Raw genomic sequence first — 43,021 nt, 5'->3', positions numbered from 1 at the left:
TGTATGGTGGCGGATCGGTTCGATCGTCTTCAGCCCCTTGGAAATCCCGCATGAGCAAACCGCTCCTACATCTGGTCTTCGGCGGCCGTGTCGCCGATCCGCGCCAGGCCGATTTCGTCGACGTCGGGAATCTGCACGTGGTCGGTATTTTTCCCAATTACGCGACCGCGCTCAAGGCGTGGCGCGGCGCCAGCCAGGCACGCGTCGACGAAGCCGATTGGAAATACGTGGTCGTTCATATTCACCGCCTGCTTGAACCGACTCCACTACAACGGATGCTCGAACCCGATCGCCGAGACCAGGCGACGCCGCCAACGAAACCGAAAGCGAAACCGAAGACGAAAAAGAAGGCGAAAAAAAGAAGCTCCCGGCGCTAGTCGTCCACCAGGCGCCGCACTTCGGCCATGACGCTCGCGAACATCGCCTCTGTCAGCTTGCCGGTGTTGGTGTTGTAGCGGGAGCAATGATAGCTGTCCAAGAGCCAGCGTCCCAACGGCAGTTCGTGGCGGGCGCCGTGGGCAAAACGGAACGCCGACTTGCGGACTCCCTCGGCGGCGAGAACCGACTGGTGGGCGATGGCGCCGAGCGCGAGCATGGCCTTCAGGCGCGGCATGGCGGCGATCTCGGCGACCAGGAATGGCCGGCATGCCGCGATCTCGGGACCGGTCGGCTTGTTTTCCGGCGGCACGCAGCGGACCGCGTTGGTGATTCGCACCCCCTCGAGTCGGAACCCATCGGCGGCGTCCGCGCCATAAACCCCGCGCGCGAAGCCGAACTTCAAAAGCGTGCCGTAGAGCAGGTCGCCGGCGAAATCCCCGGTGAAGGGACGCCCGGTGCGATTGGCCCCGCGCAGGCCCGGCGCCAAACCGACAATCAGCAATTCCGCATCGAGGCCGCCGAACGAAGGGACCGGGGCGTTATGCCAGGATGGGTTGGCGCGACGGTTCGCTCGGCGAAATTCGACGAGGCGCGGGCAGCGCGCGCAATCGACGTCGGGAACCGTCGCGGGCGCGGGCACGCGGCGGCGTCAAAGATCGACGGCGTTGGCCGGGGTCAGGCCCGAGGGCGCCGAGCGCTCACGCGGTTCGCGGTGTTCGCGCGGGCTTTCGACACCGGCGACGCCGGGGCGGGAGGCGCGGGCAATGTGCGACTGCAATTCCTGCAGCTCGAGGAACGTGTCGGCCTGACGGCGCAATTCATCGGCAACCATCGGCGGCTGCGAGCGAATGGTGCTGACCACCGTCACGCGCACGCCCTTGCGTTGCACCGCCTCGACCAGCCGGCGGAAGTCGCCGTCGCCGGAAAACAGGACCACGTGGTCGAGGTGCTGGGCCATTTCGAGCACATCGATGGCCAGTTCGACGTCCATGTTGCCCTTGATCTTGCGCCGCCCCTGGGAATCGGTGAATTCCTTAGTCGGCTTGGTAACCATGGTGTAGCCGTTGTAGTCGAGCCAATCGACCAGGGGCCGAATCGGGGAATACTCCTGGTCCTCGACCAACGCGGTATAGTAGAACGCGCGGACCAAATGGCCTTTGGCGGCGAAGTAGTCGAGCAACTTGCGGTAATCGATGTCGAAGCCGAGACCGCGCGCCGCCGCGTACAGGTTCGAGCCGTCGATGAAAAGGGCAATTTTTTCCTGCGGATAGAAGATCATGACGTTTATTCCCTTGGGTTCAATGGTTACGAGCTATCAGCCATCCCGCCGTGCGACCGACGGGCGCGCCCTTAATCGCGCGGACGCTCCGCTAGATTGAAGGGTCCGAACCTCGATGGCAAGGGAAGGAATTACGTCGGAATCGCCGTCATTGCCGGAGATTATGGCGTGATCTTACTGGGCATCGGCGCCAACCTGCCGTCCGCGTTCGGGCCGCCGCGCGCGACATGCGGCGCCGCTTTGGTCGCGCTCGAGCGGGCGGGAGTGAAAATTGCCGCTTGTTCCTCCTGGTGGAACTCGGCGCCGGTGCCGGCATCCGACCAGCCGTGGTTTGTCAATGCCGTGGTCGCGATTGAAACCGAGCTCGATCCGGCGCGGCTTCTCGCGCTTCTGCTCAAAATCGAACGCGCTTTCGGTCGCACCCGCACGGGTAACGCCAATGCCGACCGTACCCTCGATCTTGACGTGCTCGATTACCACGGCCGGGTTTCCAACGATGCCGAAGACCCGCGCTTGCCCCATCCCCGGATGGAGGGCCGCGCGTTTGTCGTCCTGCCGCTGCTCGAAATCGCCCCCGAATGGCGCCACCCGGCGAACGGCCTTTCGATCGAACGGCTGGCGGGGGCGCTGCCGCCCGGCCAAGCCATATTCCGTATGCCGCCGGGCGCGGGCCGTTTCGGGACGGAGTGGGAAGAAGGCATCCTGCCCGACCTCGGCCGGGGACCCTAAGCTCCGCGCATTTGGCTTGCCACCTCCGGGCGCGCCCCATATATAACCGTCGCGGACTTCAGGCCTTGGTTGCGGACCCCCGCCCAAGGCTCTTATATTCATATTCGAATTCAAGGAGTTGTGGCCAATGGCTCGTGTGACGGTCGAGGATTGCATCCTCAAGATTCCGAACCGGTTCGATCTGGTGATGCTGGCCGCCCAGCGCGCCCGCGAAATTTCCTCGGGCTCGGCGTTGACCGTGGAGCAGGATAACGACAAGAACCCGGTCGTGGCGTTGCGCGAGATCGCGGACGCGACCGTGGACACGGCCCAGATCGAGGAAAGCCTGATCCGCAGCCTGCAAAAGAACGTCGAAAGCGACGAGCCGGTCGAGGAAACCGTCGACATGGCTGCCATGCAGCAGGAAATGACCCTGCAGATGTCCCAAGCCTCGCAGGCTTCCGCCGAAATCGAAATGGGCGAAGATGCCGATCTCGACGAAGGCGAACTCGACGCCGCCGAGATCGAAGGCGAAGAGGCGGTCGGCCCCGAAGCCGGAACCGCCGAAGACCTGGGGGCCGATCAACCGGGCGCCGACGACAGTGCGAAGGAGGCCGAGGAGTAATCCCGCGCCCCCATCGGCGGCCACGAGCGGGCCGACCGGACCGGAAGCGCTCTCCCGGCAAGGCCGTCGATGATCCGTCAGTTCGAGCTGGTCGACAAGGTCAAAGCCTACGACCCGAACGCGGACGAAGACATTCTCAACCGCGCCTACGTCTACGCCATGAAGGCCCACGGCACCCAGGTGCGCGCCTCGGGCCAATCCTATTTCTCGCACCCGCTGGAAGTCGCGGGCATTCTCACCGACTACAAGCTCGATACCGCCTCGATCGTCACGGCGCTGCTGCACGACGTGGTCGAGGATACCACCATCAACATCGATGACGTGCGCGATCATTTCGGCGTCGAGGTCGCCCGGCTGGTCGACGGCGTCACCAAGCTGGCCCGCATCGAATTCCAATCCGACCAGGCCAAGCAGGCCGAAAATTTCCGCAAGCTTGTGCTGGCGATGTCGGAGGACATCCGGGTCCTGCTGGTCAAGCTCGCCGACCGGTTGCACAACATGCGCACGCTCCGCTACATCCGCGATCCTGAAAAGCGCCGGCGCATCGCGCGCGAGACGATGGATATCTACGCCCCGCTCGCGGAACGGATCGGCATGGAGCGGATCAAGAGCGAGCTGGAGGACTTGGCCTTCGCCGAGCTTAACCCCGAGGGGCACGACAGCATCGTTGCCCGGCTCAAGTTCCTGCGCGAGAAGGGCGGCGACATCCCCAACCGAATCATGTCGGACCTCGGCCGGATCTTGCGCGAGGCCGGCATCGCGGCCGAACTGTCGGGACGCGAAAAAACTCCCCATTCCATCTGGCGCAAGATGCAGCAGAAGAACATCGCCTTCGAGCAGCTGTCCGACATCATGGCCTTTCGCGTGGTGGTGGAGTCGATCGAGGAGTGCTATCGCGCGCTCGGCGCGGTGCATGGCGCTTATCGCGTCGTGCCGGGCCGGTTCAAGGATTATATCTCGACGCCCAAGCCCAACGGCTATCGTTCCTTGCATACCGGCGTCTTCGGTCCGGAACGCCAGCGGATCGAAATTCAAATCCGCACCCGCGAGATGCACATGATCGCCGAGCACGGCGTCGCCGCCCACTGGATCTACAAGCAAGGCGCCGACCGCCGCGACGGCCGCCAGTACCGCTGGTTGCGCGAACTGCTCGATATCCTGGAAAACGCCGCCGGGCCCGAGGAATTTCTCGAGCACACCAAACTCGAAATGTTCCGCGATCAGGTCTTCTGCTTCACCCCGCGCGGCGATTTGATTACGTTGCCCACGGGCGCGACGCCGGTCGATTTCGCCTACGCGGTGCATTCGGACATCGGCAACACCTGCGTCGGTGCCAAAATCAACGGGCGGATGATGCCGCTCCGGACCGAACTGGCCAACGGCGACCAGGTGGAAATCATCACCTCCAAGGCGCAAACGCCGTCGCCGACCTGGGAACGCTTCGTGGTGACCGGTAAAGCGCGCGCGGGAATCCGCCGCTTCATCCGGGGCCAAGAGCGCAATCAATACCTTCAGCTCGGCCGCTCGATCCTCACCAGCGCGTTCAAGGAAGAGGATTACGAATACACCGACAAGGCGCTTTCCGGCGTGCTCAAGACCTTCGGCGCCGAAACGGTCGAAGACCTGATCGCCGACGTCGGCGCCGGCCGTCGCACCCACCGCGAAATTATCGAGGCCGTCTTTCCCGCCGCGAAGCGCAAGCGCGGCGGCTGGGCCAAGGTTGTCTCGCTCGCCCGCGCGCGCACGCGCAAGGCCAAACCGGAAACACCGCCTGTTCCCATCCGCGGCCTGATTCCCGGCATGGCCATGCATTTCGCCGGTTGCTGCCATCCGCTGCCCGGCGACCGCATCGTCGGCATCGTCACCACCGGTAAAGGCGTGACTATTCACACCATCGATTGCGACAAGCTCGAGGAATTCGCCGACGAGCCCGGCAGGTGGATCGACGTGTCGTGGGACACCGGGCAAGCGGACACCAGCGTTCACGTCGGACGTGTCACGTTGACCGTGATGAATGTTCCCGGCAGTCTCGGCGATCTGTCCACCATGATCGCCAAGAACGACGGCAACATCTCGAATCTCAAGATCACCAACCGTTCGGCGGACTTTTTCGACATGACCATCGACATCGAAGTCAAGGATTTGAAGCACCTAACCGACATCATCGCCGCGCTCCGGGCCATGCCGGCGATCAATTCGGTCGAACGGGCGCGCGGGTAGGCGGACATGCGACGGCTTCGCCTCGGCGTGAACATCGACCACGTCGCCACCTTGCGCAACGCGCGCGGCCATGCGCATCCCGATCCGGTACGCGCGGCCGAACTGGCGCTTGCCGCGGGCGCCGACGGCATCACCGCCCACTTGCGCGAAGACCGCCGCCACATCGTCGACGGCGATATCACCCGCCTGGCGCGGATGCTGGCGAAGCGGAAGAAGCCGCTCAATTTCGAAATGGCGGCGACGCCGGAAATGCGCAGGATCGCGCTCAAGATCCGCCCGCACGCCGCCTGTATCGTGCCCGAACGTCGCCAGGAGCGCACCACCGAAGGCGGCCTCGACGTGGTCGGAAACCGCGAACGCTTGATGCCGTTCGTCCACGCGCTGACGCGGGCCGGCATCCGCGTGTCACTGTTCATCGAACCCGATCGGCGCCAGTTGGACGCGGCCAAGGCGGTCGGCGCACCGGTGGTCGAGTTGCACACCGGCGCCTATTGCGAAGCGCAAGGCCGCGCCCGCGCGCGCGAACTCGAACGCATCGTGCGCGCCGCCCGCCACGCCGAGGCCATCGGGCTCGAATGCCATGCCGGCCACGGCCTCGACTTCGCCACCGTCGGCCCGATCGCCGCGATTCCGACCGTCGTCGAATTGAACATTGGCCATTTTCTGGTGGGGGAGGCGGTGTTCACCGGGCTCGGTCGCGCAATCCGACGCATGCGCGCGCTGATGAACAGGGCCCGAATCGACCGGCCCCGTGGGCCGAAAACGCGCAAGGGCGGGCGTCGATGATTCTCGGCGTCGGCACGGATCTCTGCGATATCCGGCGAATCGAACAGGCGTTGACGCGGTTCGGCGACCGTTTCACGGCGCGCTGCTTCACCGCCGAGGAACGCGCCAGCGCCGACAAGCGCGCCAACCCGGCCGCGCGCTACGCCATGTTCTACGCGGCCAAGGAAGCGTGCGCCAAGGCGCTCGGCACCGGTTTCCGTCAGGGCGTTTTTTGGCGGGATATTCAGGTGTACAGTCTTCCCTCCGGCCAACCGATGATCCGGCTCCAAGGCGGTGCCCGCAATCGGCTCGGCGCCCTCGCGCCGGCGAACGGCAATCCGCGCATCGACGTGTCGTTGACCGACGAATACCCGATGGCGCACGCCATGGTCGTCATTTCCGCCGCCTCCGACGGGTGAAGCGTTCTTGACAGAGCAGATGGACGCTGGCTTGATCGGGCGCGCCCGTTCCGACCGTCGTCCTTAATCGTATGTTTGGCCCTCTGTTCAAAGCTCCCGCGATGACCCGGCCCAAGACTTCCGGCGGTTTCGCCGAAACCGTCAAGACCGTCGCCTATGCGGTCGCCATCGCGTTGTTCATCCGGACGTTCTTCTTCGAGCCGTTCAACATACCCTCGGGCTCGATGATCCCGACGCTGCTGGTCGGGGACTACCTGTTCGTCTCCAAGTATTCCTACGGCTACAGCCGTCATTCGTTGCCGTTCAGCCTGGCGCTGATTCCGGGCACAGACCGCGCGTGGTTCAAGGCCCCCGAACGCGGCGACGTAGCCGTGTTCAAACTGCCCACCGACAACCGCACCGACTACATCAAGCGCATCGTCGGTCTTCCCGGCGATACGATCCAGCTGCGTGGCAGCGTTCTCTACGTCAACGGCGAAGCGGTGCCACGCCAGCGAGTCGACGACGCCGTTTATACCGAGAGCGGGGTCGTCCGCCGCGCCGTCCGCTACCGCGAAACCCTGCCGAGCGGACGTTCCTACTACGTGATCGAGCAGTCGGAGACCGCGTTCCAAGACACCACGCCCGTCTTCAACGTGCCGCCCGGCCATTACTTCGCCATGGGCGACAACCGCGATCGCTCCCGCGACAGCCGCTTTCTCGACGAGGTCGGCATGATTCCGGTGGAAAATCTGGTCGGTCGCGCCGAAGCCATCTTCTTTTCCGTAGACGGTTCGGCATGGAAGGTATGGGAGTGGTTTTCGTCGCTGCGCGGCGCGCGCATGTTCACCGCCATCCGCTAACGGCTATCGAGTAGGCATGGCGCGCGGAAAAACCCGGCGGACCTCCAAACGCAAGGCTCCGTCGCGATCGGCGCCCGATACCCTCGAAGGCCGGATCGGATACCGCTTTCACGATCCCGGCTTGTTGCGGCTCGCGCTCACCCACGCTGCGGTCGCGGGCGGAATCGACTCCAATGAACGCCTGGAGTTCCTCGGCGACCGGGTGCTCGGCCTGATCGTCGCCGACATGTTGTACCGACGTTTTCCCAACGAGACCGAGGCCGCGCTCGCGCGCCGCTTCGTCGCCGCGGTACGACGCGAAACCCTGACCGAGGTCGCCGAATCCCTCGATCTGGAGCGCGACCTAAAACTCGCCCGCGAGGCGCCCGAGGCGTTGCGGCGCGGCCGCGCCGGAATGCTCGCCGATGCCTGCGAGGCCCTGATCGCGGCGATTTTTCTCGACGGCGGCTTGAAGGCAGCCGAATGCTTCGTTGCGCCGCACTGGCAAGGCCGGCTCGACGACGCTCTGCCGCCGCCCAAGGACGCCAAGTCCGCGCTTCAGGAGTGGGCACAAGGCCGCGGCTTGCCGCTGCCCGGCTATCGCGAGGTCGGCCGCAGCGGCCCCGCGCACGCGCCGCAATTCGAGATCCAGGCCGCCATCAAGGGCCACGCGCCCGCGCGCGGCGAAGGACCGTCGAAACGAGCCGCGGAACAGGATGCCGCCGCGAAATTGCTGGCGCGCCTGGAGTCCGGCGCGCGCGGCCGTTCATGAGCGCGCCGAACCGACGGGCCGGCTTCGTCGCCATCCTCGGCGCGCCCAACGTCGGCAAGTCGACCCTGGTCAATCGGCTGACCGGCACCAAGGTCAGCATCGTCTCGCCCAAAGTGCAGACGACGCGATCCCGCGTTCTCGGCATCCGCACCATCGGCGACGCGCAGATCGCCTTCGTCGACACGCCCGGTCTGTTCCGGCCGCGCCGGAGGCTCGATCGCGCCATGATCGCGGCTGCTTGGGGCGGAGCGGAAGAGGCGGATGTTTTGGCATTGGTCGTTGACTCCGCGCACGACCCGGACAAGGACGATGACACCCGCGCCATCGTCGAGAAACTCGCGGAGACGGGCCGGAAGAACGTCATCCTGGTGCTCAATAAGATCGACATCGCGGACAAACCGAAGCTGCTCGCGCTCGCCGACCGCTTGCACCGGAGCGGCGTTTTTTCCGATGTGTTTATGGTTTCAGCCCAAACCGGCGACGGAATCGACGATTTGCTTGCGGCGTTCGCCAAGCGCGTGCCGGAAGGACCCTGGTTGTTTCCCGAAGACCAAGTGTCGGACATGCCCGAGCGCATGCTCGCGGCCGAAGTCGTGCGCGAACAGCTTTATCTGCAACTGCACCAGGAAGTGCCCTACCGCGCGACGGTCGAAACCGATCAGTGGCGGGATATGAACGACGGCGGCGTGCGCATCGAACAGACCATCTACGTCGAGCGCGACGGCCAGCGCGCCATCGTGCTCGGCAAGGGCGGCGCCCGCATCAAGTCGATCGGCCAGGCGGCGCGCGCCGAACTGGAACGCATCCTCGAACGCCGCGTGCACCTGTTCCTGTTCGTCAAGGTGCGCGAGAAGTGGGAGGAAGACCCGGAGCGCTACCGCGCCATCGGCCTCGATTTCGACGTTTGAGCCGACCCGCGCGCGGCAAGCGCCCAGGCAAGCGTGGCGTGGGCGAGCGCTTCGTTGGCATCGATCGCGCGCGCCTTCAACCACGGATCGCCGGCCGGAAAAGCGGCTGGGATCTCGGTGCAGCCAAGGATCACGGTCGCGGCGCCGGCGCGTTCAAGACGTTCGACGGCTTGGCGGAAGAGGGCAGCGGCTTCGGCCAGCCGATTTGCTTTCACATGGGCGATGCCGGGCAGCACCAGCATGCGGTTGATCCCGTCGTCCGGCAGAACGCTTTTGAATCCCCGCGCCGCCAGGCGTTGCTGGTAGAATCCCGACTTGAGCGTTCCTTCGGTCGCCAAGAGACCGACCGCGCCACCGATCCCACACTGGACGATATCGTCGATCGCCGCATCGGCGATATGCAGGAAAGGGATGGGTTTTGCCGCCGCCGCCAACTCTTCATACCAGTGATGCGCGGTGTTGCACGGCATGACAATCAGGCGGGCGCCGGCACCAAGGAGAAACTCGAGCCGTTCCTTCAATTCCGGCAGTGGCGAACGGGCGCCCGGATTCAGGATCGGCGCGACCCGCGACGGCAGTTGCGGGCAGGAACAGACGACGGTCGGTACGTGGTCCTCGTCGCGTTCGCCCGGGGTCGCGGCGATCAGCTTGACGAAGAAATCGGCGGTGGCGAGCGGGCCCATGCCGCCCAGCACGCCGACCAGATCGGGGCGATCCTTGAACGAGTCGCTCAATGGGACAAAATTTTCGAGAGGAACAGCTGCGCGCGCTCGCTGCGCGGCGTGCCGAAGAAGTCTTCGGTGGTGGTGTCCTCGACGATGCTGCCTTCGTCCATGAAGATGACGCGATCGGCGACCTTCTTGGCGAAACCCATTTCGTGAGTCACCACCATCATGGTCATGCCTTCCTCGGCGAGCGAGACCATGACGTCGAGAACTTCGTTGATCATTTCGGGATCGAGCGCCGAGGTCGGCTCGTCGAACAGCATGGCGATCGGATCCATCGCCAAGGCGCGGGCGATGGCGACGCGCTGCTGTTGGCCGCCCGACAACTGCGCCGGATACTTGGCCGCCTGGTCGGCGAGCCCGACGCGGGTGAGCAGCTTCATGCCGCGTTCCTCGGCTTCGGCCTCGGCCCGCCCCAGCACCTTGACCTGGCCGAGCATGATGTTGCGGATCACGGTCATGTGGGGAAACAGCTCGAAGTTCTGGAACACCATGCCGATGTGCGCGCGCAGCTTGCTCAAGTTGGTCGCGGGGTCGCCGACCGACACGCCGTTGACCGTGATGGTGCCTTTCTGGAAAGGCTCGAGGCCGTTGACGCACTTGATCAACGTGCTTTTGCCCGAACCCGAGGGACCGCACACCACCACCACGTCGCCCTTGGCGACCGACGTGGTGCAATTTTTCAGCACGTGAAACTCGCCGAACCACTTGTCGACATTCTTCATTTCGATCATATGGCGTACTTCCGTTGCAGACGGCGGGCAATGATCGATCCGGTCAGGCAGATCACCAGGTAAACCGCGGCAGCGAAGAGGAACAATTCGACCGGGCGGTTATCGCGGTTGGCGATCAAGTCGGCGGTAGTGAGAAAGTCCTTGAGCCCGACCACATAGACCAGCGAGGTGTCCTGAAACATGATGATCGATTGGGTCAGCAGCACCGGCAACATGTTGCGGAACGCCTGCGGCAGGATGATGAGACGCATGGTCTGGCCGTAGGTGAGGCCGAGCGCGTAACCGGCGTAAACCTGGTTGCGTGTCACGCTTTGGATGCCGGCGCGGATGATTTCGCAGTAATACGCCGCCTCGAACATGATGAAGGCGATCAGCACCGAATGAAAACCGCCGATCGGCCGCCCCAGCAGCTTCGGCACCAGGAAGTAGAACCAGAAAATCACCAGAATCAGCGGCAGCGAGCGGAAAAAGTTGACATAGGACGCGGCGAACCACGACAGCGGCGCGATCGGCGACAGCCGCATCAGCGCGAGCAAGGTTCCGAACAGGACGCCGCCGCAGATCGCGAGCCCGGTCAACTGCAGGGTGAACAGCATTCCTTGCCACAGCAGCGGCAGAGCGCGTTCGACCACGGCAAAATCGAACCCGCCGAACATGCTATTTCGCCTCCAGCGCGATCATGCCCGGAATCCGGGTACGCTTTTCGGTGACGTGCATCAGGGTCAGCACGATGACGGTGACGGCGCTATAGAGCACGGTCGCGGCGGTGAACGCCTCGAAACCCTGGAAGGTGTATTCCTCGATCTGGCGGCTGCGGGCGGTCAACTCAATCACGCCGATGGTGAGCGCCAGCGAGGAATTCTTGAACACGCCGAGAAAATCGTTGGTCAGCGGCGGTATGATGATGCGGTAGGCGACCGGGATCAGGATGTGGCGGTAGACCTGCACCTGAGTCAGGCCGATGGCGAGCGCCGCCTGGCGCTGGCCGGCGCGGATCGCGCCGATCCCCGAACGCACCTGCTCGGCCACCCGCGCCCCGGTGTAGAAGCCGAGGCATACGACCGCCGTCCAGAACTCCGGCATCGGCATGCCGCGCTTCAGAAACATGCCGGCGTCGCGCGGCAGCAACTCCGGCACCACGAAATACCAGAGGAACAGCTGCACCAGCAGGGGGATGTTGCGGAACAGCTCGACGTAGGCGGCGCCGATCGCGCGAGGAAGGGGGTGTGGCATCGTCCGCATCACCCCGATCACCGAACCGAGGACGAGGGCGATGACCCAGGCCAAGATCGCGACCGCGCAGGTCCAGCCGAACCCTTGCCAAATCCAATCGAAATAGGGCTCCCGCAGCAGGACGCCCCAATCCCACCTGTAGTTCATCGCCTGATCCCTCTCTCAGGCTTCCCGCTGGAAAGCCATCCGCCCGCCTCCGGGGGGAAGCGGGCGGACATCGGCAGGACGGATTAGTACGGCAGGGCCTGGATCTCGAATGCCTTCTTGAGATCCGCGCTCAAGGGCATCTTGATGTTGGTCGGGCCGGGATTAAACCACTTGTTGTAGATTTTTTCCATCTCGCCCGAGCGCATCAGATCGGCGACCACGCGGGTCGCGAGCAGGCGGTACTCGGAATCGTTGCGCGGGATCATCAGGCTGTAGGGATCGTAGGAGAAGAACTCGCCGACCACTTCCCACTGGCTCGGATCCTTGGAAGTGCTAACCATGCCGTAAAGCAGCACGTCGTCGGAAACGTAGGCGTCGACGCGACCGCTTTCGAGGTTCAGCATCGCCTGGGGATGGTCCTTCACCGGCACGGACTCGACCTTCAGCTTGCGCTTTTCGGCTTCGGCCAGGAAGGCCTTCTCGTTGGTGGTGCCGCTGGAGTACGAGATGCGCTTGCCGTTCATATCGTTGAGGCTCTTGATGCCCGAGCCTTTCTTCACCAGAAGCTTGGAGCCGGTGATGAAGGTAACCGGCAGGAAGTCGACCTGCTTGGCGCGTGTCAGGTTGCTGGTGGTCGAGCCGCATTCGATGTCGATGGTACCGTTGGCAATGAGCGGAATGCGGGTCTGGGCGTTGATCGGCACGAACTTGACCTTCAGGCCCGGCATGTTGAGCTCTTTCTTCACTTCGTCGACGATCTTCATGCAGATATCGATCGAATAGCCTTCGGGCTTGCCTTCCTTGTTCATGAAGGCGAACGGTACCGAGGCCTCGCGATGCCCGACCGCGATTTCGCCGGCGGCCTTGATTTTCTTCAACGTCGGCGACTCCTGCGCCAAGGCGGGCAGGGCGCCGGCGAGAACGACCGCCGCGGCGGCAAGGGCGGTACGGAAAATACGGGTCATTTGGATTTCTCCCTGGTTTGTTAACGCTTTACTCAATAATTCCAAGTGACAGGGTAGCTCTTTTTCGCGCGGAGGCAACCGAAAAAACCCCGCGCCGACAGGGCCCCCACGGGCCCAAAGGCGCTTATTCCGCCGCCCGGCGCCCTCGGGTCTCGGCCAAGGAACTGGAAGACGAAAAGTCCACGTCCTTGGGATGGCCTTCGAGCGAACGCCGGACCGCCACGTCGAGACGTCCCACGATGTCGTCGATCTCGGCTTCGGTGATGATCAGGGGCGGCGAAACGCGCATGAAGTTCTTGACGCAGATCGCGGCCACGCCTTCGAGCAGGAGGTTATAGCGGATCCGCTCGCCCATCGCCGGGTCGGGCGCGCGGCTCTTCTTGTCGATGACGATGTCGAGCATCTGGTAAAGGCCTTCGCCGCGCACGTCGCCGATGCATTCGTAGCGATCGCGCAGGCCTTCGAGTTTTGTGCGCAGAATCGCGCCCAGTTTCGCCGACCGTTCGGCCAGCTTGTCGCGGAGCACGATCTCGATGGTTTTCTTCGCCGCCGCGCACGCGAGCGGATCGCCCGGGTAAGTTCCCGACCACGGCAAACCCAGCTTGCCGCTGACCTCGTCGGCGATTTCCTTGGTGGTGACCGCGCCGCACACCGCGAATCCGGCCGACATGCCCTTGCCGAAGGTCACCACGTCGGGAACGGTTCCGGTATGCTCGAACGCCCAGAACTTGCCGGTGCGCGCGGGCGCGAGCTGCATCTCGTCGAGGATCAGGAGCGCGCCCCAGCGCCGGGTCAACTCCTTCAGGCGCGGCAGCCATTCCTTGGGCGGCACGATCATGCCGCCGGGTACCAGGATCGGCTCGGCGATCACGCCGGCGACTTCCTTGGTGGTGAGATGCTCCATCAACTCTTCGCTGGTCTTGAGGCACTTCACGTCGCAGGATGGATAGGTGAGGTTGACCGAACAGCGGTAGCAGAACGGCGGCAGGATCGCGTTGGCGCGCGCTGGCATGATCAGCGGCCCCAAGCCCTTGCGCCGGCCGCCGCCGACGGTGGTCATCGCCTCGACCGCGAGCGAACCGCCGTGCAAGCCGCGAATGACGGAAACAATGTCGAACTTTCCGGTCTTGGCGATCGCCATGCGCATGCCGATCTCGTTCGCCTCCGAGCCGGTGACCGCGAAATTGACCAGCTTGAGGCCGGGTGGAAGGGTGCTGCCGATCAATTCGGCGAGTTCGATCGCCCACGGATTCGTGTACCACGACGACTGGTGGACCATTTTCCCGGCCACGTCGCGGATGACCTCGGTCACCTCGGGGTGCGAATGGCCGAGCGGCAGCGACATCATCCCGGAGTTGAGGTCGTAATAGTCCTTGCCATCCACGTCGGTGATGACGGTGCCGCGCCCCGAGCGGAAGATGACCTTGGGGTGGTAGCGCCAGCCGAGCACGACAGCCGAATCGCGCTCCATCCATTTCTTGTGGGTCGCGGAAAAATCGAAACTCTTATCGGTCATGAACGGCATTCTCCTGATTCCGACGCAAACCGTGGCAGCCGCGCACTTTAACACCCCCGACCGGGCCCGTCATGGCCTCCTCGGTTGCGCGACGGTCCGGCGAGCACCATAAGATGGCTTCCATGGAATGGAATGACGACGGGATCGTGCTCTCGGCCCGCCGCCACGGCGAGGCCGCTGCGGTCGCGACCCTTTTGACCCGCGTCCACGGCCGTCACGCGGGCCTGGTACGGGGTGGGTGGGGGAAGCGCGGGCGTGCCATGTTGCAACCCGGCAACGCCGTCCACGCGCGCTGGCGGGCCAGGTTGCCCGAACATCTCGGCACGTTCACCTTGGAACCCGACCGGACCTTCGCCGCCGGGGTGTTTAACGACCCGCTGCGGCTCGCGGCGCTGGCCTCCGCGTGCGCGCTCGCGGATGCGGCCTTACCCGAGCGCGAGCCGCACCCGGCGGTGCACGACGCGCTCGCGCTTCTGTTCGGCGCGCTGGTCGCCGAACAACCCGCGTGGCCTGAGGCTTATATCCGCTGGGAAGTGCGCCTGCTCGCCGATCTCGGCTTCGGCCTCGATCTCACCCGATGCGCCGCGACCGGGACCGAATCGAATCTCGCGTTCGTGTCGCCGCGCACGGGCCGCGCGGTGTCGGCGGATGCCGCCGGACCGTGGCGCGAGCGATTGCTGCCGCTGCCCGAATTCCTCGCCAGGGGCGCCGAAGCGGCCGGGGCCGAATCGGTCGCACGCGGCTTGGCGCTGACCGCGCACTTTCTCGAACGCCACGTCTTCGCCCCCCACGGCAAACCCTTGCCCGCCGCGCGCCGGCGCTTGGCGATGCTCCGCTTGGTCGGCGATTGACCGCGCTGCGCCAAGTTCTCTATACCCGCCCCATGAGCAAACGCCCCGCCAAGACCGAATCCCCCGCGAACGATGACATCCGTCCGACGCCGCTGGCGGATGCGTTGTCGGAACGCTATCTCGCCTATGCGCTCTCGACCATCATGGCGCGTTCGCTGCCCGACGTGCGCGACGGCCTGAAACCGGTGCACCGGCGGCTGCTCTACGCCATGCGCCAGTTGCGGCTCGATCCCGACCAGGGATTCAAGAAATGCGCGCGCGTGGTCGGCGACGTGATCGGCAAATTCCACCCGCACGGCGACACCGCCGTTTACGACGCCATGGTGCGCCTCGCCCAGGATTTCGCCGTGCGTTATCCGCTGGTGGACGGGCAGGGCAACTTCGGCAACATCGACGGCGACAACGCGGCCGCCATGCGCTACACCGAGGCGCGGCTGACGGCGGTGGCGACCGCGCTGCTCGAAGGCATCGACGAGGACGCGGTCGATTTCCGCCCGACCTACGACGGCGAGGACTCCGAGCCGGTGGTGCTGCCGGCGCGTTTTCCCAACCTGCTCGCCAACGGCGCCGCCGGCATCGCGGTCGGCATGGCGACCAGCATCCCGCCCCACAACGTGGGCGAGCTGGCCGACGCGCTGCTGCATCTCATCAAGTCGCCCAAGGCGCACGCCGGCACGCTGGCCGAACTGGTGCCGGGTCCCGATTTTCCGACCGGAGGCGTGCTGGTCGAGCCGCGCCAATCCGTGGTCGAAGCCTACAAGACCGGGCGGGGAAGTTTTCGACTCCGCGCGCGCTGGGAGGTCGAAAAGCTCGGCCACGGCACGTGGCGGATTGCGGTAACGGAAATCCCGTGGCAGGTTCCGAAATCGCGCCTGATCGAGAAGATCGCCGAACTGCTGCAGGCGAAGAAGTTGCCGCTGCTCGACGACATTCGCGACGAATCGACCGAAACCGTGCGTATCGTGCTGGAGCCCAAGAACCGCGCGGTCGATCCGGCGGTGCTGATGGAGCACCTCTTCCGCCAGACCGAACTGGAAACCCGCGTCGCCCTCAACCTCAACGTGCTGGATGCCGACAACACCCCGCGCGTCATGGGCCTGCGCGAGGCGTTGCAGGCGTTCCTCGATCACCGCCACGAGGTGCTGGTGCGCCGCTCTAAGTTCCGGTTCGGCAAGATCGAGGCCCGGATCGAAATTCTCGACGGCCTGCTGATCGCCTATCTCAATCTCGACCGGGTCATCAAAATCATCCGCACCGAGGACGAGCCCAAACCCAAATTGATGAGCGCCTTCAAGCTCTCCGAGACCCAGGCCGAAGCGATCCTCAACATGCGGCTTCGCCAATTGCGCAAGCTCGAGGAAATGGAGATCAAAGCCGAGCACAAGGCGCTGGTCGCGGAGCGGGCCGAGATCAAGGCGCTGCTCAAGGACGAAGGCAAGCGCTGGCGCCGGATCGCCGACGAGATCGCGGACATCCGCCGCGAGTTCGGCGCCAAGACGGAACTGGGGCGGCGGCGCACCCAGATCGGCAAGCCGCCGATCGCCGAAACGCCGCCGATCGAATCCTTCGTCGAGCGCGAACCGATCACCGTGGTTTGTTCGGAAAAAGGCTGGCTGCGCACGGTCAAGGGTCACCTCGCCGATTTTTCCGAGCTGAAATTCAAGGAAGGCGACGGGCCGGCCTTCGCGGTGCACGCCCAGACCACCGACAAGATCCTGGTCTTCGCCAGCAACGGGCGGTTTTACACGCTCGCCGGCGATAAGCTGCCTCCGGGGCGCGGCCACGGCGAGCCGATCCGCCTGATGATCGAGCTCGGCAACGAGCACGAGGTCGTTGCCCTGTTTCCATATGCGGGCAGGCGCAAGCTGATCGTCGCCTCGCGCGAGGGGCGCGGCTTCACCGTCCCCGAGGACGAGGTGCTGGCGCAGACCCGCAACGGCAAGCAAATCCTCAACCTCGGCGACAAGGAACGGGCCGCGGCGTGCACGGTGGTGCGTGAGGGTTCGGACGCGATCGCCTGCGTCGGCACCAAGGGCAAGCTTTTGATCTTCCCGCTCGCCGAGTTGCCGGAAATGGCGCGCGGGCGCGGGGTTATCCTGCAGCGCTATAAGGAAGGCGGGCTTTCCGACATCACCACCCTCAACCTCAAGGAAGGGCTGGTGTGGAAAACCAGGGAGCAGACCCGCACCGAGGCCGCGATCAAGGACTGGATCGGCAAGCGCGGGCAGGCCGGCATGATGCCGTTCAAGGGATTCCCGACCTCGCGCAAATTCGGCGGACCGTGACGGCGGAACTCATCCCCCGAACTTGAAGGGCAGGGCGCGAGCGGCGAGTGTCGACTGAAGGGCGATGCCCGACCAGGCGATCGCCCGCTTGCGGAAGGCGAGATAAGAGTCGTAAACCTTGCGGGTGGCCACGTCCGAGCGCCCGAGCTTGGCGACCACGTCACCCGCGGCCGTTCCCAATTGACGCACGATGTCGTCCGACAGGCGCCGGATCTGGACGCCGTGTTCGTTCTTGAGGGTGTCGAGGGCGTCGATGTTGCGGGCGTAGAATTCCGACTGGGTCAGCTTGTTGTCGGCGGCGACCGCGTCGGCGATGGCCCTCTTATAAGTGGCGGACAGGCCATCCCAGACGCGCTTGTTGAACCCGCAGGTCAACGCCGCGCTCGGTTCCATCACGCCGGGGAAATAGTAGAAGCGGGCGAGCTTATGAAGGCCAAGGGCCAGGTCGTTCCACGGGCCGACCCATTCGACCGCGTCGAGTTCGTTCTTCTTGAATGCCCTGAAAATCCCGTTGGGCGGCAGCGATACGGGGTCGACGCCGAAATTCCGCAACACTTCCCCGGCCAAGCCCGACACGCGAAAGCGAAGACCTTTGAAATCTTCAATCGCCTTGATCTCCCGCCGGAACCAGCCGAACGCCTGCACGCCCGAATTGCCGGCAAGCAACGGCTTGATGCCGAACGAGGCGTGGATTTCATCCCACAGTTGCTGGCCGCCGCCGTGATAGATCCAGGCGTCCATTTCGGCCGCGGTCATGCCGAACGGAATGGTGGTGAAGAAATTGAACGCCGGCGACTTGTCGCGGAAATAATAATCGGGCGCATGGTAGATATCGGCGGTACCGTCGATGACCGCGTCGAACGCGCCATCAGCCGACACCAGTTCGCCGGCGGCGAAAACCTTGATGATGAGCGCCCCGTCGGTCGCCTCGCCGATCGCGCGCGCGAGCCGCTCGGCTCCGGTGCCGAGGCCGGGCAGATTCTTCGGCCACGCCGTGACCATGCGCAGCTCGCGCCGGCCTTGGCCCAGCGCGGAGGCGCCGAACGCGGCGGCCGGCGCGGCGGCGGAAGCGGCGAGAGCGCGACGCAAAAAATTACGGCGTTTCATGGCCCCAATGTCAGCCTTTCGCGTCGGACAGCAGCCGCCAACCGCGCGCGTCGCGCATTTCGACCGGCCGGAACTTCGACTTGTAGGACATCTTCTGGCAATCGGCGATCCAATAGCCGAGATAGACGTAAGGCTTCTTCATCGACCGGGCGCGTTCGACCAGCCACAGGATCATGAAGGTGCCGAGGCTCGCCTTGGCCCGTTCAGAGTCGAAGAAGCTGTAGACCGCCGACAGACCGTCGCCGACCCGATCGGCGAGGCAGGCGCCGACCAATTGATCGCCATCGCGCACCTCGACGATCACCGTGTCCACCGGCGTGTCCTCGATCAGGGCCCGATAATCCTCGAAATCCATGCGCGCCATGTCGCCTTCGGCATGGCGGGATTGCTGGTAATCGACGAAGAGGGAGAACTGCTCGCGGGTGGCGATCGGCGGCCGCTCCTCGACGGTGAACGCCGCGCGACCCTGGGCCAGCAGGCGCGCCTGGGTCCGGTTGGGGCGAAAGTCGCGGGCGACGATCCGAACCGGAATGCAGGCGTCGCAGCCGGTGCAGGCGGGTGCGTAGACGATGGCGTGGCTGCGCCGAAATCCGGCGTGGGTGAGGGCGTCGTGCAGGGCGGCAGCGTCGCGCCCGACCAATTCGGCGACCACGCGGCGCTCCATCCGACCCTCGAGATACGGACAAGCCAGCGGCGAGGTGGCGAAGAAGAACCGCGCGTCTTGGATGGGCTTGAGCTTCATGGCCGAGACTAAACCACGCGGGCGTGCCTGTTCATTGCTTCTGTTTCTTCGCCGCGTCCTCGCGCCGCTGACGTTCGCGGATTTCGTCGAGGCCGGGAAGGATATCGCGCGCGGCCGGCTGCGTTCCCGGCGGCGCGGCGGGCGAATCCCCGCCGCCTTTAAATTGTTGCCGCGAGGATTCGCTCGCGGCGGCGGGAGGCGGCAGGGGTGCGCTCGCGGACGGTATCGCGGGCGATGTTGCGGGCGGGCGCGCGGGCGGCACGGCCTGGGACGCCGGGGCCGGATTCGAAGGCGGCGCGGATTGGGGCGCGGTTCGGTTTTCGTCCTGAATTTGGCGTTCGCGAATGGCATCGAGGCCGGGCAGGGCCTCGCGGATGCGGCGCGGCTCGCCTTGGGCCGGCTTTTTCACCACCGAGGCCGGATCGCCGGTGCCGCGCAGCAACACGATCGTCAGCCGTCGGTTGCTCGGATGGGCCGGATCCTCGGGTTTGAGCGGATCGACATAAGCCTTGCCGGTGACCAGTCCGACCCGTTCCTTCGGAACATGGAACCCGAGCAGGGTCCTCCGCGCGGCGTTGGCCCGATCCGCCGACAGCTCCCAGTTGCTGAACTTGGTTTCGTCGGTATAGCCGGTCGAGTCGGTGTGGCCGGCGATCGAAATTTTCTGCGGAAGGTCGAGAATAACCTTGGCGACAACCTCGAGCAGCCGGCGGGTGTGCAGATACATCTCGGAACTGCCCGCAGGAAAAAGGGCGAGACCCTGCTGGTCGACGATCTGGATACGCAGGCCCTCGGGCGTGTTGTCGATCAGCAGGCTGTTGGCAAGTTGGCGCAGCGCCGGCACGCTTTCGACCGCCTTGCGCAATTCCTGTTCGGCTTCCTTGAATTGCTCCTCTTCCTGGGCTTTGCGGCCGTCGTCCTCGGCAGCGCCTTCGCCGGCTTCGGCACCTGTGCCGACCTTGGGCGGAGGCAGATCCTGGGTCACGGTCGCGCGCGAGGTGGGGCTTTCCGCGGCGCCGGGGTCGCCGACGGTCTTGCCGCCGAGCACCTGGCCCGAGCCGGTTTGCGAGCGCGACGTGGTTACCGGCGCGAAATAGTTGGAGATGCCCTGCAACTGTTCCTGGGTGACGGAATTCAAGAGCCACAGCAACAGGAAGAACGCCATCATCGCCGTCACGAAGTCGGCGTAGGCAAGTTTCCACACGCCGCCGTGCGATCCGTGAGCGGCTTTCTTGATCCGCTTGAGGATGATTGGCTGGACGGAGGGTGCCGCGGAATTTTCAGCCATGGCGAACTTGTTCTATTATGCCTCGGCCGCCCCGTTCAGGCGGTCGTCGGCACGTTCTGGATCATCGCCTCGACCTCGGCGAAGGTCGGGCGCAAGTCGGACGAAATCTGCTTACGGGCGAATTCGATCGAAATCTGCGGGGCATACCCGTTCATATGGCCGACGATCGCCGCCTTAATGCAGGCGAGATAAGCGGCGTCCGAATTATTAGCGGCCTCGACCGCGGTGGCGATCGGCGACATGGTGCCGTAACAGACGAGAATGCCGCTGAAGGTGCCGACCAGCGCCGCGCCGATCAGCTTGCCGAGGATTTCCGGCGGTTCGGTGATCGACCCCATGGTCACGATCACCCCGAGCACGGCGGCAACGATACCCATCGCCGGCGCGCCGTCGGCGAACGTCCGGATCGTGCTGACGATGGCGTGCTGTTCCTGATGATGGACCTCAAGGTCGCGGTCCATGATCCCCTCAATGTCGTGCGGACTCTTCGCCCCCAGGGTGACAAGGCGGAGATAATCGCATAGAAACTCGACCGCGTGATGATCGGCGAGAAAAGTCGGAAAATTGGCGAATAGGGGACTTTCCGCCGGCTTCTCGACGTGGCTTTCGAGGGCAAGATCCCCCTTGGTCTTGGCCAGCCGGAACACCGCGTAGAGAACGCCGAGCAGCTCGAGATAATGAACCTGCTTGTATTTGGCGCCCTTGATCGCGGTGCCGAATGACTTGAGCGTGCCGATCAGGACCGGTTTTGGGCTGGAGATGATGAAGGCGCCGGTCAGCGCGCCCAGAATGATGATGAATTCCAGCGGCTGCCAGAGAACCGAGAGATTGCCGTGGACGGAATAGCCCCCGATGACGCTGGCGTAGACGACGATCAAGCCGATGATAAAGAACATCGCTGTCCTTGAGCATTCCCTGGCCGGGTTCGCGATGCCAATCGTACTTTGGGCGGCCCCGGTCTTGCCTTTTGCCCGGCGGGCGCTAGTTTGGTTGGGGTTGCGGTCAAACTCAAGCGCTATCGCGCCCCCCGTTAACTGTAATAGCCTCTGATCCCAGGGCTTTTTCCCATTCCGACGATACGCGCGCCCTGGGCTCGGCGCGTGATTTCGACCCGAATCCGAGGATCATGCGACAACCCGAACGAATCCCATCCGACCCCGTCACAGCCGACCGGTTCCGCCGCGCTCTGGGGCAATTCGCGACTGGCGTGACGGTGGTAACAGGCCTTGACCCCAACACTGGCCAGCCCGAGGGCATGACGGTCAATGCGTTCACGTCCTTGTCGCTGGAGCCGCCGTTGGTGCTGATCTGCCTCGATCGGCAAGCCCGCTTGGCCTCCGTGTTCGAGTCGGCGCAGCATTTTGCGGTCAACGTCCTATCGGTCGAGCAGCGCCACCTGTCAGTGGCATTTTCTACCACCGATGGCGACCGATTCCGGAATGTCGCTTGGCACGCTTGGGCTCGTGGCGTTCCGATCTTGGAGGGATGCGTCGCCAACCTCGAATGCGTCCGGACCGGGCGTCACGACGGCGGCGATCACGTGATCGTGGTGGGACAGGTGGAACGGCTCGTATTCGACGAGAACCGCGAGCCGCTCCTGTTCGCACGCGGAAACTATCACGGGCTGGGCGGAATGGCGCCATGACCCGAATCGCCGAGGCGTTGCTTGCCGCCCGAGGAGACGTACCCTTTTTCGCCGCGGTGCTGGCGCAAGGCGCGGGCGCGATGGCCGCTTTCGGCATCTCCTTCGCCGCCGAATATGCGTTCGGAAAGGCACCGCCGCTGTTGCTGGTGCTCGCGGCCCAGGGAATCGCCGCCAGCTTAATCGGTATCCGGTTCGGCCTCGCGCGCTGGTGGATACCCATCAATCTCGTCCTGCCGCCGGCGGCAGGCGTATTGCTGGCGCTTCCGATTCCGGGGTGGGTGTACCTCGTCCTGTCCGGGGTGTTCGCGCTCGTTTTTTGGAATGCGGGTTCGAATCGGGTTCCGCTCTATCTCTCCAGCCGGCGGGCCAAGGCGGAATTGGCGAGGCTTTTGCCCTCCGGGCGGGCACGTTTTCTCGATCTCGGCTCGGGTCTCGGCGGTACCGTGCTCGCCCTCGCGGCGAAAAGAGCCGACGGTGAATTTCTCGGCATCGAGTCGGCGCCGCTGCCGTTCGCGCTATCCTGGTTGCGTGCGACCTTCGCCGGCTTGCCGCATGCCCGGGTCATGCACGGCGATTTCCGAAACCACCACCTCGGCGGCTATGACGTGGTCTACGCGTTTCTCTCGCCCGCGCCCATGGCCGAACTGTTCCGGAAAGCGCGAAGCGAAATGTCTCCGGGCAGCCTGTTCGTCTCCAACACCTTCGAGGTCCCCGGAGAAACGCCGAATCAAGTCGTCGATCTCGACGACTGGCGCGGGGGACGACTGCTCATCTGGCGAATGTGAAACCGACCTGCTCAAGCAGCGCGCGCGAGACCGGAATAACGGCACGCGCAGTGACGAACTCGGTAAGGTTGCGCCGGGACACGACCGCGAGTTCGGAATATTCGCGGCTGACGTTGCGCCCGTGGCGGGCGAGAATCTCTGCGCTAATAAGCGGGGACATGATCGCGATTCCGACGTCGATCACGCGGGTCTCGTCGTCCTCGACCGCGCAAATCACCTTGAGCGAACTGACGTCGGCCGATTTCAGGCCCACTTCTTCAGCCAGTTCGGCGCAAATCTGTCGGCCGAGGTCGACGCGGCGGCCTGGGCCGGCGCTGTCCGGCGACACGCCGCCCGAGGGTACCAGTTCCCAGCGGCCCGGATCGTCGGCGACGTCCGCCGCCCGACGGCCGAACACAATTCCCCCCTTGCAGGTCAGTACGCCCGACACGGCGAGCGGACGGACGCGAAGATCGGCGAACAAGGTCGGATCGGCGCGCTGGGCGACGAGACGGCGGTAGGGAACATAGCGCCCCTCGATCCGGGCGGCCGAGAATCGCTCGACGCTGAAGATGAGTCCATCGACTAGGCCGTATCGGCGGGCCCGCTCCGCGTTCCAGATCGCCGTAACTTCGGCTTCCAGGGCCGGGGGCAGGGCGGGGGCCTCGCTGCCGGCGATCACCTCGACATTGGGCGAAAGGGCGTGAACGGTTACCATAACGCCACGATAACGTTATTATCGCCTCCGCGAAACGATCCCGTGCGACAGGCAGTGCCGCCGATGGTTCATATATGACCTCTTCCACCATATCCTTCGAATCGTGCCTGCCGGTCGAATCTCACGCGCGGGAAGTGATGGCTTGGCGCAACGACCCCCAATCACTCGCCAGCGCTTTTCATCGTGCGCCTAAGGTGTGGGAGGATTTCTGGCCCGAGTACCGCGACCGTTATTTTGCCAGCGATGGATCGCCCAAACCGGTTTTCGCGCTCGAAAATGGCAAGCGGGTCGGCTTCTTGCGGTTCCGGCGCATTGCGCACCCGCAAGGACTGTCCGGATTGATCGTGGATATCTCCATCAATCTCGCGCCCGAGGTGCGCGGGCGCGGCCTGGGCACGATGATCTTGCGCGCGATCCGCCCCCACTTGACCGCGCAAGGCGTGGACAGCGTCATTGCCGAGGTACGCGCGGAAAACAAAACGTCGCATAAGACCTTCGTTAACGCCGGGTACGCGGAGCTCGGCCCCGCGCGCAAAACGGTTGCCGACACTGGCGAGGATTGCGCCATCGTTCGCTACGTTGATGAATTGACCCCCGCGTTTTGGCGCCGCGGCCGGGTTTTCGTCATCGCCGAAGCCGGCTCAAACTGGCGTATGGGTACGGCCAAACGCGACATGGCCATGGCCAAGGCCCTGATCGACGTCGCGGTAGAGGCCGGCGCCGACGCAGTCAAGTTCCAGACCTACCGTCCGGAAAGCGTCTACGTCGCGAATGCGGGGCACAGCGACTATCTCTCCGATACCGGCATCAAGGAGGATATCCGAGACATCTTTGCCGATCTGGCCATGCCGCATGGCATGGTGCCGGAGCTCGCCGCCTACTGCCGCACGCGCGGAATTGCTTTCATGTCGACCCCGTTTTCACCCGAAGATTTCGCCGCCATCGACCCGCATGTGGCGGTTCACAAGATCGCGTCCTACGAGATCAGCCATCTGCGTCTGCTCGAACTCGCCGGTCGATCCGGCAAACCGCTCGTGCTGTCGACCGGAGCGAGCGTCGAAAGCGACATTGCCTGGGCGGTGGACACGTTTCACGCCAACGGCGGAAAGGATATCTGCTTGATGCAGTGTACGGCGAAATATCCCGCACCGATTACGAGCCTCAACCTATCGACGATTCCGTGGCTAAAGAAACGCTTCGGTGTCGCAGCCGGCCTTTCCGATCATAGCCGCGAGCCGGCACTCGGGCCGGTCATGGCGGTCGCGCTCGGCGCACGCGTAATCGAAAAGCACTATACGCTCGACAACCGGTTGCCAGGCCCGGATCATTCGTTTGCGTTGATTCCGGATGAATTGAAGCGGCTCGTCGCCGAAGTGCGCTTGGCCGAACAAGCGCTGGGAGACGGCGTAAAGCGCGTGCTCGATGCCGAACAGGAACTCGCGGCTTACGCCCGGCGCGGTCTTCAAGCAACGCGCCCGATCAAGAAAGGGGAAATCCTGCGCGAAAACGATAATTTTGCCATTCTCCGCCCCGGTCAACGGACCCTGGGGGCGCACCCGCGTCATCTTGATCGCATCGCCGGCCGCAAGGCCCGACGTGCAATCGAGACGGGCGAGGGGCTGAAGCCCGACGATGCCGCCGACTGAGACCCGCGCCTTATTGCTCGATCTCGACGGCACGCTCGCCGACAGCCTCGACGCGATGAAGTCCGTCTACCGGCGGTTCATGGAAGGTGCGGGGCTGGTTCCGAGCGACGCCGAGTTTAACCGCCTCAACGGTCCCCCGATCCCGGAATGCATTCGCGTTTTGAAAGCCACCCACGGCCTTCCCCAGCCGGAAGCCGAGTTGCTCGTGCGTTATCAGGCGCTGATCGAAGAAGTCTACGGCGCGGTGCCGCCGAGCCCGGGCGCGCGCGATCTGCTGACGACGGCGAAAACGAAGGGATGGACAACCGGTGTCGTCACCTCCAACGGCGAAGCGCGCACCCGTGCCTGGCTCGCGCGCGCGGGACTTGACGGTTTGGTCGACGTGGTGGTGGGAGGGGACGCGGTCGCGCGCGGCAAGCCAGCGCCGGATCCCTATCTCGCCGCGCTCGCGCGAACGAGTTGCGCGCCGGCTGCCGCGCTGGCGATCGAGGATTCGCCCCAAGGCGCCGCGTCCGCGCGCGCCGCCGGCATTCCGACGCTGGCGCTGCTCCGCGATCCGAAGCACCACCTCTCCGGCTGGCCGGCGGGCGTGGATTTCGTCACGAGCCTCGCCGACGCGCGCAAACGGATCGAGAACGACGATTAATTCAGCCCGAGTTCCTTCAAGATGCGCGTTCGGTCGGCGTCGAGGTCGGGCGCACGCCCGCGCGTCGTCGGATCGGCGAACGCCGACATCTTGATCGGGTTGCCCGCCATGGTGACCTTCCCCGCCACGGGATCGTCGGACGTCACCACCATGTTGCGGGCGCGCACGTGCGGATCGGCCAGCACCTGGGCGACGTTGTTGATGGGACCGCACGGCACGCCGGCTTTTTCCAGGATCGCCAGCCATTCGGCCACGGTCTTCTTAGCGAGCGCGGATTCCATTTCATCCTTGAGTGCGGCGTTGTGCTCCGTGCGCAGCGGGTTGGTGCGGAACAGAGGATTGGCGACGAGATCAGTCCGCCCCAGCGCCTCGCACAGTTTCGCGAACAGCGCGTCGTTGCCGGCGGCAATGATCAGATGCCTGTCGGCTGCGGTGAAGGCGCCGAACGGCGTGATGGTCGGATGGCGCGCGCCGAGCGGCCCCGGCACCTCGCCGGTGGCGGTGTAGCGGGCGATGGCGTTTTCCAGGATCGCGACCTGGCAATCGAGCATAGCGACGTCGATCATCTGCCCTTCGCCCGTGCGCGCGCGGTGGAACAGGGCGGACGCGACGCCGATCGCCGTGAACAACCCGGCGGTGATGTCGCCGATCGAACTCCCCACTCGAGTTGGTGGCCCGCCGGGATAGCCGGTCAAACTCATGATGCCGCCCATGCCTTGCACCACCATGTCGTAGGCGGGCCGGGACGAATAGGGACCGGTATGGCCGAACCCCGACGCCGCGGCATAGATCAGGCGGGGAAAGCGTGGTTTCAGAGTGCCGTAGCCGTAGCCGAGTTTTTCCATCGTGCCGGGACGGAAGTTTTCGACCAGCACATCGGTAATACCGAGCAACCGCTCGAAGATCGCACGGTCGGCGTCGAGCTTGAGATCGAGGGCGATGCTTTCCTTGCCGCGATTGAGCGAGACGAAATAGGCCGAGCGGTCCTTGACGAACGGGCCGAAGTGACGCGCGTCGTCGCCGCCCTTCGGCGTTTCGACCTTGACGACGCGGGCGCCCAAGTCCGACAACACCAGCGTGCAATAGGGACCGGCCAGGACCCGGGTCAGGTCCAGCACCATGACTCCGTCGAGTGGACCGCGCATGTCCATCAAAGTTTGATCTTGGGATCCAGCCAGTCGCGCAATGAATCGCCGAACAGATTGAAAGCGAATACGGCAAGACTGATGGCGAGGCCCGGGAAAATAATCATCCACGGCGCCTGCTGATAGAAATCGTCGGCGGTGCCCGACAGCATCAAGCCCCAGGCGGCGGTCGGCTCGGTCACGCCGAGGCCGAGGAACGAGAGCGAAGCCTCGAGCAGGATCGCCTGGGCGACCAGCGCGGTCACCATGATCAGGTACGGCGCGACCACGTTCGGGGCAATGTGGCGGAAGACGATCCGGCTATGCGAGAAGCCGGCGGTGCGGGCGGCGTCGATGTAGGCCATTTCGCGGATCGCCAGCCCCGACGAACGCACCACGCGATAGACCCGCGGCACCATCGGTATGGCGATGGCGATGATCAGATTGAGATCGAGGCCGAAGACGATGTTCTTGCCGAGGATGGCGACGACCGCGAGCGCGAGCACGATCAGCGGAAACGAAATCAGGATGTCCATCAGCGATTGCAAGGTCATGTCGATCCGACCGCCGAAGTATGCCGAGGCCACGCCCACGGCCGCGCCGAGCGTCGAGCCGACGAACGACGACAGGAACCCGACCAGCAACGCGGTGCGCGCACCGTGAATGATGCGCGACAGCACGTCACGGCCGAAGGTGTCGGTGCCGAGCCAATGTTCGGCCGAAGGCTTGGCCAGCATCGCGCCGTAATCGACGGCGAGCGGATCATAGGGAGAGACCTGCTCGGCGAAGATTCCGGCCAGAATCATCGCCACGATCACCAGCAATCCGGCGGCGCCGAGCGGGTGGGTGGTGACGAAGCGCGCGAAAAAGCCGCGGCGCTTGGGAACCGCGTAGGGCAAATCGTCGACGGCAACGGCGGGGGCGGGAACGGACATCGGATCACCCGTAACGAATGCGCGGATCGAGCACGGCGTAGAGCAGATCGACGACGAAGTTGACGAAAATGAAGAACGCCGCCACCAGCATCACCAGCGCCTGAATCATGGTGTAGTCGCCGCGCGCCAGAACGTTGACGAACAGCTTGCCGATGCCGTTGAGGTTGAAGACCTGCTCGGTCACCACCAATCCGCCGATCAGGAACGCGAACTCGAGGCCGATCACCGTCACCACCGGCAGCATCGCGTTGCGCATGGCGTGACGGGCGACCACCAGGCGCTCGAACACCCCCTTGGCGCGCGCGGTGCGGATGTAATCCTCCTGCAGGACTTCAAGAATGGTCGAGCGGGTCATGCGCGTCGCCACCGCCGAATAACGATAGCCGACCGCGAGCGCGGGCCAAATCAGTTGCGAGAGGTTCTTGACCGGATCCTCGAGCAGCGGCGTGAAGGTCAACGGCGGAATCCAGTTGAAGTTCCAGAGCAGGACCAAAATGATGATCATGCCAAACCAGAATGACGGCACGGCAAGGCCGGCGATGGCGAAAACGCTGATGACGCGATCCGGCCAACGGTCCTTGAACAACGCGGCGAGCGTGCCCAACGGCAACGCGATCAAGGTCGCGAGAATGGTGGCGAGGATCGCGAGCTCGAGCGAGAGTTCGAGCCGGATCGCGATCTCGTGGGCGACCGGACGGCCGGTCCACATCGAGATGCCAAAATCGCCGGTCAACAGTCCGCCCATCCAATCGAAAAACTGGGCGAGCATGGGCTTATCGAGCCCGAGACGGGCGCGTTCCATCGCCAGGATCTCGGGCGTAACCTGGGCGCCTTCGGCGCGCAAGCGCAACTCCACGATGTCGCCCGGCATGACCCGGAGCATGACGAACACCAGGACCGCGACACCGAACAGCGTCGGGATCATCATCAGCAGGCGTTGGACGGTGTAGCGAAGCATGGGCGTCCGAGAACCCCTCCCCCGCGCGGGGGGAGGGGACCTAGGATGGAAAATTTACCGGTCGAGCCAGACTTCGGCCAAATCCTGACCGACGTAATGGCTAGGCGTCAGGTGCCAACCCTTCATTTGCTTCCAATAGACGATGATGCGATGCCACCAGATGGTCGGGATCGTGTAGGCCTGTTCAAGAGCGTGCTTCTCGAACTCGCGAACCAATCGGGCCCGTTCCGTCAAGTCGGTGGCGCGCATCTGCTTCTCGTACAAATCGTCGAGTTTGCGATCGTTGTAGCGACCGTAGTTGACCGAGGATTTGTCGGCGGAGACGTACTTGATGAGCAGGATGTTGGGATCGTCCATGTAATCGCAATTGAAGTCGAGGCCGGCCTCGTAGTTGCCGCTGGAGAGCGCCGCCTGGTAGAGCTTGGTCTCGAGTTGCTCGTGTTCGACGGTCACTCCGATCTGGCGCCATTGGTCAATCAGGAACACGCCGACCGGCGTGTACGGCATCGGGACATTGCGGTTGATGAACTTGAATTTGAGGTTGGGGACACCTGCCTCCTGCAGAAGTTTTTTAGCCTCTTCGCGGGATTTCTTGATGTCCTTGCTGAAGCCGGGATAGTTGACCAGCTCCGATTCCTTCGCGGCGAGCGAATAGCCCGGACGCAGCACGCCGCCGACATCGCGCACCAACGCGATCTTGGAGAGCGCCTGGGACCCCTGCCAGCGGTCGATGGCGAGCGACAACGCGCGGCGCACGCGCGGATCGTCGAAGGGCTTCTTCTCGGTGTTGAAACCGACCACCAAGTTGCAGATCCAGGGCGTTTCGACGACCGAAACCTTGTCGCCGAGCGCGGCGACGAGCTTGTCGCGATTGGCGGGCGATTGGCCGCGGAATTCGACCAGAACTTCGCCGGCCTGCAGCGCGTTGACCATCGCCGCTCCGCCCACGAACACCGCGCGGAAGCTGTCGAGATAGGGCTTTCCCGGCTCGAAGTAATCGGCGAAGCGTTCGCCGATCCAATGCGAGCCCGCGGTATGGCTGACGAACTTGAACGGCCCGGTGCCGAGGATGTTCTTTTCCGGGAACTTGGGATCCTGCTTGAGTTTGGCCGCGCTATAGATGCAATCCCAGGGCGAAGCGAATTGGGCAAGCATGCCCGCGTTCGGCTTCTTAAGCTTGAACACGACGGTCAGGGGATCGGGAGTCTCGATTGCGCCGATATCGGCGTAGGACGCCTTGCGGATGCTGATCACGCCTTGGGGCGGATTGACGATGCGTTCGTAGCTCGCCTTGACGTCGGCCGAGGTCAACGTCGAGCCGTCGTGGAACTTGACGTTCGGCTTGAGCTTGAAGGTGAAGGTCAGATTGTCGGGCGACACCTGCCAGGATTGGGCCAAATCGCCGATGATCGCCGGGTATTTCGCCTCGTCGAACTTGAGCAAGGTGGAGTAGTGCGGCCGCACCGGATGAATGAACGCGAACGACGTGTTTTTGTGGCAATCGTAGTCGGGCGGTTCGGCCGATACCGCGAATTTCAACTCACCGCCCTTCTTCGGGGTTTGGGCACCGGCGGAAATCGGCGCAAGCAGAGCGGTCGCGACCGCGGCCATAACAACCAAATGAAGTTTCATCGTAATTTCCTCCCTGTAAGCTGTTGACGTCACGCGTCCTTGCGAACGCGCCGTTTTAAACCAATAGACAAGCCGCTTGGTGGCCAGGACCGACGGTCTTCAGGTCCGGAACCGTTACTTTACAAGCATCGGTCGCGCGCGGGCAACGGGTACTGAACACGCAGCCGGGGGGTGGCGACAAAGGGCTCGGCACCTCGCCCGCGAGCAGCGCGTGCGGGCGGCGCTTTTCCGCTTCCGGATCGGGCGTGGGCGCGGCGGCAAGCAGCGCCTGGGTGTAGGGATGGATGGGGGAGTCGTAGAGCGCGTCCCGATCCGCCACTTCCATGATCCGTCCCAAATACATGACGGCGACTTGGTGCGCGATGTGACGCACGACCGCAAGATCGTGGGCAATGAACAGGTAGGCGATGCCGAATTGCGTCTGCAAATCCTCGAGCAAGTTGATGATCTGCGCCTGGATCGAGACGTCGAGCGCCGATACCGGTTCGTCGCAAACGATGAAGGACGGATTCATGCCGAGCGCGCGGGCCACGCCGACGCGCTGGCGCTGGCCGCCCGAAAGTTCGTGCGGGTAGCGCTCCGCCATGTACGGGAAAAGGCCGACGCCGGCGAGAAGTTCGGCGACGCGTTCCTTGGCCGCCTTGCGTCCGTCGACCAATTTGTGGACCAGCAGCGGCTCGGCGATGATCTGGCCGACGGTCATACGTGGATTGAGGGAGCTGTACGGATCCTGAAATACCGCTTGCACGCGCCGGCGCATCGCCTTGATTCCGTCCGCGCCGCCTTCGGCCAAGTCGCGTCCTTCGAACATCACCCGTCCCGCCGTCGGTGTCTCCAGGTTCAGGATCAGGCGGCCGACGGTCGTCTTTCCGCAACCGGACTCGCCGACCAGCCCCAGGGTACGGCCCGCCGGAACCTGGAACGACACGTTGCTGACGGCACGCACGACGGCACTGCCGCCGGTGATTCCCTTCGCCTTGACCGCGAAATGCTTGGCGAGGTCCCGCACTTCGATCACCGGGGTCGCGGAAGCGGCCGCACTGGTCCGTTCCACAACGGTCGCCGGCGCGGTCGCGGCACGCTTGGCAGTCGCGAACTCTCGGACCCGCCAGCAGGCGGCATGATGGTCGGCCGATACTTCCTCGAGAGGGGGCACGCGATTTCGGCATTCGTCGGCGACGGCGAAGCAACGCTCGGCGAAACGGCAACCGGCGGGCGGATCGAGCAGGTTGGGCGGCAGGCCCTCGATGGTTTCGAGCCGGGCGGTGCGTGGCTTGTCAAGCCGGGGCACCGAGCGCATCAGTCCCTGGGTGTAGGGATGGCGGGGGGTCGCGAACAGTTTGTCCGCCGACGCTTGTTCGGCGATACGCGCGGCGTACATGACGTTGACCCGGTCGGCGTAGCGCGCCACTACGCCGAGATTGTGGGTGATGACCACCAGCGCGATGCCGAGATCGCGCGACAGATCCTTCATCAATTTCAGGATCTGCGCCTGGATGGTCACGTCGAGAGCGGTGGTCGGCTCGTCGGCGATGATCAGCTTGGGGTTGCAAGCAAGCGCGATCGCAATCATTGCCCGCTGACGCATGCCGCCGGAGAACTGGTGCGGGTATTGATCGAGGCGACGTTCGCCGTCGGGAATGCCGACCAGTTTCATCAACTCCAGCGCCCGAGCCCGGGCGCGCGCTTCGTCCCACCCGAAGTGAATGATCAGCGTTTCCATGATCTGAAAACCGATGGTCAGCACCGGATTGAGCGACGTCATTGGTTCCTGGAAAACCATGGCGATGTCGCGCCCGCGCAACTCGCGCATGTCGTCTTCGGACAGGGTCAGCAGATCGCGTCCCTGAAACAGGACGCGGCCCTTGACAATGCGGCCGGCAGGTTTGGCAAGCAGACGCATGACAGCGAGCGCGGACACGGATTTACCGCAACCGGATTCGCCGACCAGCGCCACCACCTCGCCCGGGCGCACCCGATAGGAGATGCCCTCGACCGCGCGTACGATCCCGCGCGAGGTCACGAAATGAACATGCAAATCGTCGACTTCAAGCAAGTAAGGCGATGACGCCGGAGCGGCGCCGGATGACGCGGGAGAAGAAGACGGCGGAACGACGTTCATCGCTATTCGATCGATTTTCGGGGGTGGGTCGTTAAACCACCAGTTTCGGCATTGGTTCGTACCAGGTCAATCGTATTGTATACATTTTTCGACGATACATTTTTCGACAGGCCCATTCGCAATTCGTGAAAAATCCGCACGCTGGCGCCGGGATGGTTGCGGGCCACCGGCAAGCCATCCATCATCGGTTGACATGAAATCGGAACCGCACGCCCCGATAGGGGCGCCTTCCAATGATCTTTGCGCGGGGATTCGCCCGCGCGCCGGGCATGTGCTCGGACTCGGTCCCGATGGATTCCATAAAATCGCCTATGTCGAATGGGGCTCGCCGGACAGCTCCCGCGTCGTCGTCTGCGTCCACGGGCTCACGCGCCAGGGCCGCGATTTCGATTTTCTCGCGCGCGCGTTGGCGGCGCGGGGAAGCCGCGTGATCTGTCCCGACGTGGTCGGACGCGGATTGAGCGGTCGGTTGTCCAACCCGGACGACTACGCCGCGCCCCAATATCTCGCCGACATGGCGGTGTTGATCGCGAGGCTCGGGGTCGAAACGATCGATTGGGTCGGCACCTCCATGGGCGGCCTGATCGGCCTGCTGCTTGCGGCCAAGCCGAATTCGCCGGTGGGCCGGCTGGTGATGAACGACATCGGCCCCTTCATCGCCAAGTCGGCGCTGCAAGATATCGCAGCCTATCTCGGCACCGATCCTTTCTTTCCCGATTTCGATGCGGCAGTCGCCTACGTGCGTTCGGTGCACGATGGCTTCGGTCCGCTCGGCGAGGAGGACTGGGCCCACTTGGCCCGACACAGCGTGCGCGCCGAGTCGGGGGGAGGGTTCCGGCTGCGCTACGATCCGGCGCTGGCCGTTCCGTTCCGAAAGACGGCCGACGCGGACGCCGATTTATGGGCGGTGTGGGCGAAGTTGCGGGTGCCGGTCCTGGTCCTGAGAGGCGAGAATTCCAAGGTGTTGAGCGCCGATACCGCACGCGCCATGGCCGTAGGCGGCCCCGATGGGGCGGGACCCAGAGCGGAAATCGTCACATTCCCCGGCGTGGGCCATGCGCCCGCCCTCATGGCCGAAGAGCAAATCGCCGCCGTGGCGGACTGGCTGGCACCCCGGAATTCTTAACCATCGAGCGAGACACATAGGGGGTTTTCCCCCCTTTGCGGCGGCCATTCGACTTTCTATGTTGTGGGCACGATCGATCGACCGCGGAGAATGCCGATGGCCCAAGCCCTTGCCCCGATCAATCCCGGCGAAGTTGCGACGAGCGCCAGCCAGCAGGATTTCACCACCTTCATCGTCGGCAACCAGTTGTTCGGGATTCCGGTCCTCAAGGTCCAAGACATCCTGAAGCCGGAAAAGATCGCCAAGATACCGCTCGCGCCGCCCGAAGTACGCGGCTCGATCAATTTGCGCGGTCGCATCGTAACCGTGATCGACGTGCGCACGCGCCTCGGCATGCCGCCCCGCAACGACGGCAAGCACGACGACAACATGGCGGTGACGGTCGAAAACGGTCCCGATCTATACACCCTGCTGGTGGACAAGATCGGCGACGTGATCAGCCTGTCGAACGATCTCTACGAATCGACGCCGGGAACGCTGGATGCGCGCTGGCGCGAGTATTGCGACGGCGTCTACCGCCTCAAAGACCGGCTGTTGGTCATCCTGGACGTCGAGCGCCTGCTCGACATCAAGGTCAAAATCTAAGGCTTCGCCTTCGCCAGCAATCGCGCCGCCTCGATCGCGTGATAGGTGAGGATGGCGTCGGCCCCGGCGCGCTTGAACGCGACCAGGGTTTCCGTCATCGCGCGCTCGGCATCCAACCAGCCGTTTTGCCCGGCGGCTTTGAGCATCGCGTATTCGCCACTGACGTTGTAGACGAACGTCGGCATTTTGAACGCGTCCTTCACCCGCCGGAGCACGTCGAGATAGGGCAGCCCCGGCTTAACCATCACCATGTCGGCGCCCTCGGCGATGTCGAGGGCGACCTCGCGCAGCGCTTCGTCGGTGTTGGCGGGGTCCATCTGATAGGTTTTCTTGTCGCCCTTGAGCGCGCCCGAGGAACCGACCGCGTCGCGGAACGGCCCGTAGAAGGCGGACGCGTACTTGGCGGCGTAGGCGAGCACGTTCACGTCCTTGAGGCCGGCCGCGTCGAGCGCGTCGCGCACCGCGCCGATGCGTCCATCCATCATGTCCGAAGGGGCGATCACGTCGCAGCCGGCTTCGGCCTGGACCACCGCCTGGCGGCGGAGAACCGCGACCGTTTCGTCGTTGAGAACTTTTCCGTCGCGCACCAAGCCGTCGTGGCCGTCGCTGTTGAAGGGATCGAGCGCCACGTCGCACACGACGCCGAGATCGGGGTGGGCTTTTTTCAGCGCCCGCACCGCGCGGCAGACCAGATTGTCGGGATTATAGGCTTCGCGCGCGTCCGGGGTTTTGAGGTTGTCGGCGATTTGGGGAAAGACGGCCAAGGCGGGAATGCCGAGGTGCTTGGCTTCGGCCGCCTGTTCCACCAATACGTCGATGGAAAGCCGCTCGACCCCGGGCATGGACGGCACCGGCTGGCGCGCCTTGGTTCCTTCCACGACGAACACCGGCCAGATCAAGTCGGAAGGCGCGAGGGCGTGTTCCCGGACCAAATCCCGTACCCACGCGGCGCGCCGGTTGCGGCGCATACGCACGCGCGGAAAGCCGCCCAGGGGGGCGGGCTTGTCGTCGGCGGGAGCAAGGGACGCAGCGGGGCGGCGCTTACCAAGGTCGTTCATGGCCGCGAATCATAAGGGGCGGGACCGGAACGCGCCACCGTGGCGCGGGGGGCTTTGACCCCGAGGACGGGCTGATTTACGTTAACGTCAACGGAAGGCGCGCCGAAAGCCCCAAACTGGGCTACAATCCGCCGTGCGCCGGTAGGGGCGCATCATATGACGCGCGCGTCATGCCGATAGGCATGCATTCGCATGACGATTCGCCCGCGCGCCGCCTACGGAGATCGACCGTGCCCGACGACGGGAAAGCCAAAAGTCCCCACCGCGAACACGAGCCCGGCACCCACCGCGCTCCGGGAGGGGCGCATCCTGAAAAGCGCACGGCCCCGGTGCGCTTCGTCACCGCCGCCAGCCTGTTCGACGGCCACGACGCCTCGATCAACGTCATGCGCCGCATCCTCCAGGCCGCCGGCGCCGAGGTCATTCACCTCGGTCACAACCGCTCGGCCGAGGACGTCGCGGTCGCCGCCATCCAGGAAGACGCGCACGCGGTCGCCGTCAGTTCCTACCAGGGCGGCCACGTCGAATATTTCAAGTACCTGATCGACCTGTTGCGCGCCAAGGGACGCGGCGACATTCGCGTGTTCGGCGGGGGCGGGGGCGTGATCGTCGCCGCCGAGATGAAGGAACTGCACGACTACGGTGTCACGCGCATCTATTCGCCCGCCGACGGCCAAGCGCTCGGCCTCCGCGGCATGATCGACGACATGATCCGCCGTTCGGCGCGCGATCTCGTCGCCGGAGGGGCGCCGGACCTCGCCGCCTTCAAGACGGGCGATCACGCCGCGCTCGCGCGCGTCATTACCGCGATCGAATTAGGCGGCCTGAAACCCCATCAGCTTGCGGATATTCGCGCTTCGGCGGACGAGCGCCGCGACGTGCCGGTGATCGGCGTCACCGGAACCGGCGGGGCGGGCAAATCTTCGCTCAACGACGAAATCGTCCGGCGCTTCCGCGTTTACGACGGCGAACCCAAGATCGCCGTCATCGCCGTCGATCCGACCCGCAAGCGGACCGGCGGCGCGCTGCTCGGCGACCGCATCCGCATGAACGCCATCGCCGCGCCCAACGTATTCATGCGCTCGCTCGCCACGCGCGGCGCGGAACATGAAATCCCGGCTCAGATCGGCGACATCGTCGCCGCGTGCAAGGCGGCCGGCTTCGACCTGGTGATCGTCGAGACTCCCGGCATCGGCCAGGCCGACAGCGGCATTGCCGATCTCGCCGACGTGTCGCTTTATGTCATGACGCCGGAATTCGGCGCTGCGAGCCAACTCGAAAAGATCGAGATGCTCGACCATGCCGACATCGTGGTGATCAACAAGTTCGACCGGCGCGGCGCCGCCGACGCGCTGCGCGACGTGCAAAAGCAGGTCCAGCGCAACCGCGAAGCCTTCGACCGGAAGCCGGACGAGATGCCGGTATTCGGGGCCATCGCCTCGCGTTTCGCCGATCCGGGCGTGACATCGGTCTACCGCGAAATCCTGCGCCAATTCGAGTCCAAGGGGCTGCGTCAGTTTCCCGACCAATCGCCGCCGCCGACGGCTCGCCACTCGCAGCCCGGACGGGCGATCGTGCCGCCGGAGCGCGTGCGCTATCTCGCCGAGGTCGCCGATGCGGTGCGCACCTGGCGCCGACGGGGCGAAGCCCAGGCCCGGCTCGCGCGCGAGCGCCAGCAACTGCGCGAAACGCGCCGGATGCTGGAAGCTTCGGGCGCGAACGCCGGCGCGCTCGATTCCCTGATCCGGGAGCGCGAAACCGCCCTCGATCCGCGGAGCCGCGCGTTGCTCGACGACTGGCCGAATACCCGTGACGCCTACTTAGGCGATGAAATTGCTTCCGGGAAAACCACGGTCGCGCTCAAGCGCGCGTCCCTCTCGGGTCTTCCCATTCCGCGCATCGCGCTGCCGCGCTACGAAGACGAGGGCGAACTGCTGCGCTGGTTGTGGCGCGAAAACCTGCCCGGGCGCTTTCCTTTCACCGCCGGTGTGTTCCCGTTCAAGCGCGCGGACGAGGACCCGACCCGCATGTTCGCGGGCGAGGGCGATCCGTTCCGCACCAACCGCCGTTTCAAGGCGCTGTCGGCGCATGCCGCCGCGACGCGCCTTTCGACCGCGTTTGATTCCGTAACGCTCTATGGCTTCGATCCCGACCGGCGGCCCGACATTTACGGCAAGGTCGGCAATTCGGGCGTCTCGATCGCCACCCTCGACGACATGAAGGCGCTCTACGACGGCTTCGAGCTGTGCGCGCCGTCGACCTCGGTCTCGATGACCATCAACGGCCCGGCGCCGACCATCCTCGCCATGTTCTTCAATACCGCCATCGACCAGCAATTCGAACGGTTCGCCAAGGAGCACGGACGCGCGCCCGGCGACGACGAGCGCGCGCGCATCGCGCAAACCGTGCTCGAAAACATCCGCGGCACCGTCCAGGCCGACATTCTCAAGGAAGACCAGGGCCAGAACACCTGCATCTTTTCGACCGAATTCGCGCTCCGCATGATGGCCGACATCCAGGAATACTTCATCCAGCGGCGGGTCAGAAATTTCTATTCGGTCTCGATCTCCGGCTATCACATCGCCGAAGCCGGGGCGAACCCGATCTCGCAGCTCGCCTTCACGCTCGCCAACGGCTTCACCTACGTCGAGGCCTATCTCGCGCGCGGCATGAAGATCGACGACTTCGCGCCCAATCTTTCCTTCTTCTTCTCCAACGGCATGGACCCGGAATACACGGTCATGGGCCGGGTCGCGCGGCGTATTTGGGCGGTCGCCATGCGCGAGAAGTACGACGCGGGCGAACGCTCGCAGCGGCTCAAGTACCACCTACAGACCTCGGGCCGTTCGCTGCACGCCCAGGAAATGTCGTTCAACGACATCCGCACCACCCTGCAGGCGCTGATCGCCACCTATGACAACTGCAACAGCCTGCACACCAACGCTTACGACGAGGCGATCACCACGCCGACCGAGGAATCGGTGCGGCGCGCGCTCGCCATTCAGCTCATCATCAACCGCGAGTGGGGCCTCGCCAACAACGAGAACTCCAACCAGGGCGCGTTCGTCATCGACGAGTTGACCGACTTGGTGGAGGAGGCGGTCTTGGCCGAATTCGAACGCATTGCCGAACGCGGCGGCGTGCTGGGCGCCATGGAAACCGGCTACCAGCGCGCCAAGATTCAAGAAGAGTCTCTTTACTACGAAACGCTCAAGCACGACGGGCGGCTGCCGATCGTCGGCGTCAACACGTTCCTCAATCCCTCGGGCGAAGCGATCCCGGAGGCGCCCAAGCTCGCCCGCTCGACCGAGGGCGAAAAGGAAAGCCAGATCGCCCGGCTCGCCGATTTTCACCGGCGCCACGCGCACGAGGCCCCGGCCATGCTCAAGCGCCTGCAGGGAGCCGCGATCGCGGGAGAAAATATTTTCGCGGTCCTGATGGACGCGGTGCGCTGCTGTTCCCTCGGCCAGATCACCCACGCCCTGTTCGAGGCCGGCGGACAGTACCGCCGCAATATGTAGTCCCACGCCGCCAGTGTCCGAAGTCCTGTTCGAGATGCAATACGTCGGCCGGGTGGTGCGGGTCACCGCCATCGATCCCGCAACCGGTATCGAAGTCGTCTCGGTCGGCGACGCCGAACGCAGCGTCGCGGCGCTGAAGCGCCTCGCAGCGCGCAAACTCATGTACGTCCTCAAGCGTCGCGCGGAGCAATCCGCGCGCAAGGAGAGGGGAGAAACCGCTTGACTGCGTGAACGGCTCCGTTACCGTTTCCATTGATTGAAACGATCGAGAATCCGGGGCCACGCATCCCGGGTCCGGCGCCGGGGAGCGAATGGAGTATTTCACCCAACAGCTGATCAACGGCATCACCCTGGGCGCGATCTACGCGCTCATCGCCATCGGCTATACGATGGTGTACGGCATCATCGGCATGATCAATTTCGCCCACGGCGAAATTTTCATGATCGGCGGTTTCATTTCGATCATCGCGTTTCTGCTGCTCGGCCTGTTCGGCATCACCTGGGCGCCGCTGGCGATCCTGGTCGCGCTGCTGGTGACCATGGCGCTGACGCCGCTTTACGGCTGGGCATTGGAACGCATCGCCTATCGCCCGTTGCGCCACTCGCCCCGGCTCGCGGCATTGATCACCGCGATCGGCATGTCGATCTTCCTGCAAAACTACGTTCAGCTGGTGCAGGGCGCGCGGGTCAAGCCGATCCAGCCCATCGTTACCGGCGGCATCGAGATCATGCGGCGCGGCGATTTCGTCGTGACGCTCGGTTATCTGCAAATCCTGATCGTCGTGCTGACGGTCGCGCTGATGGCGGCGTTCTCCCTGTTGATCCAGCGCACATCGTTGGGGCGCGCCCAGCGCGCGTGCGAACAGGACCTGAAGATGGCGTCCCTGGTCGGCGTCGACGTCGATCGCACCATCGCCCAAACTTTCATTATGGGCGCCGCGCTTGCCGCCGTGGCCGGTTTGATCTTTCTGCTGCACTACGGCGTGGTCGATTTCTACATCGGCTTTCATGCCGGCATTAAGGCGTTCACCGCCGCGGTGCTGGGCGGGATCGGTTCGTTGCCCGGCGCCATGCTCGGCGGCCTGCTGATCGGCCTGATCGAGGCGTTCTGGTCGGCCTATTTCTCGGTCGAATACAAGGATGTCGCCGCGTTCACCGTGCTGGTCGTGGTGCTGATCTTCCGGCCAACCGGATTGCTCGGCCGGCCGGACGTGGAAAAGGTCTGACCCGATGGCGGCGCGATCGTCGGCGAGCGTGCCCGCGAACGATATCCTCCGGCAATCCGCCCTGGCCGGGTTGCTGGTCTTCGGGCTCGCCGTCGCGCTGGTCGGCGTGCGCATCCAGGACGGCTCCGCCGCCGCCCTCGCGCCGCTCCACTTCCGCTTCGACGACGTCCTTACCGCCGCCGCCGCCGCCGCGCTGGGACGGTTCGGCGTGCTGCTGTTGCGCGCGGGATTGCACGCGCCGGTCGCCGCGGGAGGCGCGGCGGTCGCGCTCGCGGTCGCGCTCGCGCAATGGTTCGCGCCCGCTCATCCGTTGCGGCTCGCGCTGCTGTTCGACGTCGCCATGCCCAACTGGCTGATCGTCGCGTTCGCCGCGTTTCTCGCTCTCTGCGCCGCGTGGCGGCTTCGTCACGCGCCAGTCGCGGTCATGCAGGGTGCCGACGCGCGCGAGTCGGTGATGGATCATCTCGGCGCCCAGGTGCAGCGCATCGCCCGTTTCGCCGGTCCGCTCATTCTGCTGCTGGCGATCGCGTTGCCGTTGATGCCGTTCGCCGACCGCCGCCTGATCGACATCGCCATCCTCGTCGTCACCTACATCATGCTGGGGTGGGGGCTGAATATCGTCGTCGGCCTGGCCGGACTGCTCGATCTTGGCTACGTCGCCTTTTATGCGGTCGGCGCCTATTCGTACGCGCTGCTGGCCCAGAACTTCGGTCTCAATTTCTGGATATGCTTGCCGTTCGCCGGCATCATGGCGGCGTTCGCCGGCGTTCTGCTCGGCTTTCCGGTGTTGCGCCTGCGCGGCGACTATCTCGCCATCGTCACCCTCGGTTTCGGCGAGATGATCCGCATCATCCTGCTCAACTGGTACCAATTCACCGGCGGGCCGAACGGCCTGACCGGAATTCCCCGGCCGTCGTTCTTCGGCCTGCCGTTCACGGCAAGCCCGCCGGAGGGTACCCATTCGTTCCACACCTTCGTCAGCCTGATCTGGCCGATCGAATTCTCACCCAATCACCGCGTCGTTTTTCTCTATTACGTCATCCTGGCGCTGGCGATGATCACCAACTTGTTCACGCTGCGCATTCGCCGCCTGCCGATCGGGCGCGCGTGGGAAGCGTTGCGCGAGGACGAGATCGCCTGCCGCTCGCTCGGCATCAACCCGACCAACACCAAGCTGACCGCGTTCGCCATCGGCGCCGGTTTCGGCGGCTTCGCCGGCGCTTTCTTCGCCACCCGGCAAGGTTTCGTCAGCCCCGAGAGCTTTTCCTTCATCGAATCCGCCGTCATCCTCGCCATCGTCGTCCTGGGCGGCATGGGCAGCCAGATCGGCGTGGTGCTGGCCGCGGTGCTGCTGATCGGACTGCCCGAATTTTTCCGCGATCTCCATCAATACCGCATGATCGCGTTCGGCGCGGCCATGGTCGGGATCATGCTGTGGCGGCCGGCCGGATTACTCGCCCATCGCGAGCCGACCCTGCGTTTGTCGACGCAAGGCGGGCCGCCGTGACCGCTGCGCCACTGCTGACGGTTGAGCATCTGACCATGCGCTTCGGCGGCCTAGTCGCGGTCGACGACGTGTCGTTTACCGCCGAAACCGGGAACATCACCGCCATTATCGGTCCCAATGGCGCCGGCAAGACGACGTTGTTCAACTGCCTGACCGGATTTTACGCCCCGACCAGCGGCCGGATGCGGCTGGCGCACCAGGGCGGCGAATTCCTGCTCGAACGGATGGAGGGCTTCCGCATCGCGGCTGCGGCGAAAGTGGCGCGCACGTTTCAGAACATCCGGCTGTTCCGCGGCATGTCGGTGCTGGAAAATCTTATCGTCGCCCAGCACAACGAACTGATGCGCGCTTCGGGATACACGCTCGCCGGGCTGTTCGGCCTCGGGATATACCGCCACGCCGAGGCCCGCGCCGTGGAGCGAGCGCGTTACTGGCTTGACCGGGTCGGATTGACCGCGCGGGCCGACATCGACGCCGGCAGCCTGCCGTACGGCGACCAGCGTCGCCTCGAAATCGCGCGCGCCATGTGCACCGAGCCCCAACTTCTCTGCCTGGATGAGCCCGCCGCTGGCCTCAACGCGCGCGAAACCGGCGATCTCAATGCGCTGCTCACGTTCATCCGCGACACCCACCACATCGGCGTCCTGCTGATCGAACACGACATGGGCGTAGTGATGTCGATTTCGGATCGGATCGTGGTGCTCGATTACGGCCGCAAGATCGCCGAAGGCGTGCCGGCCGAGGTACGCGGCAACCCGGACGTGATCCGCGCTTATCTCGGCGAGGAACAAGGGAGCGAGATGGGGGGGGCGGCATGAGCGTCTTGCTGTCACTCGCCGGCGTGCATGCGGCTTACGGCAACATCGAAGCCCTGCACGGCGTCGATCTCGAAGTGCGCGAGGGCGAGATTGTGACCCTGATCGGCGCCAACGGCGCCGGAAAGTCTACGCTCCTGATGACCGTATGCGGTAACCCGCGCGCGGCCCGGGGCGTCATCCGCTTCGACAGCCGCGACATCACCCGCATGCCGACCCACGCCATCATTCGCCTCGGCATTTCGCAGGCGCCCGAGGGCCGGCGCATTTTCCCGCGCATGACGGTGACCGAAAATCTTCTCATGGGGGCCGTAGCGGCCCCGTCGCAAAGCGATGTCGGCGCCGACCTGGAACGCGCCTTCCGTCTGTTTCCATTGCTGAAAGAACGCCGCGAGCAGCGCGGCGGAACGCTCTCGGGCGGCGAACAACAGATGCTCGCCATCGCGCGCGCCTTGATGAGCCGGCCCCGCCTGTTGCTGCTCGACGAGCCGTCGCTCGGTCTCGC

Annotated in this window: 42 protein-coding genes; 23 read left to right on the top strand and 19 right to left on the bottom strand. The window is 64.6% G+C overall.

The features are described 5' to 3' along the window. The first annotated feature begins 50 nt into the window (after positions 1 to 50). Positions 51 to 377 (top strand): DUF4170 domain-containing protein, encoded by a 327-nt coding sequence (locus FJ311_05475; GenBank protein ID MBM3950887.1) that lies wholly within the window; start codon positions 51 to 53, stop codon positions 375 to 377. On the opposite strand, the gene FJ311_05470 is transcribed toward FJ311_05475, so the two are convergent. Both FJ311_05470 and FJ311_05465 read right to left on the bottom strand, forming a co-directional pair. Further along, positions 374 to 1,018: a uracil-DNA glycosylase gene (locus FJ311_05470; protein MBM3950886.1), complete on the bottom strand. Its 645-nt coding sequence runs from the start codon at positions 1,016 to 1,018 to the stop codon at positions 374 to 376. The two genes, FJ311_05475 and FJ311_05470, sit on opposite strands and share 4 nt — an antisense overlap. A gap of 9 nt (positions 1,019 to 1,027) precedes the next feature. Next, positions 1,028 to 1,657 (bottom strand): NYN domain-containing protein, encoded by a 630-nt coding sequence (locus tag FJ311_05465; GenBank protein ID MBM3950885.1) that lies wholly within the window; start codon positions 1,655 to 1,657, stop codon positions 1,028 to 1,030. A 168-nt stretch (positions 1,658 to 1,825) separates the two neighbouring features. Between FJ311_05465 and folK the strand changes: the two genes are divergently transcribed. From folK to FJ311_05425, 8 genes are all read left to right on the top strand, one after another. Then, on the top strand, positions 1,826 to 2,386 hold the full coding sequence (gene folK, locus FJ311_05460) for a 2-amino-4-hydroxy-6-hydroxymethyldihydropteridine diphosphokinase (GenBank protein MBM3950884.1): 561 nt from the start codon (positions 1,826 to 1,828) through the stop codon (positions 2,384 to 2,386). A 127-nt stretch (positions 2,387 to 2,513) separates the two neighbouring features. Further along, positions 2,514 to 2,990, top strand: coding sequence for a DNA-directed RNA polymerase subunit omega (locus FJ311_05455; protein MBM3950883.1), 477 nt, complete (start codon positions 2,514 to 2,516; stop codon positions 2,988 to 2,990). A gap of 69 nt (positions 2,991 to 3,059) precedes the next feature. Next, the gene (locus FJ311_05450; GenBank protein MBM3950882.1) at positions 3,060 to 5,210 is read left to right on the top strand and encodes a bifunctional (p)ppGpp synthetase/guanosine-3',5'-bis(diphosphate) 3'-pyrophosphohydrolase; all 2,151 of its coding nucleotides are present in this window, start codon (positions 3,060 to 3,062) and stop codon (positions 5,208 to 5,210) included. Between the two features lie 6 nt (positions 5,211 to 5,216). After that, positions 5,217 to 5,996, top strand: a complete 780-nt coding sequence (locus FJ311_05445) for a pyridoxine 5'-phosphate synthase (protein MBM3950881.1) — start codon at positions 5,217 to 5,219, stop codon at positions 5,994 to 5,996. Then, on the top strand, positions 5,993 to 6,394 hold the full coding sequence (locus FJ311_05440; GenBank protein ID MBM3950880.1) for a holo-ACP synthase: 402 nt from the start codon (positions 5,993 to 5,995) through the stop codon (positions 6,392 to 6,394). Before FJ311_05445 ends, FJ311_05440 begins: the two co-directional genes overlap by 4 nt. 101 nt (positions 6,395 to 6,495) lie before the next feature. Then, the gene (lepB, locus tag FJ311_05435) at positions 6,496 to 7,236 is read left to right on the top strand and encodes a signal peptidase I (GenBank protein ID MBM3950879.1); all 741 of its coding nucleotides are present in this window, start codon (positions 6,496 to 6,498) and stop codon (positions 7,234 to 7,236) included. A gap of 16 nt (positions 7,237 to 7,252) precedes the next feature. Beyond that, positions 7,253 to 7,987 carry a ribonuclease III gene (gene rnc / locus FJ311_05430; protein ID MBM3950878.1) on the top strand — a complete coding sequence of 245 codons (735 nt, stop codon included), beginning with the start codon at positions 7,253 to 7,255 and terminating at the stop codon, positions 7,985 to 7,987. Continuing rightward, positions 7,984 to 8,895 (top strand): GTPase Era, encoded by a 912-nt coding sequence (locus FJ311_05425; GenBank protein MBM3950877.1) that lies wholly within the window; start codon positions 7,984 to 7,986, stop codon positions 8,893 to 8,895. The genes rnc and FJ311_05425 overlap by 4 nt, the downstream gene beginning before the upstream one ends. Here the strand turns inward: FJ311_05425 and FJ311_05420 are convergent. The 6 genes from FJ311_05420 to FJ311_05395 form a co-directional block, all read right to left on the bottom strand. Beyond that, positions 8,862 to 9,578 carry an aspartate/glutamate racemase family protein gene (locus FJ311_05420; protein MBM3950876.1) on the bottom strand — a complete coding sequence of 239 codons (717 nt, stop codon included), beginning with the start codon at positions 9,576 to 9,578 and terminating at the stop codon, positions 8,862 to 8,864. The genes FJ311_05425 and FJ311_05420 overlap by 34 nt on opposite strands. Positions 9,579 to 9,625: 47 nt before the next feature. Next, positions 9,626 to 10,354, bottom strand: coding sequence for an amino acid ABC transporter ATP-binding protein (locus tag FJ311_05415; GenBank protein MBM3950875.1), 729 nt, complete (start codon positions 10,352 to 10,354; stop codon positions 9,626 to 9,628). Further along, on the bottom strand, positions 10,351 to 11,010 hold the full coding sequence (locus FJ311_05410) for an ABC transporter permease subunit (protein MBM3950874.1): 660 nt from the start codon (positions 11,008 to 11,010) through the stop codon (positions 10,351 to 10,353). Before FJ311_05410 ends, FJ311_05415 begins: the two co-directional genes overlap by 4 nt. A gap of 1 nt (position 11,011) precedes the next feature. After that, positions 11,012 to 11,734 (bottom strand): amino acid ABC transporter permease, encoded by a 723-nt coding sequence (locus FJ311_05405; GenBank protein ID MBM3950873.1) that lies wholly within the window; start codon positions 11,732 to 11,734, stop codon positions 11,012 to 11,014. Between the two features lie 83 nt (positions 11,735 to 11,817). Continuing rightward, positions 11,818 to 12,699, bottom strand: coding sequence for an amino acid ABC transporter substrate-binding protein (locus tag FJ311_05400; protein MBM3950872.1), 882 nt, complete (start codon positions 12,697 to 12,699; stop codon positions 11,818 to 11,820). 124 nt (positions 12,700 to 12,823) lie between these two features. After that, positions 12,824 to 14,224 (bottom strand): aspartate aminotransferase family protein, encoded by a 1,401-nt coding sequence (locus FJ311_05395; protein ID MBM3950871.1) that lies wholly within the window; start codon positions 14,222 to 14,224, stop codon positions 12,824 to 12,826. A 113-nt stretch (positions 14,225 to 14,337) separates the two neighbouring features. On the opposite strand from FJ311_05395, the gene recO reads away from it, so the two are divergent. Both recO and parC read left to right on the top strand, forming a co-directional pair. Beyond that, positions 14,338 to 15,066, top strand: coding sequence for a DNA repair protein RecO (gene recO, locus FJ311_05390; protein MBM3950870.1), 729 nt, complete (start codon positions 14,338 to 14,340; stop codon positions 15,064 to 15,066). Positions 15,067 to 15,098: 32 nt separating this feature from the next. Then, positions 15,099 to 17,351 carry a DNA topoisomerase IV subunit A gene (gene parC / locus FJ311_05385; GenBank protein ID MBM3950869.1) on the top strand — a complete coding sequence of 751 codons (2,253 nt, stop codon included), beginning with the start codon at positions 15,099 to 15,101 and terminating at the stop codon, positions 17,349 to 17,351. Positions 17,352 to 17,360: 9 nt separating this feature from the next. On the opposite strand, the gene FJ311_05380 is transcribed toward parC, so the two are convergent. Genes FJ311_05380 through motA form a run of 4 tightly spaced genes read right to left on the bottom strand, consistent with a single transcriptional unit; the run spans position 17,361 to position 21,384 of the window. Further along, positions 17,361 to 18,458: a TRAP transporter substrate-binding protein gene (locus tag FJ311_05380; protein MBM3950868.1), complete on the bottom strand. Its 1,098-nt coding sequence runs from the start codon at positions 18,456 to 18,458 to the stop codon at positions 17,361 to 17,363. 10 nt (positions 18,459 to 18,468) lie between these two features. Then, complete coding sequence (locus tag FJ311_05375) at positions 18,469 to 19,200, bottom strand: arginyltransferase (protein MBM3950867.1); 732 nt, start codon at positions 19,198 to 19,200, stop codon at positions 18,469 to 18,471. 31 nt (positions 19,201 to 19,231) lie between these two features. Continuing rightward, positions 19,232 to 20,488, bottom strand: a complete 1,257-nt coding sequence (locus FJ311_05370) for a hypothetical protein (protein ID MBM3950866.1) — start codon at positions 20,486 to 20,488, stop codon at positions 19,232 to 19,234. Between the two features lie 35 nt (positions 20,489 to 20,523). Continuing rightward, entirely contained in the window at positions 20,524 to 21,384 is an 861-nt protein-coding gene (gene motA / locus FJ311_05365; protein ID MBM3950865.1) for a flagellar motor stator protein MotA, read from the bottom strand. Between the two features lie 230 nt (positions 21,385 to 21,614). Between motA and FJ311_05360 the strand changes: the two genes are divergently transcribed. Continuing rightward, entirely contained in the window at positions 21,615 to 22,133 is a 519-nt protein-coding gene (locus tag FJ311_05360; GenBank protein MBM3950864.1) for a flavin reductase family protein, read from the top strand. Beyond that, a complete protein-coding gene (locus tag FJ311_05355; protein MBM3950863.1) occupies positions 22,130 to 22,918 on the top strand; it encodes a class I SAM-dependent methyltransferase in 789 nt (262 codons plus the stop codon). Before FJ311_05360 ends, FJ311_05355 begins: the two co-directional genes overlap by 4 nt. Here FJ311_05355 and FJ311_05350 read toward each other — a convergent pair. Next, positions 22,902 to 23,615 carry an NUDIX hydrolase gene (locus tag FJ311_05350; protein MBM3950862.1) on the bottom strand — a complete coding sequence of 238 codons (714 nt, stop codon included), beginning with the start codon at positions 23,613 to 23,615 and terminating at the stop codon, positions 22,902 to 22,904. The two genes, FJ311_05355 and FJ311_05350, sit on opposite strands and share 17 nt — an antisense overlap. Positions 23,616 to 23,689: 74 nt before the next feature. Between FJ311_05350 and FJ311_05345 the strand changes: the two genes are divergently transcribed. Beyond that, entirely contained in the window at positions 23,690 to 25,261 is a 1,572-nt protein-coding gene (locus FJ311_05345; GenBank protein ID MBM3950861.1) for a GNAT family N-acetyltransferase, read from the top strand. Then, the gene (locus FJ311_05340; protein MBM3950860.1) at positions 25,248 to 25,907 is read left to right on the top strand and encodes an HAD family phosphatase; all 660 of its coding nucleotides are present in this window, start codon (positions 25,248 to 25,250) and stop codon (positions 25,905 to 25,907) included. The genes FJ311_05345 and FJ311_05340 overlap by 14 nt, the downstream gene beginning before the upstream one ends. On the opposite strand, the gene FJ311_05335 is transcribed toward FJ311_05340, so the two are convergent. The 5 genes from FJ311_05335 to FJ311_05315 are packed head-to-tail and all read right to left on the bottom strand — an operon-like array spanning position 25,904 to position 32,678. Continuing rightward, positions 25,904 to 27,061 carry a CoA transferase gene (locus FJ311_05335; GenBank protein MBM3950859.1) on the bottom strand — a complete coding sequence of 386 codons (1,158 nt, stop codon included), beginning with the start codon at positions 27,059 to 27,061 and terminating at the stop codon, positions 25,904 to 25,906. The genes FJ311_05340 and FJ311_05335 overlap by 4 nt on opposite strands. Beyond that, positions 27,058 to 27,966 (bottom strand): ABC transporter permease, encoded by a 909-nt coding sequence (locus FJ311_05330; protein MBM3950858.1) that lies wholly within the window; start codon positions 27,964 to 27,966, stop codon positions 27,058 to 27,060. The genes FJ311_05335 and FJ311_05330 overlap by 4 nt, the downstream gene beginning before the upstream one ends. 4 nt (positions 27,967 to 27,970) lie before the next feature. Further along, on the bottom strand, positions 27,971 to 28,924 hold the full coding sequence (locus FJ311_05325; protein MBM3950857.1) for an ABC transporter permease: 954 nt from the start codon (positions 28,922 to 28,924) through the stop codon (positions 27,971 to 27,973). Between the two features lie 54 nt (positions 28,925 to 28,978). Next, positions 28,979 to 30,556, bottom strand: coding sequence for an ABC transporter substrate-binding protein (locus tag FJ311_05320; GenBank protein ID MBM3950856.1), 1,578 nt, complete (start codon positions 30,554 to 30,556; stop codon positions 28,979 to 28,981). 55 nt (positions 30,557 to 30,611) lie between these two features. Next, positions 30,612 to 32,678 (bottom strand): ABC transporter ATP-binding protein, encoded by a 2,067-nt coding sequence (locus FJ311_05315; GenBank protein ID MBM3950855.1) that lies wholly within the window; start codon positions 32,676 to 32,678, stop codon positions 30,612 to 30,614. A gap of 193 nt (positions 32,679 to 32,871) precedes the next feature. Between FJ311_05315 and FJ311_05310 the strand changes: the two genes are divergently transcribed. Next, a complete protein-coding gene (locus tag FJ311_05310; GenBank protein ID MBM3950854.1) occupies positions 32,872 to 33,804 on the top strand; it encodes an alpha/beta hydrolase in 933 nt (310 codons plus the stop codon). A gap of 96 nt (positions 33,805 to 33,900) precedes the next feature. Continuing rightward, positions 33,901 to 34,389 carry a chemotaxis protein CheW gene (locus tag FJ311_05305; protein ID MBM3950853.1) on the top strand — a complete coding sequence of 163 codons (489 nt, stop codon included), beginning with the start codon at positions 33,901 to 33,903 and terminating at the stop codon, positions 34,387 to 34,389. Here FJ311_05305 and hemB read toward each other — a convergent pair. Next, positions 34,386 to 35,447, bottom strand: coding sequence for a porphobilinogen synthase (gene hemB / locus FJ311_05300; GenBank protein ID MBM3950852.1), 1,062 nt, complete (start codon positions 35,445 to 35,447; stop codon positions 34,386 to 34,388). The genes FJ311_05305 and hemB overlap by 4 nt on opposite strands. Before the next feature lie 182 nt (positions 35,448 to 35,629). Here hemB and FJ311_05295 point away from each other — a divergent pair, with 182 nt between their 5' ends. The 6 genes from FJ311_05295 to FJ311_05270 all read left to right on the top strand — a co-directional run. After that, complete coding sequence (locus FJ311_05295) at positions 35,630 to 38,968, top strand: methylmalonyl-CoA mutase (protein MBM3950851.1); 3,339 nt, start codon at positions 35,630 to 35,632, stop codon at positions 38,966 to 38,968. Positions 38,969 to 39,002: 34 nt separating this feature from the next. Continuing rightward, positions 39,003 to 39,191 carry a hypothetical protein gene (locus FJ311_05290; protein MBM3950850.1) on the top strand — a complete coding sequence of 63 codons (189 nt, stop codon included), beginning with the start codon at positions 39,003 to 39,005 and terminating at the stop codon, positions 39,189 to 39,191. Positions 39,192 to 39,279: 88 nt separating this feature from the next. Continuing rightward, positions 39,280 to 40,194 carry a branched-chain amino acid ABC transporter permease LivH gene (locus tag FJ311_05285; GenBank protein MBM3950849.1) on the top strand — a complete coding sequence of 305 codons (915 nt, stop codon included), beginning with the start codon at positions 39,280 to 39,282 and terminating at the stop codon, positions 40,192 to 40,194. 4 nt (positions 40,195 to 40,198) lie between these two features. After that, on the top strand, positions 40,199 to 41,701 hold the full coding sequence (gene livM, locus FJ311_05280) for a high-affinity branched-chain amino acid ABC transporter permease LivM (protein MBM3950848.1): 1,503 nt from the start codon (positions 40,199 to 40,201) through the stop codon (positions 41,699 to 41,701). A gap of 35 nt (positions 41,702 to 41,736) precedes the next feature. Further along, complete coding sequence (locus tag FJ311_05275) at positions 41,737 to 42,519, top strand: ATP-binding cassette domain-containing protein (protein ID MBM3950847.1); 783 nt, start codon at positions 41,737 to 41,739, stop codon at positions 42,517 to 42,519. Beyond that, the coding region (locus FJ311_05270) for an ABC transporter ATP-binding protein (protein MBM3950846.1) at positions 42,516 to 43,021 on the top strand (506 nt) is incomplete at its 3' end. The genes FJ311_05275 and FJ311_05270, both read left to right, overlap by 4 nt.

It is taken from the genome of Rhodospirillales bacterium (assembly GCA_016872535.1).
In the GTDB taxonomy this organism is placed as follows: Bacteria; Pseudomonadota; Alphaproteobacteria; order Rhodospirillales; family 2-12-FULL-67-15; genus 2-12-FULL-67-15.
This window is presented reverse-complemented; position numbering and strand designations above follow the sequence as displayed.

Bases quoted from the DNA above. Each gene is read 5' to 3' on its own strand.
- FJ311_05325 (MBM3950857.1), bottom strand. From the start codon at position 28,924: ATGCTTCGCTACACCGTCCAACGCCTGCTGATGATGATCCCGACGCTG.
- FJ311_05450 (MBM3950882.1), top strand. From the start codon at position 3,060: ATGATCCGTCAGTTCGAGCTGGTCGACAAGGTCAAAGCCTACGACCCG.
- hemB (MBM3950852.1), bottom strand. From the start codon at position 35,447: ATGAACGACCTTGGTAAGCGCCGCCCCGCTGCGTCCCTTGCTCCCGCC.
- FJ311_05275 (MBM3950847.1), top strand. From the start codon at position 41,737: ATGCGCTTCGGCGGCCTAGTCGCGGTCGACGACGTGTCGTTTACCGCC.
- FJ311_05405 (MBM3950873.1), bottom strand. From the start codon at position 11,734: ATGAACTACAGGTGGGATTGGGGCGTCCTGCTGCGGGAGCCCTATTTC.
- FJ311_05340 (MBM3950860.1), top strand. From the start codon at position 25,248: ATGCCGCCGACTGAGACCCGCGCCTTATTGCTCGATCTCGACGGCACG.
- FJ311_05375 (MBM3950867.1), bottom strand. From the start codon at position 19,200: ATGAAGCTCAAGCCCATCCAAGACGCGCGGTTCTTCTTCGCCACCTCG.
- FJ311_05360 (MBM3950864.1), top strand. From the start codon at position 21,615: ATGCGACAACCCGAACGAATCCCATCCGACCCCGTCACAGCCGACCGG.
- FJ311_05395 (MBM3950871.1), bottom strand. From the start codon at position 14,224: ATGCCGTTCATGACCGATAAGAGTTTCGATTTTTCCGCGACCCACAAG.
- livM (MBM3950848.1), top strand. From the start codon at position 40,199: ATGGCGGCGCGATCGTCGGCGAGCGTGCCCGCGAACGATATCCTCCGG.
- FJ311_05425 (MBM3950877.1), top strand. From the start codon at position 7,984: ATGAGCGCGCCGAACCGACGGGCCGGCTTCGTCGCCATCCTCGGCGCG.
- FJ311_05415 (MBM3950875.1), bottom strand. From the start codon at position 10,354: ATGATCGAAATGAAGAATGTCGACAAGTGGTTCGGCGAGTTTCACGTG.
- FJ311_05290 (MBM3950850.1), top strand. From the start codon at position 39,003: ATGCAATACGTCGGCCGGGTGGTGCGGGTCACCGCCATCGATCCCGCA.
- FJ311_05475 (MBM3950887.1), top strand. From the start codon at position 51: ATGAGCAAACCGCTCCTACATCTGGTCTTCGGCGGCCGTGTCGCCGAT.
- motA (MBM3950865.1), bottom strand. From the start codon at position 21,384: ATGTTCTTTATCATCGGCTTGATCGTCGTCTACGCCAGCGTCATCGGG.
- FJ311_05440 (MBM3950880.1), top strand. From the start codon at position 5,993: ATGATTCTCGGCGTCGGCACGGATCTCTGCGATATCCGGCGAATCGAA.
- FJ311_05370 (MBM3950866.1), bottom strand. From the start codon at position 20,488: ATGGCTGAAAATTCCGCGGCACCCTCCGTCCAGCCAATCATCCTCAAG.
- FJ311_05320 (MBM3950856.1), bottom strand. From the start codon at position 30,556: ATGAAACTTCATTTGGTTGTTATGGCCGCGGTCGCGACCGCTCTGCTT.
- FJ311_05305 (MBM3950853.1), top strand. From the start codon at position 33,901: ATGGCCCAAGCCCTTGCCCCGATCAATCCCGGCGAAGTTGCGACGAGC.
- FJ311_05355 (MBM3950863.1), top strand. From the start codon at position 22,130: ATGACCCGAATCGCCGAGGCGTTGCTTGCCGCCCGAGGAGACGTACCC.
- lepB (MBM3950879.1), top strand. From the start codon at position 6,496: ATGACCCGGCCCAAGACTTCCGGCGGTTTCGCCGAAACCGTCAAGACC.
- FJ311_05400 (MBM3950872.1), bottom strand. From the start codon at position 12,699: ATGACCCGTATTTTCCGTACCGCCCTTGCCGCCGCGGCGGTCGTTCTC.
- FJ311_05420 (MBM3950876.1), bottom strand. From the start codon at position 9,578: ATGGGCCCGCTCGCCACCGCCGATTTCTTCGTCAAGCTGATCGCCGCG.
- FJ311_05410 (MBM3950874.1), bottom strand. From the start codon at position 11,010: ATGTTCGGCGGGTTCGATTTTGCCGTGGTCGAACGCGCTCTGCCGCTG.
- FJ311_05350 (MBM3950862.1), bottom strand. From the start codon at position 23,615: ATGGTAACCGTTCACGCCCTTTCGCCCAATGTCGAGGTGATCGCCGGC.
- FJ311_05285 (MBM3950849.1), top strand. From the start codon at position 39,280: ATGGAGTATTTCACCCAACAGCTGATCAACGGCATCACCCTGGGCGCG.
- FJ311_05455 (MBM3950883.1), top strand. From the start codon at position 2,514: ATGGCTCGTGTGACGGTCGAGGATTGCATCCTCAAGATTCCGAACCGG.
- FJ311_05445 (MBM3950881.1), top strand. From the start codon at position 5,217: ATGCGACGGCTTCGCCTCGGCGTGAACATCGACCACGTCGCCACCTTG.
- FJ311_05465 (MBM3950885.1), bottom strand. From the start codon at position 1,657: ATGATCTTCTATCCGCAGGAAAAAATTGCCCTTTTCATCGACGGCTCG.
- rnc (MBM3950878.1), top strand. From the start codon at position 7,253: ATGGCGCGCGGAAAAACCCGGCGGACCTCCAAACGCAAGGCTCCGTCG.
- FJ311_05380 (MBM3950868.1), bottom strand. From the start codon at position 18,458: ATGAAACGCCGTAATTTTTTGCGTCGCGCTCTCGCCGCTTCCGCCGCC.
- recO (MBM3950870.1), top strand. From the start codon at position 14,338: ATGGAATGGAATGACGACGGGATCGTGCTCTCGGCCCGCCGCCACGGC.
- FJ311_05330 (MBM3950858.1), bottom strand. From the start codon at position 27,966: ATGTCCGTTCCCGCCCCCGCCGTTGCCGTCGACGATTTGCCCTACGCG.
- FJ311_05310 (MBM3950854.1), top strand. From the start codon at position 32,872: ATGAAATCGGAACCGCACGCCCCGATAGGGGCGCCTTCCAATGATCTT.
- FJ311_05345 (MBM3950861.1), top strand. From the start codon at position 23,690: ATGACCTCTTCCACCATATCCTTCGAATCGTGCCTGCCGGTCGAATCT.
- FJ311_05295 (MBM3950851.1), top strand. From the start codon at position 35,630: ATGCATTCGCATGACGATTCGCCCGCGCGCCGCCTACGGAGATCGACC.
- FJ311_05315 (MBM3950855.1), bottom strand. From the start codon at position 32,678: ATGAACGTCGTTCCGCCGTCTTCTTCTCCCGCGTCATCCGGCGCCGCT.
- parC (MBM3950869.1), top strand. From the start codon at position 15,099: ATGAGCAAACGCCCCGCCAAGACCGAATCCCCCGCGAACGATGACATC.